The 56,105-nt window shown below is 59.9% G+C and carries 57 protein-coding genes (1 of these 57 running past the window's edge); 30 read left to right on the top strand and 27 right to left on the bottom strand.

Going from position 1 to position 56,105, the window contains the following annotated elements:
• Nucleotides 1-3: 3 nt before the first annotated feature.
• The 4 genes from M0D69_RS11110 to dnaA form a co-directional block, all read right to left on the bottom strand.
• A complete protein-coding gene (locus M0D69_RS11110) occupies nt 4-447 on the bottom strand; it encodes a hypothetical protein (protein WP_301782078.1) in 444 nt (147 codons plus the stop codon).
• A gap of 338 nt (nt 448-785) precedes the next feature.
• The gene (gene gyrB, locus M0D69_RS11115; protein WP_301782079.1) at nt 786-3,257 is read right to left on the bottom strand and encodes a DNA topoisomerase (ATP-hydrolyzing) subunit B; all 2,472 of its coding nucleotides are present in this window, start codon (nt 3,255-3,257) and stop codon (nt 786-788) included.
• 147 nt (nt 3,258-3,404) lie between these two features.
• Nucleotides 3,405-4,508, bottom strand: coding sequence for a DNA polymerase III subunit beta (dnaN, locus tag M0D69_RS11120; RefSeq protein WP_047895260.1), 1,104 nt, complete (start codon nt 4,506-4,508; stop codon nt 3,405-3,407).
• A 397-nt stretch (nt 4,509-4,905) separates the two neighbouring features.
• Nucleotides 4,906-6,498: a chromosomal replication initiator protein DnaA gene (gene dnaA, locus M0D69_RS11125; protein WP_301782080.1), complete on the bottom strand. Its 1,593-nt coding sequence runs from the start codon at nt 6,496-6,498 to the stop codon at nt 4,906-4,908.
• A gap of 419 nt (nt 6,499-6,917) precedes the next feature.
• On the opposite strand from dnaA, the gene rpmH reads away from it, so the two are divergent.
• The 7 genes from rpmH to M0D69_RS11155 all read left to right on the top strand — a co-directional run bounded on the left by rpmH (nt 6,918) and on the right by M0D69_RS11155 (nt 11,637).
• Nucleotides 6,918-7,052, top strand: a complete 135-nt coding sequence (gene rpmH, locus M0D69_RS11130) for a 50S ribosomal protein L34 (protein ID WP_006998755.1) — start codon at nt 6,918-6,920, stop codon at nt 7,050-7,052.
• Between the two features lie 53 nt (nt 7,053-7,105).
• Nucleotides 7,106-7,588, top strand: coding sequence for a ribonuclease P protein component (gene rnpA, locus M0D69_RS11135; RefSeq protein ID WP_301782081.1), 483 nt, complete (start codon nt 7,106-7,108; stop codon nt 7,586-7,588).
• A gap of 53 nt (nt 7,589-7,641) precedes the next feature.
• Nucleotides 7,642-8,040, top strand: a complete 399-nt coding sequence (yidD, locus tag M0D69_RS11140; RefSeq protein ID WP_301782082.1) for a membrane protein insertion efficiency factor YidD — start codon at nt 7,642-7,644, stop codon at nt 8,038-8,040.
• A gap of 8 nt (nt 8,041-8,048) precedes the next feature.
• Nucleotides 8,049-9,725 carry a membrane protein insertase YidC gene (gene yidC, locus M0D69_RS11145; RefSeq protein WP_301782083.1) on the top strand — a complete coding sequence of 559 codons (1,677 nt, stop codon included), beginning with the start codon at nt 8,049-8,051 and terminating at the stop codon, nt 9,723-9,725.
• Nucleotides 9,726-10,103: 378 nt separating this feature from the next.
• A complete protein-coding gene (locus M0D69_RS43720) occupies nt 10,104-10,484 on the top strand; it encodes a nucleotidyl transferase AbiEii/AbiGii toxin family protein (protein ID WP_367619701.1) in 381 nt (126 codons plus the stop codon).
• Nucleotides 10,472-10,831: a hypothetical protein gene (locus M0D69_RS11150; RefSeq protein WP_301782084.1), complete on the top strand. Its 360-nt coding sequence runs from the start codon at nt 10,472-10,474 to the stop codon at nt 10,829-10,831. The genes M0D69_RS43720 and M0D69_RS11150 overlap by 13 nt, the downstream gene beginning before the upstream one ends.
• Nucleotides 10,828-11,637, top strand: coding sequence for a hypothetical protein (locus M0D69_RS11155; RefSeq protein ID WP_301782085.1), 810 nt, complete (start codon nt 10,828-10,830; stop codon nt 11,635-11,637). The genes M0D69_RS11150 and M0D69_RS11155 overlap by 4 nt, the downstream gene beginning before the upstream one ends.
• Nucleotides 11,638-11,794: 157 nt before the next feature.
• On the opposite strand, the gene M0D69_RS11160 is transcribed toward M0D69_RS11155, so the two are convergent.
• Nucleotides 11,795-12,214, bottom strand: coding sequence for a transcriptional regulator (locus M0D69_RS11160; protein ID WP_301782086.1), 420 nt, complete (start codon nt 12,212-12,214; stop codon nt 11,795-11,797).
• Between the two features lie 315 nt (nt 12,215-12,529).
• On the opposite strand from M0D69_RS11160, the gene mnmE reads away from it, so the two are divergent.
• The 3 genes from mnmE to M0D69_RS11175 all read left to right on the top strand — a co-directional run bounded on the left by mnmE (nt 12,530) and on the right by M0D69_RS11175 (nt 15,703).
• Entirely contained in the window at nt 12,530-13,918 is a 1,389-nt protein-coding gene (gene mnmE, locus M0D69_RS11165; protein ID WP_301782087.1) for a tRNA uridine-5-carboxymethylaminomethyl(34) synthesis GTPase MnmE, read from the top strand.
• A 167-nt stretch (nt 13,919-14,085) separates the two neighbouring features.
• Nucleotides 14,086-15,321 carry a tyrosine-type recombinase/integrase gene (locus tag M0D69_RS11170; RefSeq protein WP_301782088.1) on the top strand — a complete coding sequence of 412 codons (1,236 nt, stop codon included), beginning with the start codon at nt 14,086-14,088 and terminating at the stop codon, nt 15,319-15,321.
• Nucleotides 15,322-15,421: 100 nt separating this feature from the next.
• Complete coding sequence (locus M0D69_RS11175; protein WP_301782089.1) at nt 15,422-15,703, top strand: hypothetical protein; 282 nt, start codon at nt 15,422-15,424, stop codon at nt 15,701-15,703.
• A gap of 4 nt (nt 15,704-15,707) precedes the next feature.
• On the opposite strand, the gene M0D69_RS11180 is transcribed toward M0D69_RS11175, so the two are convergent.
• Complete coding sequence (locus tag M0D69_RS11180; protein ID WP_301782090.1) at nt 15,708-16,103, bottom strand: transposase DNA-binding-containing protein; 396 nt, start codon at nt 16,101-16,103, stop codon at nt 15,708-15,710.
• A 187-nt stretch (nt 16,104-16,290) separates the two neighbouring features.
• Between M0D69_RS11180 and M0D69_RS11185 the strand changes: the two genes are divergently transcribed.
• The 3 genes from M0D69_RS11185 (at nt 16,291) to M0D69_RS11195 (ending at nt 17,426) form a co-directional block, all read left to right on the top strand.
• Nucleotides 16,291-16,476, top strand: a complete 186-nt coding sequence (locus tag M0D69_RS11185) for a hypothetical protein (protein ID WP_301782091.1) — start codon at nt 16,291-16,293, stop codon at nt 16,474-16,476.
• Between the two features lie 11 nt (nt 16,477-16,487).
• Entirely contained in the window at nt 16,488-16,883 is a 396-nt protein-coding gene (locus tag M0D69_RS11190) for a single-stranded DNA-binding protein (RefSeq protein WP_301782092.1), read from the top strand.
• A gap of 78 nt (nt 16,884-16,961) precedes the next feature.
• Nucleotides 16,962-17,426, top strand: a complete 465-nt coding sequence (locus M0D69_RS11195; protein WP_301782093.1) for a hypothetical protein — start codon at nt 16,962-16,964, stop codon at nt 17,424-17,426.
• 448 nt (nt 17,427-17,874) lie between these two features.
• Here the strand turns inward: M0D69_RS11195 and M0D69_RS11200 are convergent, their stop codons facing one another.
• On the bottom strand, nt 17,875-18,288 hold the full coding sequence (locus tag M0D69_RS11200) for a hypothetical protein (RefSeq protein ID WP_301782094.1): 414 nt from the start codon (nt 18,286-18,288) through the stop codon (nt 17,875-17,877).
• Nucleotides 18,289-18,507: 219 nt separating this feature from the next.
• On the opposite strand from M0D69_RS11200, the gene M0D69_RS11205 reads away from it, so the two are divergent.
• From M0D69_RS11205 to M0D69_RS11220, 4 genes are all read left to right on the top strand, one after another.
• Entirely contained in the window at nt 18,508-19,047 is a 540-nt protein-coding gene (locus M0D69_RS11205; protein WP_301782095.1) for a hypothetical protein, read from the top strand.
• A 94-nt stretch (nt 19,048-19,141) separates the two neighbouring features.
• Nucleotides 19,142-19,969: a hypothetical protein gene (locus M0D69_RS11210; protein ID WP_301782096.1), complete on the top strand. Its 828-nt coding sequence runs from the start codon at nt 19,142-19,144 to the stop codon at nt 19,967-19,969.
• Between the two features lie 329 nt (nt 19,970-20,298).
• Nucleotides 20,299-20,607 carry a hypothetical protein gene (locus M0D69_RS11215; RefSeq protein ID WP_301782097.1) on the top strand — a complete coding sequence of 103 codons (309 nt, stop codon included), beginning with the start codon at nt 20,299-20,301 and terminating at the stop codon, nt 20,605-20,607.
• A 106-nt stretch (nt 20,608-20,713) separates the two neighbouring features.
• The gene (locus M0D69_RS11220) at nt 20,714-21,478 is read left to right on the top strand and encodes a hypothetical protein (RefSeq protein ID WP_301782098.1); all 765 of its coding nucleotides are present in this window, start codon (nt 20,714-20,716) and stop codon (nt 21,476-21,478) included.
• A 59-nt stretch (nt 21,479-21,537) separates the two neighbouring features.
• On the opposite strand, the gene M0D69_RS11225 is transcribed toward M0D69_RS11220, so the two are convergent.
• From M0D69_RS11225 to M0D69_RS11245, 5 genes are all read right to left on the bottom strand, one after another.
• Nucleotides 21,538-22,335 (bottom strand): restriction endonuclease, encoded by a 798-nt coding sequence (locus tag M0D69_RS11225; RefSeq protein ID WP_301782099.1) that lies wholly within the window; start codon nt 22,333-22,335, stop codon nt 21,538-21,540.
• Nucleotides 22,336-22,438: 103 nt separating this feature from the next.
• Nucleotides 22,439-22,840, bottom strand: coding sequence for a hypothetical protein (locus M0D69_RS11230; RefSeq protein ID WP_301782100.1), 402 nt, complete (start codon nt 22,838-22,840; stop codon nt 22,439-22,441).
• A 325-nt stretch (nt 22,841-23,165) separates the two neighbouring features.
• Complete coding sequence (locus tag M0D69_RS11235; RefSeq protein WP_301782101.1) at nt 23,166-23,366, bottom strand: hypothetical protein; 201 nt, start codon at nt 23,364-23,366, stop codon at nt 23,166-23,168.
• Nucleotides 23,332-25,011 (bottom strand): anti-phage dCTP deaminase, encoded by a 1,680-nt coding sequence (locus M0D69_RS11240; protein WP_301782102.1) that lies wholly within the window; start codon nt 25,009-25,011, stop codon nt 23,332-23,334. Before M0D69_RS11240 ends, M0D69_RS11235 begins: the two co-directional genes overlap by 35 nt.
• 341 nt (nt 25,012-25,352) lie before the next feature.
• Nucleotides 25,353-25,577, bottom strand: coding sequence for a hypothetical protein (locus M0D69_RS11245; protein ID WP_301782103.1), 225 nt, complete (start codon nt 25,575-25,577; stop codon nt 25,353-25,355).
• A gap of 911 nt (nt 25,578-26,488) precedes the next feature.
• Between M0D69_RS11245 and M0D69_RS11250 the strand changes: the two genes are divergently transcribed.
• Entirely contained in the window at nt 26,489-26,626 is a 138-nt protein-coding gene (locus M0D69_RS11250) for a hypothetical protein (RefSeq protein ID WP_160312534.1), read from the top strand.
• A 95-nt stretch (nt 26,627-26,721) separates the two neighbouring features.
• On the opposite strand, the gene M0D69_RS11255 is transcribed toward M0D69_RS11250, so the two are convergent.
• Nucleotides 26,722-27,348 carry a LysE family translocator gene (locus M0D69_RS11255; RefSeq protein WP_122175728.1) on the bottom strand — a complete coding sequence of 209 codons (627 nt, stop codon included), beginning with the start codon at nt 27,346-27,348 and terminating at the stop codon, nt 26,722-26,724.
• Between the two features lie 528 nt (nt 27,349-27,876).
• On the opposite strand from M0D69_RS11255, the gene sap1 reads away from it, so the two are divergent.
• Both sap1 and M0D69_RS11265 read left to right on the top strand, forming a co-directional pair.
• Nucleotides 27,877-28,221, top strand: a complete 345-nt coding sequence (sap1, locus tag M0D69_RS11260) for a surface attachment protein Sap1 (protein ID WP_301782104.1) — start codon at nt 27,877-27,879, stop codon at nt 28,219-28,221.
• A 370-nt stretch (nt 28,222-28,591) separates the two neighbouring features.
• Nucleotides 28,592-29,143 carry a YaeQ family protein gene (locus tag M0D69_RS11265; RefSeq protein WP_301782105.1) on the top strand — a complete coding sequence of 184 codons (552 nt, stop codon included), beginning with the start codon at nt 28,592-28,594 and terminating at the stop codon, nt 29,141-29,143.
• A 6-nt stretch (nt 29,144-29,149) separates the two neighbouring features.
• Here the strand turns inward: M0D69_RS11265 and M0D69_RS11270 are convergent, their stop codons facing one another.
• Nucleotides 29,150-29,557 carry a VOC family protein gene (locus M0D69_RS11270; RefSeq protein WP_301782106.1) on the bottom strand — a complete coding sequence of 136 codons (408 nt, stop codon included), beginning with the start codon at nt 29,555-29,557 and terminating at the stop codon, nt 29,150-29,152.
• Between the two features lie 391 nt (nt 29,558-29,948).
• On the opposite strand from M0D69_RS11270, the gene ada reads away from it, so the two are divergent.
• From ada to M0D69_RS11300, 6 genes are all read left to right on the top strand, one after another.
• The gene (gene ada / locus M0D69_RS11275) at nt 29,949-31,058 is read left to right on the top strand and encodes a bifunctional DNA-binding transcriptional regulator/O6-methylguanine-DNA methyltransferase Ada (protein ID WP_301782107.1); all 1,110 of its coding nucleotides are present in this window, start codon (nt 29,949-29,951) and stop codon (nt 31,056-31,058) included.
• A gap of 85 nt (nt 31,059-31,143) precedes the next feature.
• A complete protein-coding gene (locus M0D69_RS11280; protein WP_301782108.1) occupies nt 31,144-32,058 on the top strand; it encodes a DNA-3-methyladenine glycosylase in 915 nt (304 codons plus the stop codon).
• Between the two features lie 230 nt (nt 32,059-32,288).
• On the top strand, nt 32,289-33,908 hold the full coding sequence (gshA, locus tag M0D69_RS11285) for a glutamate--cysteine ligase (RefSeq protein ID WP_301782109.1): 1,620 nt from the start codon (nt 32,289-32,291) through the stop codon (nt 33,906-33,908).
• Nucleotides 33,909-34,207: 299 nt separating this feature from the next.
• A complete protein-coding gene (locus M0D69_RS11290; RefSeq protein ID WP_301782182.1) occupies nt 34,208-34,741 on the top strand; it encodes a hypothetical protein in 534 nt (177 codons plus the stop codon).
• A 564-nt stretch (nt 34,742-35,305) separates the two neighbouring features.
• Nucleotides 35,306-35,563, top strand: coding sequence for a hypothetical protein (locus tag M0D69_RS11295; protein ID WP_301782110.1), 258 nt, complete (start codon nt 35,306-35,308; stop codon nt 35,561-35,563).
• Between the two features lie 229 nt (nt 35,564-35,792).
• Nucleotides 35,793-37,349, top strand: a complete 1,557-nt coding sequence (locus M0D69_RS11300) for an efflux transporter outer membrane subunit (protein ID WP_301782111.1) — start codon at nt 35,793-35,795, stop codon at nt 37,347-37,349.
• Between the two features lie 83 nt (nt 37,350-37,432).
• On the opposite strand, the gene M0D69_RS11305 is transcribed toward M0D69_RS11300, so the two are convergent.
• The 12 genes from M0D69_RS11305 to gspD form a co-directional block, all read right to left on the bottom strand.
• Nucleotides 37,433-38,221: a type II secretion system protein N gene (locus tag M0D69_RS11305; protein ID WP_301782112.1), complete on the bottom strand. Its 789-nt coding sequence runs from the start codon at nt 38,219-38,221 to the stop codon at nt 37,433-37,435.
• The gene (gspM, locus tag M0D69_RS11310; RefSeq protein WP_301782113.1) at nt 38,218-38,721 is read right to left on the bottom strand and encodes a type II secretion system protein M; all 504 of its coding nucleotides are present in this window, start codon (nt 38,719-38,721) and stop codon (nt 38,218-38,220) included. The genes M0D69_RS11305 and gspM overlap by 4 nt, the downstream gene beginning before the upstream one ends.
• Nucleotides 38,718-40,019 (bottom strand): type II secretion system protein GspL, encoded by a 1,302-nt coding sequence (gene gspL, locus M0D69_RS11315; RefSeq protein WP_301782114.1) that lies wholly within the window; start codon nt 40,017-40,019, stop codon nt 38,718-38,720. Before gspL ends, gspM begins: the two co-directional genes overlap by 4 nt.
• Before the next feature lie 78 nt (nt 40,020-40,097).
• A complete protein-coding gene (gene gspK / locus M0D69_RS11320) occupies nt 40,098-41,237 on the bottom strand; it encodes a type II secretion system minor pseudopilin GspK (protein ID WP_301782115.1) in 1,140 nt (379 codons plus the stop codon).
• A gap of 2 nt (nt 41,238-41,239) precedes the next feature.
• Nucleotides 41,240-41,926 carry a type II secretion system protein J gene (locus tag M0D69_RS11325; RefSeq protein ID WP_301782116.1) on the bottom strand — a complete coding sequence of 229 codons (687 nt, stop codon included), beginning with the start codon at nt 41,924-41,926 and terminating at the stop codon, nt 41,240-41,242.
• Nucleotides 41,904-42,290, bottom strand: a complete 387-nt coding sequence (gspI, locus tag M0D69_RS11330; RefSeq protein WP_301782117.1) for a type II secretion system minor pseudopilin GspI — start codon at nt 42,288-42,290, stop codon at nt 41,904-41,906. The genes M0D69_RS11325 and gspI overlap by 23 nt, the downstream gene beginning before the upstream one ends.
• Nucleotides 42,290-42,796 (bottom strand): GspH/FimT family pseudopilin, encoded by a 507-nt coding sequence (locus tag M0D69_RS11335; protein WP_301782183.1) that lies wholly within the window; start codon nt 42,794-42,796, stop codon nt 42,290-42,292. Before M0D69_RS11335 ends, gspI begins: the two co-directional genes overlap by 1 nt.
• 31 nt (nt 42,797-42,827) lie before the next feature.
• Nucleotides 42,828-43,295 carry a type II secretion system major pseudopilin GspG gene (gene gspG, locus M0D69_RS11340; protein ID WP_301782118.1) on the bottom strand — a complete coding sequence of 156 codons (468 nt, stop codon included), beginning with the start codon at nt 43,293-43,295 and terminating at the stop codon, nt 42,828-42,830.
• Between the two features lie 200 nt (nt 43,296-43,495).
• Nucleotides 43,496-43,909 (bottom strand): type II secretion system protein N, encoded by a 414-nt coding sequence (locus M0D69_RS11345; protein WP_301782119.1) that lies wholly within the window; start codon nt 43,907-43,909, stop codon nt 43,496-43,498.
• 12 nt (nt 43,910-43,921) lie between these two features.
• Nucleotides 43,922-45,139, bottom strand: a complete 1,218-nt coding sequence (gene gspF, locus M0D69_RS11350; RefSeq protein ID WP_301782120.1) for a type II secretion system inner membrane protein GspF — start codon at nt 45,137-45,139, stop codon at nt 43,922-43,924.
• Between the two features lie 6 nt (nt 45,140-45,145).
• The gene (gspE, locus tag M0D69_RS11355) at nt 45,146-46,723 is read right to left on the bottom strand and encodes a type II secretion system ATPase GspE (RefSeq protein WP_301782121.1); all 1,578 of its coding nucleotides are present in this window, start codon (nt 46,721-46,723) and stop codon (nt 45,146-45,148) included.
• A complete protein-coding gene (gspD, locus tag M0D69_RS11360) occupies nt 46,720-49,050 on the bottom strand; it encodes a type II secretion system secretin GspD (RefSeq protein WP_301782122.1) in 2,331 nt (776 codons plus the stop codon). Before gspD ends, gspE begins: the two co-directional genes overlap by 4 nt.
• A 657-nt stretch (nt 49,051-49,707) precedes the next feature.
• Here gspD and M0D69_RS11365 point away from each other — a divergent pair.
• Both M0D69_RS11365 and M0D69_RS11370 read left to right on the top strand, forming a co-directional pair.
• Nucleotides 49,708-50,154, top strand: coding sequence for a lytic transglycosylase domain-containing protein (locus tag M0D69_RS11365; protein ID WP_301782184.1), 447 nt, complete (start codon nt 49,708-49,710; stop codon nt 50,152-50,154).
• A gap of 208 nt (nt 50,155-50,362) precedes the next feature.
• Nucleotides 50,363-51,517 carry a GTP-binding protein gene (locus M0D69_RS11370; RefSeq protein ID WP_301782123.1) on the top strand — a complete coding sequence of 385 codons (1,155 nt, stop codon included), beginning with the start codon at nt 50,363-50,365 and terminating at the stop codon, nt 51,515-51,517.
• Between the two features lie 85 nt (nt 51,518-51,602).
• On the opposite strand, the gene M0D69_RS11375 is transcribed toward M0D69_RS11370, so the two are convergent.
• On the bottom strand, nt 51,603-51,881 hold the full coding sequence (locus tag M0D69_RS11375) for an HU family DNA-binding protein (RefSeq protein WP_031364544.1): 279 nt from the start codon (nt 51,879-51,881) through the stop codon (nt 51,603-51,605).
• Between the two features lie 435 nt (nt 51,882-52,316).
• On the opposite strand from M0D69_RS11375, the gene mnmC reads away from it, so the two are divergent.
• Together mnmC and M0D69_RS11385 are read left to right on the top strand one after the other, a co-directional pair.
• The gene (mnmC, locus tag M0D69_RS11380; RefSeq protein ID WP_301782124.1) at nt 52,317-54,197 is read left to right on the top strand and encodes an FAD-dependent 5-carboxymethylaminomethyl-2-thiouridine(34) oxidoreductase MnmC; all 1,881 of its coding nucleotides are present in this window, start codon (nt 52,317-52,319) and stop codon (nt 54,195-54,197) included.
• Nucleotides 54,198-54,932: 735 nt separating this feature from the next.
• On the top strand, nt 54,933-56,105 hold the 5' portion of the coding sequence (locus M0D69_RS11385; protein WP_301782125.1) for a cation:proton antiporter. 30 nt of this gene lie beyond the right edge of the window; only the first 1,173 of its 1,203 coding nucleotides appear in the window; the start codon lies at nt 54,933-54,935; its stop codon lies beyond the right edge, outside the window.

The following is a 56,105-nucleotide window of genomic DNA, read 5'->3' on the forward strand; positions in this document are numbered from 1 at the left end:
AGGCTAAGCATTAAACACACACGGATTCGACCTCAAACTTTGTGACACAGTAAGACTAATGATCTGTAGTTCAAGCCGGATCGTGTTCTCGGCACGGCCGACCGCGCGCCGTTCATCTCGATACTTTGCGAAGTCAACCCCACGCAAGCTGGCAAGAGTTCGATAGGTCAGATCTTTTTCCAACCAGCGGTTGATCCGACAGTTCTCTTGGTACGGATGCCGTTTCTCGGGGAGGATGTCCCGCCGATATCGTTCAAGCGCTTCGCGCAATGTAGTTCGTTCGGATTCTGTACGATCGACGTGAACGCCGGAGTCGATATCGCCTTCGATGCGCCGCGCCCACTGCTGGGCCTGCTGCTTGGTGTCGAAGGTCCGATAGGTCGGCTTGTACCCGCGTCGACGGATCTCGGCGCGCCAGTAGGCGCCACGTTGATTGATATATGCCATTTCAAGTCCCAGATAGATCGTTGAGTGAACGCTTGGTCTGGATTCTCGAGCTCTGGCAGATTTCCGGCAAAGGCGAGTTTTTGCCGCCGTTACACGCCGCCTACAGGCGAAAAAAAAGCACTAGCGCCGATGCGCAAGTGCTTGATTTTCCTACCCAAAGGTAAGTGGTGGGGCGTGACAGATTCGAACTGTCGACCTACGGATTAAGCAGTGCACAAAAACGCAACGACGAGGCCGATTTTCTAACAGCGTAGGTCAGTCGCAGGAACTTTGTCCCGTAGTCGCACAACTGTGGCGCCAGTCGCACTTACTCTGGCGCCCTACGACTACTCAACATCTCAAACGTCAATATTCCCCGCCCTTAGCGCGTTCGATTCAATAAACGCGCGTCGCGGTTCAACGTCATCACCCATCAACGTCGTAAAGATGCCATCGGCCGCAATCGCGTCTTCGATCTGAACGCGCAACAACCGCCGCACGGTCGGATCCATCGTTGTTTCCCACAGCTGCGACGGGTTCATTTCGCCCAAGCCCTTGTACCGCTGCTTCGTCACGTTACGTTCCGCGTCCGCGATCAACCACTTCATCGCGCTCTTGAAGTCGGTAACCGCCATCGACCGCTCGCCGCGCTTGATCAGCGCCCCTGGCCCGATCAAACCCTTGAACGTATTTGCGGTCGTCTGCAATTGCTTGTAATCCGCGGTCAGCTGGAAGTCTTCATCGATCACTGAAACCTTCACGTTCCCGTGATGCCGGCGATTGATATGCAGCGACCGGACTTCGCGCACCGGGTCATAAGCCGGCTCGACCGTCACCTCCGGCTTCAAAGGATCCGCCCGCAAAGCCGCTTGCAAAGCCGCAGCCGATGCCGCCGCCGCTTCCTCGGTCGACAAATCCAGCACAATGCCGTCCATCACCGCTTCAAGCGCGTTGACGTCGTAGAACCGGCTGACGCGATCCACCACCGCTTGCGCGAGCAAATACGCACGCGCCAGTTCACCCAGCGCGTCACCTGTAATCGGCGTAGCACCTTCAGCCGGGATCAGTTCCGAACCCTGCAATGCCAGCTTCAACATATGCTGGTTCAGCTCGTGCGTGTCCTTGAGATACCGCTCGTCCTTCCCCGCCTTGATCTTGTAAAGCGGCGGTTGCGCGATATAGATAAACCCGCGCTCCACGATCTCCGGCATCTGCCGATAAAAGAACGTCAGCAACAGCGTCCGGATGTGCGCACCGTCCACGTCCGCGTCGGTCATGATGATGATGCGGTGGTAGCGCAGCTTGTCGAGGTTGTAATCGTCCTTGCCAAGCCCGGTCCCGAGCGCCGTCACCAGCGTCACGATCTGCTCCGACGAAATCAGCTTGTCGAAGCGTGCGCGCTCCACGTTCAGCACCTTGCCGCGCAACGGCAAAATGGCCTGGAACTTCCGGTCACGTCCTTGCTTCGCCGAGCCACCTGCCGAGTCGCCCTCGACGATATAAATCTCCGACTTCGCCGGATCCTTCTCCTGGCAATCGGCGAGCTTCCCCGGCAAACCAACGCCGTCGAGCACGCCCTTACGCCGCGTCATTTCACGCGCTTTACGAGCGGCATCGCGAGCTCGCGCTGCATCGATAATCTTATTCGTGATGATCTTCGCGTCGTTCGGTGTTTCCTGCAGAAACTCCTCGAGCGCCTTGGCGACCACGTCTTCAACCGGCGCGCGCACTTCCGACGACACCAGCTTGTCCTTCGTCTGCGAGCTAAATTTAGGCTCCGGCACTTTCACTGACAGCACGCACGACAAACCTTCGCGCATGTCGTCGCCGCTCGTCTCGATCTTCGCTTTCTTCGCGATGTCGTGATCGGTGATGTACTTGTTCAGCACCCGCGTCATGGCCGCGCGCAGGCCGGTCAAGTGCGTGCCGCCGTCGCGTTGCGGAATGTTGTTCGTGAAGCACAGCACGCTTTCGTTGTAGCTGTCGTTCCACTGCATGGCCACTTCGACGGTGACGTTGTCCTTCTCGCCAATCGCGTGAAACACGTTCGGATGCAGCACTTGCTTCGCTTTGTTGATGTATTCGACAAAGCCCTTCACGCCGCCGATAAACGCGAAATCGTCTTCCTTGCCGTCACGCTGATCGGTCAGGCGAATTCGCACGCCGTTATTCAGGAACGACAGTTCGCGCATGCGCTTGGCGAGGATGTCGTAGTGGAATTCCACGTTGCCGAAGATGGTGACGTCGGGCATGAAATGCACTTCGGTGCCGCGGTTTTCGGTGTCTCCAACAACGTGCATGGGCGAGTACGTAATGCCGTCTTCGGTCACGAGCTCGCGGTTCTGCACCACGCCACGATGAAACTCCATGAAGTGCTTCTTGCCGTCGCGGCGCACGGTGAGGCGCAGCCATTCGGACAGGCCGTTCACGCACGACACACCCACGCCGTGCAAGCCGCCGGACACCTTGTAGCTGTTCTGGTCGAACTTGCCGCCGGCATGCAACTCGGTCATGACGATTTCGGCGGCGCTGCGCTTCGGATCGTGCTTGTCGTCAAGCTTCAGGCCCGTCGGCACGCCGCGGCCGTTGTCGGTCACGGAGATGGAGTTATCGGCGTGAATGGTGACGTGGATGTCGTTGCAATGGCCGGCGAGTGCTTCGTCGATGGAATTGTCCAGCACTTCGAAAACGAGGTGGTGCAGACCCGTGCCATCCGACGTATCGCCGATATACATACCCGGCCTCTTGCGGACCGCCTCCAGACCTTCGAGGATCTGAATGGAGGATGCGCCATAAGCGTTGTCGGGTTGCGAAATTGGGTTTTCAGTCATGGGTTTTTTTCCGGTTCTGCGTCACTACTGGGTCGCTACTGGGTCACTACGGGGTTGCTGCGCGGTCGCTGCGTGGGACTTTTCGAAACACCTTAAAAATGCCAAAGGGGCAATGCGCCCCTTGGAATATTTTTAGTTTTGGCCGCGTCAGATGCGCATCGGCATCACCACATATTTGAATTCGTCGTTCTCGGGAATCGTGATCAAGGCGCTAGAGCTAGCGTCGCCGAGGCTCACTTGCAGCATGTCGATCTTCAGGTTCGCGAGCACGTCGAGCAGATACGTGACGTTGAAACCGATGTCCACGCTGTCGCCTTGATAGGCAATTTCCAGTTCTTCCTGCGCTTCTTCCTGGTCGGCGTTGGTCGACATGATCTTCAACTGGCCCGGCTCGATCAGGCAGCGCACGCCCTTGAACTTGTCCGATGTCAGGATGGCGGCACGCTGCAGCGAACGCTGCAATTCTTCGCGGCCGATCAGGAACGTGTTCTTGTGCGACTTCGGGATCACGCGCTGGAAGTCGGGGAACTTGCCTTCCACCAGCTTCGACACGAGTTCGACCTGGCCGAACGTGAACTTGACCTGGCTTGCTGCAATGTCGATCACGAGCGCGTCGTCGATATCTTCCAGCAAGCGCTGCAATTCCAGGATCGTCTTGCGCGGGATGATGACTTCCTGGCGCGGGAACGACCCTTCGATTTTCATCGATGAAAACGCCAGCCGGTGACCGTCCGTGGCGACCGCCATCAACTGGTCGCCGTCGACTACGAGCAGCATGCCGTTCAGGTAATAGCGGATGTCCTGCTGCGCCATCGCGAAGTGAACCATGCCGAGCAATTGCCGGAACGTCTTTTGCGGAACCGAGAGGCTCGCGCCGAATTCCGTCGCCTGATTGACGGTCGGGAACTCATCGGCAGCAAGCGTCTGCAGCGCAAAGCGGCTCTTGCCGGAGCGCACGGTCAGCTTCTTGTCGGTGAGATCGAGCGAGACTTCGCCCGGCGGCATGGCGCGCAGGATGTCGAGCAGCTTGCGCGCGGCGACGGTGGTGGCAACCTGATCGCTGCCAGTGCCGAAATCGGCACGGGTGGTGATCTGAAGTTCGAGATCGGTCGAGAGGAACGACACGTCGGCGCCAGTCTTGGTGATCAGCAAATTGGCGAGGATCGGCAACGTATGACGGCGTTCGACGATTCCGCTCACGGTTTGCAGCGGCCTTAGGAGATTATCTCGTTCGGTCTTGACCAGTTGCATAGAGTTCCTTCGTTGATGTGACGGCCGTCCGCCGCGTGTGTCACCACTTTTGCCACCGCTTTTTCAGAAGCGTTTGCCACCGCATTGATGAGCTTCGGACGGTCTCGTGTCACGCGCTTGCGGCGATTGCCACTCGCACGTGCCAGGCTTGCGCCAAAACGCCGCCCAAGGCCGCTGGACGGTCAAACCCGTATTGTGCCTCAAAACCTGAGCGCTCCCTGAAAATGGGGGCAATTTCGTCAATAAACAGGCCCGCTTTTTGACGCTTTTTTCGCGCTTTTCAGCGAAGCCCGTCAACCCGCGGGGACACGGTCCCGATACCGCGTTCTGAGTGCGCTCGCCCGCGGCTCCGCGATGCCGGCAAGCCCGCGCTCAACACGACTTACAGCCTTGTTACCTACCCCTTCAGCGTTTGTTCAAGCACGTGCAGTTCGTGATTCAACTGGGCGTCCGTGCCGCGTTCCGCCGAGATTTTCCGCACGGCATGCAGCACCGTCGTGTGGTCGCGCCCGCCGAACAACTCGCCGATTTCCGGCAGGCTTTTCTGTGTGAGCTCCTTCGCGAGATACATCGCGATCTGACGCGGCCGCGCGATGTTCGCCGGACGCTTCTTGGAATACATGTCGGCGACCTTGATGTTGTAGAAGTCCGCCGCCGTCTTCTGGATGTTTTCCACGGAAATCTGCCGGTTCTGCACCGTCAGCAGATCTTTCAGCGCTTCCTTGGTCAGCTCGATGGAGATCTCGCGCCCGTGGAACCGGGAAAAAGCGAGGATCTTGCGCAACGCGCCTTCGAGTTCACGCACGTTGGAACGCAGATGCTTCGCCACAAAAAACGCCACATCCTCCGACAAACTCACGCCTTCCGATTGCGCCTTGCGCATCAGGATGGCGACGCGCATCTCCAGTTCCGGAGGCTCGATCGCGACTGTCAGGCCGGAGTCGAAACGCGAAATCAGCCGGTCGTCGATACCCGAAATTTCCTTCGGATACGTGTCACTGGTGATGATGACCTGCGCCTTGTTCGCTACCAGCGCCTCGAACGCGTAGAAAAACTCTTCCTGCGTACGCGATTTGCCCGAGAAGAACTGGATATCGTCGATCAGCAGCAGGTCGAGCGAGTGGTAGTAGCGCTTGAAGTCGTCGAAGGCCTTGCGTTGATACGCCTTCACCACGTCCGACACGTATTGCTCCGCGTGGATGTAGCGAATGCGCGCGCCGGCCTTGTCCTGCAGCAACTGGTTGCCGATAGCGTGAATCAGGTGCGTCTTGCCCAGGCCCACGCCGCCGTATAAAAAGAGCGGGTTGTACGAAATGCCAGGGTTATCGGCGACCTGGATCGCGGCTGCGCGGGCCAGCTGATTCGCCTTGCCGGTCACGAAGTTGTCGAAGGTGAGAACGGGATTGAGCTTCGAGCGCTCGTACGCCGAGTCGCTTTCCCCATTCGACGACGCCGTGCCGCCCGGGCGCCATGTCCGGCGCGCAACGGCGGCTTCGTTGGCGTCAAGGCTCGGCAGGTCGAGATCGCCGTTATCGGCCTGGTCGTTGTGTTGCAAGGATTGCGCGTGCTGCGCAGCTTCGGCGGCGAGCGCGTTGATGTGAGCGCTCGCGTTCGCGTGGCCGCCATTGCTTCTTTCAGCGGGTACGGGCAGCGGACGCTGGATTGACGGGGAAGCTGGCGCTCCAGACGGCATGGATGCTGCCGACGGCGCAGCCACTCCGCCCATCGCTTTGCGTGCGGTGGCTTTTGGGTCCAGAACAAATTGGATATCGACAGGCGCGTGCCAGAAATCGCGGGCCAGATCCGCGATACGGCCGGAAAACTGGCTCTTCACCCAGTCGAGCTTGAACCGGTTGGGCGCAGCGATGCGCAGCGTGCTCGCATCGGCATCGAAGTCGACCAAGGCCAGCGGTTTAATCCATGTCACGTACTGCTGCGGCGTAAGTTCGCGCTCCAGCAATGCGGAACAGTGTTGCCAAAAATCGTTCATCGAATGCAGTCGTTAGGGTTTACCGCGAGTCCTGCCGCCGCCCTCGCCGTCACTTGGCGACGAGGCCCGGTGCGCGCGGGCAAGCGTGCCCCGAAGCCTTGTCCAGCCTGGCTTTGCAGGCGGCACAGCGGACCGGGACAACGTGCGGTTACGTCGGATTGAGGGGAGATTCTAACGCCAAATGCAACCTCGGAGCGAGTTATCCACAGGGACGGACCATGTTGCGTATCGAACAATGTTGCCTGTGGACTTCTCGGTAAACCGCTCGTCATGCCTCGTAACCTATTGACGGTCAATAGGAAAACGGTTTAAATAGCGGGTTCCGCAAAACCCGAATTCCTGTACCACCGGCCGGTGCGTCGCCTTTTTACGTCGCTTACGTCTGGCCGGCGGTCCGTTTTTACCCAAGTGAGACCAACATGAAACGCACTTATCAACCTTCCGTCACCCGTCGCAAGCGCACCCACGGCTTTCGCGTCCGCATGAAGACGGCCGGTGGCCGCAAGGTGATCAACGCACGTCGCGCGAAGGGTCGCAAGCGCCTGGCAGTTTAAGGTCGCTTTTGACGGCGCACCCCGGCACTCGCCCAGACGCGTGCGACGGCCAGGTGCGCAGCACGACAAGCTCCGGACAGGAAATCGGTCAGTTGCAAGCACGTGCCGCGTTCCCCAAGGCCGCAAGGCTGCTGAAAACGGATGAATATTCATCCGTTTTTCGTTTGCGCCCTTGGCGCCGGTCTCCGCACTTCGTTCTGTACGGCAAGCCGACAGGCAATGAGGCGCGGCTGGGGCTGGTTATCGGCAAGAAGTTTGCGCCGCGTGCAGTCACGCGTAATCTGATAAAGCGGCTCGCTCGCGAAGCTTTCCGGCTTCGGCGCGCGGAGCTTGGCGGCTGGGACATCTTGCTGCGGCTGCATGCGAAAATTGACCGCAAGGCCATGCCGAGCGCGAAATCGCCGCCGCTGCGCACGTTGTTTCGCGAGGAGATCGACGGCCTGCTCGACCGTGCCGTGCGCGAAGCCGCGCGGCGCATGGGGGAGCCGGGTGCATCGACTATCGTCAACGACCCACCCGCGCCTGCGGGCTCATGAGCCGCTTCAGGCGCACACCGGCTTGGTCCGGCGTCGACCCGAGCGCGAATTCTATGCAGACGGCACGAATTGCAGAAACGGCGTTGATCGCCTTATTACGCTTCTACAAGGTTGCGGTGAGCCCCATGCTCGGCAACCGGTGCCGCTTTTACCCATCGTGTTCTGACTACGCGCGCGAAGCAATCCAGTATCATGGCGCCGCGCGTGGCTCATTCCTCGCAGCAAAACGTCTGTGCCGCTGCCATCCGTTTTCGGCTGGCGGCATCGATCTGGTCCCCGTGCCTCCGTCCGCCGCCGGCTGCGTTCAGCAGGATGGCGCGTCAGCGGCCGACCCAGTCGACGACTCTGCCCCGAGCTCATCGAATTCGCCAGATCCATCTTCGTCGGATCCGGCAAATTCAGTGAGTTCAAACCCCCACGGCGCCAATAACGCGCTCTTCGATCGACACTGAGACAACGCATGGATATCAAACGTACCGTCCTATGGGTCATCTTTTTCATGTCGGCTGTCATGCTGTTCGACAACTGGCAACGTGACCATGGGCGCCCGTCGATGTTCTTCCCGAGCGCCGTCCCGACCAAGACAGTCGGCACCGCTGCACCGGGAACCACGACACCGGGCACGCAAGCCGCCGATTTGCCGGCCACCCCTGGCGTACCCGGCGCACCGGTCGCGCCCGGTTCGAACCCACCCGCGTCTGCCGCCGCCGACCAGCTCGTGAATTTCTCCACGGACGTCTACTCCGGCCAGATCGACACCCGCGGTGGAACGCTGTCGAAGCTGTCGCTCATGAAAGAAGGCGACGGCAAGCAGCCGGATCTGTACATCACGCTCTTCGATCACACCCCGACTCACACGTATCTCGCGCGCACGGGCCTGCTCGGTGGCGATTTCCCGAACCACAACGACGTGTTCACGCTCGTACCGGGCAGCCAGACGTCGATGGGTGACGGCAAGACGCTGTCGATCTCGTTCGAATCGCCGGTCAAGGGTGGCGTGAAGGTCATCAAGACCTACACGTTCACGCGCGGCAGCTACGTGATCAACGTCGATACGAAGGTGCAGAACGTCGGCGCCACGCCGGTCACGCCGCGCCTCTATATGGAGCTCGTGCGCGACAACACACCGGTGGAAACGCCGCGCTTCTCGCACACGTTCATCGGGCCGGCTGTTTATACGGACCAGCATCACTTCCAGAAGATCGATTTCAGCGATATCGACAAGGACAAGGCCACGTTCGCCCCCTCTGCCGATAACGGCTGGATCGCGATGGTGCAGCATTACTTCGCGTCGGCGTGGATTCCGCAGCAGGGCGTGAAGCGCGATATCTACGTGCAGAAGATCGATCCGACGCTGTATCGCGTGGGCGTGCAGCAGCCGTTGCAGACCATCGCGCCGGGACAGACTGTCGACGTGCAAGCGCGGCTCTTCGCCGGTCCTGAGGAAGAGCGGATGCTGGAAGGCGTCGCGCCGGGTCTGGAGCTGGTGAAGGACTACGGCATGGTGACGATCATCGCGAAGCCGCTGTTCTGGCTGCTCGAGAAGATCCATAGCTATGTCGGCAACTGGGGTTGGGCGATTATCCTGCTCACGCTGTTGATCAAGGCTGTGTTCTTCCCGCTGTCGGCGGCAAGCTACAAGTCGATGGCGCGCATGAAGACCATCACGCCGCGCATGACGCAATTGCGTGAACGGTATAAGGGCGATCCGCAGAAGATGAATGCGGAATTGATGGCGCTCTATAAAACCGAGAAGGTGAATCCGTTCGGCGGGTGTTTGCCAGTCGTCGTGCAGATTCCGGTGTTTATCTCGTTGTATTGGGTGTTGCTCTCGTCGGTGGAAATGCGCGGTGCGCCATGGGTCTTGTGGATTCACGACCTGTCCCAGGCCGATCCGTTCTACATTTTGCCGGTGCTGATGGCCGTTTCCATGTTCCTGCAAACGCGGTTGAATCCCACGCCGCCGGATCCGGTTCAGGCCAAGATGATGATGTTCATGCCGCTGGCTTTCTCGGTCATGTTCTTCTTCTTCCCGTCAGGACTGGTGCTGTATTACGTCGTGAATAACGTCCTTTCCATCGCGCAGCAGTATTACATTACGCGGATGATGGGACAGAAGAAGGTTGCTAAGGCTTAGGTTTTTGGTGGTTTAGTTTGAAAACGCCCGGCTTATGCCGGGCGTTTTTGTTTCCGTGACGGCATTATGGCGGAGTTGCCCTTTGAGGCTTTCGCAGCCGTATGCATCGGGCGGTACATGCCGGCGCGAATCGCCGCAGAACGGCAGCGGGTGCGGCTCTCCCTTCGGCAGTTGACCGCGCCCGCTTTTCAACATAGAACGTTAATCATGCATTCGAGTGACTAACGGACTATTCACATAGTTTCGTAGTTGGCATGCTTCGTGATTAGGGTGCTACATGGATGAGGTTGCCTACAGCCGGGAGTTGCTTCAAGCCAAGCTCCTTATCGAGCTCATGAGCCAAGCGATTCAGAACGAGCTTGTGCTCAAAAGGGCGGCTTGGCCATGCGCGCTGTGCTCGGGAGCACCCGGTATACGGCCGACATTGACCTGGACGCGGTGATGCCGGCCTCCGTCAGCCGAATTCAGGGAATCGTTCGCCGCTCCATTGACAGAGTGGTCAAACAGCATGGGCTAATTGAGGACCCTCAGGTTTCCGAGCCCAAGCAGACAGAGACAACCTTACGGTGGAAGATCAATGGCCGCGCGCCGGGAACAGCACGCCCAATTTCCTTGACGGTCGAAGTATCCCGCCGCGAATGGGTTGCACCATTTCGCACGGAACAGCTTGAGTTGAACAAGGAATTCGCTGGGGGTGCGGCGCGAGGACGCGTGCTGACGCTCGACGCGCAGGCCCTGTATGCAAGGTGCTCGCTCTGACGGACCCCAAGCGCGATGCGCCGCGTGACCTCTTCGACTTGAGTGTGTTGCTCGAGACAGAGCTCGAGGCCCCGGCTCAGCTGCTGGCCAGTCAATCTCCGGAGCGGCTCGAGCAGGCGCTCACCGAACTGTGGGCAAAAGTTGAAAGCATGGGCTACGAGCGCTTCAAGACGGACGTAGTGCCGTACCTGCCGCCAGAGACCGCAGCAGCGGTGACAGAAGACGCCTACGAAGAAATGCAGGTCAACGTTGGTACGAACGTTGAACAATGGCTAGAGGATGCGCGCGAACTTCAGAAAGAACAGGGGGTTGAGAACGTCAAGCCGGAACGACCGGGAGCCAAATGATGGATACAGGTTTCAACTACGGACCTGCTCGCACCGAATGGAGATACGAACTCCTGGGACTTCTCGAGTCAAACGAAGCACCTCGCGTCTGCACCACGGAAGCGCTGGCGCAACTGGTGCGTCGCGTACGGCCGCGCGCCAACGCCGATACCGTCCACAATGCTATTGGCGGCCTGATGAAGGCGGGTGCCCTGCAAAAGGTGAGTCGCGGGCTCTACTTGAATCGTCGCAGTCGGCCTGCTGTCGAAGTAGCCGAAGCTGCACAGCACATTCGACAAGGCGCTGTTGTCTCACTCGAATCGGTGCTTGGAGAGTGTGGCTTTCTAAATAACCCGCCAGCTATCGTGACGGCTGTGGTGCCGCAACGCCCGGACTCCGTTCCCCGTGTCGGTTCGGTCAAGACCAGCGGCGGACAGGTCCTTCGGTTCAATGCCCTGCCGCCTCGATTCTTCCCATCCTCCCAAGAGGAGGTGCGCCTACTGCTTCAAGCCGGCCGCCACTGTCCGATGGTTAGACCCGAGGTGGCAGCTTTGCACTGGCTGCATCTGGCTTTGTCGCCCCGCAGCTCGATGCGGATGCCGCCGCAGGATGTGGATTTCAGTGTTTTGGACGCGGAGCTTCTCAAGAACCTCGCATGGCGCTGGGAGCTCTCACGTGCGCTCGAGGATTGGAAGGAGCAGATTGAGCTGGCTGGCGACATTCAAGAGCCCTCTCAGCCAACCGCTCCGGTCTCAGAAGCGCATCGGCAGCGCGGCCTTGCAGCGCGTCAGCGGCTCATGGCAAGGCGAAAACTCAACACTACCTGAGCTCCCAGATGTATGAGCGCTGACACGACGCACCAGTTCGGCTTGATTGCGCCGCGCCGCGAAGAAGCTGTCGAGTTCAGGCGGCGCGCGTAGCCAAGGCCAGTCAAGGGGCAACTCCGTCATAATGGCGTTCCGCGAGCGCGTTTGGATACGCGTGTTAGCGTTTCCCGCCCGCCCCATAAAACTGGTCGACCAGTTCCTCGAGCAAATACCGGTGATGCGGCGAAAGCGCTTCAATCTTCGAAGCCAGTTCGATCGTCTCCTCGGACGCCGGATACTTCTCGTCATGCACGATCGGCTTCGGCGCGTTGTGCGGATTCCCGCTCGGCGGCGGGCCATAATGCAGCCAGTGCTGCTCGACCTTGAACCATTCGGCGAGCGTCGCCAGTTTGTCCGTCGTGGGAATCGAACGCGCGGTCAGCCACTTATGCGTGGTTTGCGCAGACACGGGTTCGCCGTGATATCGCAAATTGAAATGCAAAGCAAGGTCGGTTGCGCCGCGCATTTTCTCGGGCGCGCGCGTCATTGAAAATTTGAGCCGATCCGAAAAATCGGTTTTCTCTTGGGGTGTTGGCATAGGTCGCGATGGTGCGAGGCAAACGCAGCGGCCAAGTCAACCGCCTACGCTAGATATGGCGCAGCTTCCTCATTTTTAGCGTGTTCAGGAAAAAGAACAGGCGAATGCCGCATCGATCGGATAATACGCGTAAACCTCATTGCGACAACATTTGCGCACAATGAAACGATCGGCTCAACAGGCACTCCTACGATTCATCATATCCCACATAAGATAAATTAAGAATCGTCCTATCGCATCGTGCGGCGCAGCGAAACGAAAGCGCCGCGCTACAATGCCGCCACTCGAATTCACCAGCGTTGCGCTCGAAAAACCATGTTCAACAACGACTCCGATCCGATCGTCGCGATTGCCACTGCGCCGGGGCGCGGGGGTATCGGCGTGATCCGGCTGTCGTTCGGGCGGGCGGGCGAAGCGGCGGCGAAACACGCGATGCTCACGCTGTGCGGCCAGTTGCTCGATGCGCGGCATGCGAGCTACGTGCCGTTCATCGATGCACGCGGTGAAGCGCTCGATCGCGGTATCGCGATGTATTTCCCCGCGCCGAATTCCTACACCGGCGAACACGTGCTCGAGTTGCAGGGACACGGTGGCCCGATCGTGCTGCAACTGCTGTTACAGCGTGCGATCGATACCGGTCGTGAATTCGGTTTGCGGCTGGCCGAACCGGGCGAATTCACGCGTCGCGCCTTCCTGAACGACAAGCTCGATCTGGCTCAGGCCGAAGCCGTCGCCGACTTGATCGAGGCCAGCACGGAAGCAGCGGCGCGCTCAGCGGGCCGCTCACTCGATGGCGCTTTTTCGCGCGAAATCCACGCGCTCGTCGAGGACGTGATCACGTTGCGCATGCTGGTTGAAGCGACGCTCGATTTCCCCGAAGAAGAGATCGATTTCCTGGAGGCCGCCGATGCCCGCGGCAAGCTCACGCGCATCCGCGCACGGCTGGACAAAGTGCTAGCCGATGCCCGTCAGGGCGCGCTATTGCGCGAGGGCCTGTCGGTCGTGCTCGCGGGGCAGCCGAACGTGGGCAAATCGTCGTTGCTAAACGCGCTGGCCGGCGCGGAACTCGCTATCGTCACGCCGATCGCCGGCACCACGCGCGACAAGGTTACGCAGACCATTCAGATCGAAGGTATTCCGCTACATGTCATCGATACCGCCGGGCTGCGCGAAACGCAGGATGAGGTGGAGCGGATTGGTATCGAGCGGACGTGGGGTGAAATCGGCCGCGCGGATGTCGTGCTGCATCTGCTCGATGCACGCGAGGCGTTGAGTGCCGACGATGTCGCCATCGCCGCGCGTTTCCCGGCGGGTGTGCCGGTCGTGCGGGTGCTGAACAAGGCGGATCTGGCGGGCGTGGAGGCATCGGCGGAAATGGCCGGCGATGACGTGCGCGAAGTGCGTTTATCGGCGAAAACGGGCGACGGCATCGCGTTGTTGCGTAGCGAGTTGCTGCAGATTGCCGGCTGGCAGGCGGGCGCCGAAAGCATTTACCTGGCGCGCGAGCGGCATTTGATCGCGCTGCGTGCGGCGCGCGAGCACCTTGCAACCGCCGCCGATCACGCGGACCAGAATTCACAGGCACTCGATTTGTTCGCCGAAGAGTTACGGCTCGCGCAGGATCAGTTGAATTCGATCACCGGGGAGTTTAGTTCCGATGATCTTTTGGGCGTGATTTTCAGCCGGTTTTGTATTGGAAAGTAGTGCGGTGCTCAAGGACGTCTACTGATGTCTAACGAATAGCGTAATTCCTTGTGGCACGGGGAACACAGCGTCTAAGGTTGCCCAATCGCGTCTATTAACATCCAGCAAATGAAGGTACACAGTTCGGTACACACAGTCGTTGTGTCCCATTCCTTGCGTACCGATCGATGCCAAAAACCGCCACACCGCTGAATGACACCCGCATCAAAGCCCTGAAACCGAAGGCGGCGCGTTATCGCGTTTCCGACGGCGGCGGCTTAGTGCTGGAGATCATGGCATCGGGGTCGAAGGTGTGGCGCTACCGGTATTCGCTGCATGGTGAGCGTCAGCCGATGGTGACTATCGGCGATTACCCGGCGATAGGATTGCAGGATGCCCGCGAGAAGGCCCGCAAGTATGCAGAGATCGTCGCCAAGGGCGTTTCACCAATCGCAGATGCCAGGAAAGATCGTGGCGCGGTGAAGCGTTTCGATACGCTGAAGGCATTCGGCGACGAATGGTACACAGCTCAGGTTGAGCCGATGTCGACTGAGTACCAACGAACGATCAAGCGCGCGCTCGAAAAGGATGTGTACCCGGCGATCGGCAATAAATCGCTACCCGACGTCACCCCGGGCGACGTTCTCGCCATTTGTGATCGCATTAAGGCCCGCGGCGCCCCAAAAATGGCGCTGTCGACGCGAAACGTTATTAAGCGCCTGTTCGAATACGCAATCGCACGCCAGCTTGCTACCAGCAACCCGGCTCACGCCGTGGTCGCCCGCTTTATAGCCACCCAAGACAGCCGCACCCGCGTGCTCGCGCCTGACGAGATCGGCGTGGTGCTTCGCGCCGTCTATGCGTCGGACATCCGGCGGCCACTGAAGCTCGCCCTTCACTTGCTAGTGCTCACCATGGTGCGCAAAGCCGAGCTGACGGAAGCGACGTGGGCCGAATTCGATCTTGACGCAGGTGTGTGGAAAATTTCCGCCGGCCGCATGAAGAAGGAAAAGGAGCACTGGGTTTATCTGTCGACCCAAGCGGTTTCCATGTTGCGCGAGTTGCACGAATTGACCGGCGGCGGCGATTACCTCTTTCCCTCCTCGCGCGGTGCCGGTGACCGGCCAATTTCGAAGAGCACATTGAACCAGGCCGTCCGCGCGCTCGCTATCGACGTTCAGCATTTCGTTCAGCACGACTTCCGCCGCACCGCATCGACGCATTTGCACGAGATGGGAATGTCGTCCGACGCGATCGAGAAAGCGCTCGCCCATACGATCAAGGGCATCAAGGGCGTTTACAACCGGGCGGAATATGCCGACGAGCGCATAAAAATCCTTCAGCTCTGGTCCGATTTCGTGGAATCGCAGATCGAGGGAAAGCGCAAAGTCGTGCTGGGGAATTTTGGCAAGACGGCGGCATAGATTGCATGACCGCCGCCTGACGGTATCAGGCAGAGCGGTGCCGGAAGGTGTTACAGCACCGACCGGCACCTAACCACGTAGACCTGGAAAGGAGGCCGCGATGGCTGAGCAAGAGTGTAATTCGAGTAAAGCATCGAGCACAGAAGAAGTTGCCGCAAGTGTGGCGAACAGGATGGAAGCGATCGTCCTGTCGTGCTGCGCGATGGACAACTTGTGCGTACAAGATATCGCACTCGGGAAGAGTGACGAGTCGATGCTGGTAATCATGAGAGATTTTCTAAGATCCACCGCCCGGGATGCGGAGAACTGTGCACCAGCAGTTGCGCTCTCCGGCGGAGTAAGCAAGATCGGTTATTTCGCGGATCACTTCGGCGAGATCTGACCGATCAAAGAGCGGCGATCAAGGTGTTCGAGCACCGAGACCGCCTGACCACAACGCGGCCGCCGGTACCATAGCCCAGTCCCTCAGTCGCGTGCAGATGCGACAGATTAAATTCGGTCGTGTCCTGGATCGCCAGCACCACAGGTACCTGCCTCATGCGATCCAGCGTTTGCGCAATGTGCGGCGCCAAAATGCCGTCGGTATCGATCTGTGTATTGTCAAAGAACCGGTACGCGGCCTTCAACTCGGCGGGCTTGAGCGACTGTGGAAACGACCCTTGCGGACTGCAGGCAAGCCGGCGCGCCAACGCAACCAGGCGCTGCGCCAGACGCGCGTCGCCCAGATTCGCCTCGCCGAACTCAGTGCTTGCCCAGTCGTCCGTGTCGTTCTCGTCGACCAATCTCGAATGCCGCTGCAAACAGGATGGGCCGAAGTTAACATCGGTTCCGCCCGTTTACAAGCGAAAACACACACCGCCCCCTGCAGACTTGTGGGTAATCCTGAGCCCTTTAGGGGGTGTGCAGCTTGTGCGTGTGCGTGAAAAAGGCCGCGTCAGGAGTGATTGCGAGCAATTCATGGAGGGATTTATGCCGAATGAAAACGTCTTCCGAGTCGGTGATCTCCGGCGAGCGTTAAACGGGATTTCCGATGATGCAATTGTCATGGTGCGGATTGATCACGACAGCGGCTTCACCCCTGGCAACGAAGGATATGAACCGGCATGGGGCGATGTCTTCCATTGCCCCGACGACAACAGTTTGAATATCGAGTGACGGAGGAATCAATGATTGATGCACTGGTAGGCGGGAAGCTTTTCAAGGTGGCCGAGGAACGGCGTGCGGCATCTGGGAAAACCTTTGTCACGGCGAACGTCCGCGCGGCAGATGGTGAAGGCGAGGGAATGTTTGTGAACGTGGTCGCATTTAGCGATTCGGCGAAGGCCGCCCTTCTCGCGCTAGATGATGGCGACAGCCTGTCGCTTGCTGGAACGCTCAAGATCGCCACGTACGAGGCTCGTGATGGCTCGGTGAAACCGAAGGTCAACATGGTCGCTCACGGCGTCCTGACGGCCTATCACGTGAGCCGCAAGCGCAAGGCGATAGTCGATGCGTCGACGCCAGCCAGGGAAGGCGGCGTGTCGCGCGAGCCGGCGATGGCTGACGACGATTTGTCTTTCTGAGGAATCGATGACCACCACTATCGCGCGCACGCGCGCGAGGGGATGCAACCACCAACCAAAACCAATAAGGAGCATGAGATGACCCTTCCATCCAGCGGTGCTATTTCCATGTCGCAGATAGCCAACGAGGTTGGCCTGTCTCTTCCAGTTTCCATCAATCATCCGTGGCTGCTTTTGCTGGCCGGGAAGGCGGGATTTCCCGTTAGCTTCAGCGATTTCTACGGAAGGACGGGCCGATTCGATGCGAATCTGCTAGGCCAGACTTTTGGCAACGGCGACATTTTCGTTAGATTGGGGAATACGCCGTTTTTTGGCGGCGCTTTATTCGGAATGGACGCCGGGTTTCCAGATAGCGGGCATTCGCAACTCCTCTTTTCAAGTGCGCCGAACTGGCCCGGAAACCTCCTATTCAAAAACAACACGACCGGCGTCGGCGTCGTCTTATCGAAATCCAATTCGACCACCTGGCTAGCAGCGAGTAATCCGGCCAATCTCATCAGAACCGGCATAACCGACAGCTTTACTGTCGTGCCTTCCAATTGACAACAGCGGGTTGGTGCCGCCCACCGGCCTGCCACGCCTTTACTAAAGTAGAGATAAATAGAAAAGCACGCTGCCTGAGAACAGACCAAAAACAGGCGGCGCGCTCTCGCTGGTAACAGCGAAGAAACAGCGAGCGGAATGATTTCCGCCCGCAAAAAGGAGTTTCGCAAACCAATACGCGCAAGGCTGCTACCCGAAAGGGCATGGCTTACAGATGGAATCCAACAAACAATTGGCGTCTGTTGGAAAGCGCAGTCCGATACAAGGCCGGTCGCTCATCCTGAGCTTTTACAGGCCATAAAGGACGGCAGGCATTCCGTTCGCAGCCTTGTAACTGTTTCTGAACACTCCACGCCGCGCGGAGGCAGGCCGGACGGGGTAATGCTGCGGATGGCATCGGGAATTTCTGAACGCTTTTCGCGCCATAAAACCCGCGCGGGAGTGGTGGTCAGCTCTGCTTCTTTCTGCGAAATCCGCGCCACACCCATCCGATGGCCAGGAATAGCGCTCCGACCGTCCCGCTCGCCCAAACTACCGTCGAGAACGCCCTGCTAGCAGCGTCTCCCTTTGCTGTCGTGATTGCATCGTCGCGCTGCTGGGCTTGTTGCTTGACGTACTGGTCTCGGGGTTCGGCAGCGTAATCGCAAGCGTGTTCAAATATCTGAGCCAGCGAATCAGATGCTTCGTGCGGTGATGCCGGCGCGGGTGGCGTCCGGCGGCAACTGTCGTAGTTATCGAGCGTGCCTTTATAGGCGTCGTTCGCTTGCTGCTCCGCATAGCGTATATTGTCCACATAGACCAACCCTGCCAACGCGCTAGCCGCCACCGTCAGTACCGCCCAAATACGAGTCCAGCCGCCCATGTTGGTCCCCTTCGCGCCATTCGTGTTTTATGCGGATGGTAACGGATGGCGGACGGCTTGAGTCGATAGCGTAGGCGACCTCTCCGACGTTAGAGAAGAGTCATGTAGGGGGCTAGTGCCCTCCGACTTACCGAGACTTCAGAATTCCAGCGAAAAAGCCGATATTGAAGGCTTAGAAGAACGCCGGAACACATGTTAAGCCGGTCGAGACGCCGGCAAATGCTGCGGGGTGATGCGATGCTGAGAATGTCGTGTATGGTCTTTGCGGCTGCACTTGCGTTGCCGCTTACGTCCGAGTCGGCGCCGATTGGCGATTGGATTACTGGCGCGACCGATGATGGACAACTCTTCGCGGGTTCGGTAAACGATAGCGGCGGAACGCTGATGAAAGCGTGCAGACCGTCAGAAGGAGTGTGTTACTGGTATCTCGTGACAGGGACAAGCTGTGAGAAGGGGGTAACCTCGCCAGCCCTGTTTTCTACATCCCTCGGTGCCATTCCTTTTCAGCTCACGTGCGACACGTCGATTACGCAAACTGGCCGGACCATGTTCCGCGCACAAATCGGTGACCCGGACGCGATGGATTCGCTGCTTGACTCCACTATGCCTCTCGGGATAGCCGTCGCTCTTCAGGATGGCAGGTTCGCCGTCTACCGCTTTTCCATGTCGGGAGCCAAGCAGGCAGTTTCAATCTTGATGCAGGGCGCGACCAAGCTTAACAATTCGCATCAGCAAGGCACTCGCGATTCTTCTCTCTAGTCCCTGACAGCGAAGAGTCATATAGCCGACCGCTGAACCGTTTACCGATAACATGACCCATATAGGCTGCAGCGCCCCAGCGGAGAGGAAAATCATGGTGATCACCACAGCAATTGTGGCAGCCGGCGCAGATTTCGCGCTAGACAAGGCGAAGGATGCACTGTTTGATTGGGTCAGAGACAAGGCAATCGGACGGTGGAGCGAGCATCGAGCTCGGCAATTCTTCGATGCTTTCATCGATGAGGTCCGCAAAGAAGATGACGTTCTAACCACGTCCGCGGAGCTGAACGATATGCTTCAGTCAATCGCAAATAATGACGAACAGACAAGCGCTATATTCGACGCGTACCGCCGGGTGGCGCTTTCAGCAAGCAAGGACATCGGCCCGATGGTGATCGGCCTTCTCACCGCTCGCATCGTACTTGAGGGTCGCGCCGCGGACGAGATTGAAGAGATGGTCTTTGAGGGCGCCGAAGTGCTGAACGATCGCGACTTCACGTCGTTGCTGGCGTGGATGCAGAGTTTTGTCCACGACGACAGCAGCTATGGCAGCGAACTGGCCCAGCAACGAGCAGCAGGAATGCCACTTACATCGATTCCTGTGTTGGTCAAGGGTGGTTATCAGCCTCCCGTCACGATCACCCAGACAGGAAGAGCGCCGACGATTTCGTATCAGCCGAGGGTGCCGATGATCAATGATGAAAGCCCGTTGAATCTTTTCAACGAGATCGGTCCATTTGCTCTGAAACTCAGGAATATCGGACTCCTGGAAGAATCGAGCTCTCCGCGCGGTCATCCGCGAAATCCGGACGGCACGCTCTACTATGTCCGCGTGAGTCCGGCTTGCGAACAGTTATACGACCTTGTGGTGCGAGCCAGCGAAGCAGCCGCAATCAAGCGCGGTCCGGGGCAAGATCAGTAAGTCGGTTGCAACGGAGGCCGCGCCGACTCTGAGCTCGAAATGCTGCGTTTCGCGCTCGTCCCTATGCTGATCGGAAGCAGGTCGGTACTATGCGCAGGTCCTTTGCAACATGCTCACTCTCGGCTCAATGCGCCCCGCTGTTCGTCAGCCGGTTTTTCTGCTCAAGTTTGGTAGGGGGAAGCCGATAGGACGGACATGATCGCCGATTTGCGAACGATAAATACAACGGCACGACAATGAGAAACCCCCTAGCAACGCTTGCATTGGTCACTTCGCTCAGTGGCTGCGCGACCTACAGCTTAGACCTCCTTCCCCGTGGGCCTGGCGCAATGGCGCACGGAACGGCTAAGCAGATCGATAAGAGCGTTACGGTGACGATAGGCGATCAGACTTACCAAGGTCACTACGCGTATATGCAGGGCGGCAGCTTCACTCTCGCCACCGGTTTTTCCGGAGGGCAGAACGCGACTGCCACCGGCATGGGGGTAACCGCAGTCGGCAATGGAAACGTACTGGCGCAATCAGCGGACGGCCGCAACCTGCGCTGTGTCTTTTCGTTCAGCGGTTGGAGCCAGCAAGGAACGGGGGGGTGCCTGACCGATAGCGGATCGTTATACGACCTTCAGATAACGCGCTGACCTAATTATGGACGTTGGGGCACATCTACCCTGTGTTGTTCCTCAAGGTTGCATGCGTTGCGATTTCAAACTCCCACAATACAACTCACAAGCTTAAACACGAACCATGCCCGACATCGACATCGCAGATCTCCATCAGAAAGAACTGCTTTACGCTATGGAACGAGCGGAGCGAGAATATAAAAGCTTCTGCGACACCTGGGACGGAATCGACCGAAAAGCGCAGATCACAACCACAATCGCCGGCGCCTTCCTCGCAGCCCTCTTTACTTTCATTCCCAGATTCGACAAGCACGCAGACGTCCTCTTGATTGTCCTCGTCCTCACGGTTATGGCTGTGCTGTTAGTAAGCATAGCGGCGTCATTGTGGGCGCTGTCGGCTCGATCGAGCACGCTCCCGCCCTGCGCTTCGGACTTCTTACCTAAATTACTGACGCGGATCGAGTCGGAAAGCGACATGGCGCAGTTCAAAGAAAAACAACTTGCCATGTATCAGGAATGGGCGGGGGAGTGGCTCGAAGCTAACGCTTCTGTGGATCTCGCGAATCACTCCAAGTCGCGGCCCCTTTGGATGGGCCAAGTCGCACTATTTGTTGCGGCCGTCATGACGGTGTTCATAGGTGCAGTGATGTTGGTTTCTGCGACGAGGGCCGACGCACAACAGACTGGCTCGGAAATATCAGACGGTAAGGCGGACGCGCCCAAAGTTCAGGAATGTCCAGCAATACAAGCCCCGAGCGCGCTGCCCGCTATAACCATAGAGAATTACCTTTCATCGGACGCGGGTGCGTGCTGTCAAGCGTCCACGAAGGCGCACCAAATTAAGCCAAAGCCTCAAACGCCTAAGAATTTGGGATGTCAGCCGGAATGATTATCCTGGGGAAAACGGCTTCTTAAAGACGCCAAACACATCACCGAGTGTGAGGCTATCTAATCAAAGCACGACATGCCGATTTCATAGTACTTTTCGTAGTCTCGCGCCGCAAAAGCGGAGCGTTGGGCGATCTTGAGTTCGCCGAGAAACCGCGGAGCGTCCAATAATTCGATCGGCATGCCACGCGCAGTTGCTAACTCGCTGACCCTGACGCCTCCCCGTTGATAGCGTGAGGTCGTCACAAAAACACCCTTGGTATATCCGCCAATGAGGAGAGCTCCGGCCAAGGAACGTATCTGCTCAGCATTTATCGCATTCTTGTAGCGTTTCACTTGGACACCGATAGTTTCATCCCCTCGTTCGAGAATTACATCGATGCCGCCGTCGCCAGAATAGCTGGTCACTCGCGCGTGAAAACCGCAGTCGCGAAAGACGCTAGCGACGGTCTCCTCAAAAAGACGCGGATGAAGCTCGAAGCGCTTTTCGTATCGGATGGTCAGATAGTCGCGGATATCTTGTAACGGTTGCTCGACGTCAGTGAGATCCAGCTCCTTGAGACTGCCGGCCGCGCCGGTGGTCATGCTGAAACGATGGACGCCGTCGTCGAGAATGTCTGATGAGTCGGGGTCGTAATGAATCGTTGGCTCAAGGTCTTGCTGCTCGACAAGTACAGTCCACCATCCGCAGCCTGCACAGACGGCCGGGGTAACTCCCACCTCGGAGTTAAATGCTTCGAAATCTTTGTAGCGCGGCGGCAAAGCTTGCAAAGTACTTCGACAGAAGAAACATGTCGAGCAATGAGCGATTGCGCCAGCTAGCTCCCACGAAACGTGGCTGTAGTCCCAAATAGACATTCCTGTCCTTTAACTCGATAACAACCCGGCCGGGAATCCATCGGATCGCCCGCACTGTAAATGTCACGAATGCACTTTGGTACTGCCGCCGTCAAACCGCGCGTCACTTTGCGATTACCATCGATGCAGCCATCAAAGAATTGATCAGCACGTCGCCATAGCCCCAGACAAGCGTTCCAAGGACGGTAAGGAATATGGAAATTCGGAATCCATAGGAGTGAAATAGCCGGTATTTCCGCCTCAACGCCTCAAACGGTGCACTCGTGAAGGTGCCGGGCGTTAGCAGGGCTCCTAGGAGGTTGGCTTTATTTTGCGCGAGGAAGGCAAAGACGGTGATCGGCGCGCCAGCCCGCTGCCACCACGAGCCCAATGCTTCGTTGGGCGGTCGGAGAGATCCGAAAAGCGGTAGCAAGGTCGAAAAGATCGCAGCCAACGTAAATGCCACCATGAGCGCGATTGCTCGCTTTACCCTTCGCTCATGGTCGATTAAATAGTCTTCGCTCATAACGCTCGTTGGTTATTGTGAGATTCAGCCAATCATCGACGGAGCGAAACTGATCCCGCCATGACATGCTGCGCCCACCCAGGACGGCGCCAGCAATCGCGTGCCAGTGTGCGCACCGCGGCGCAGGCTGTTCCCACTACCGAGTCAGGCTGTCGTAGGCGAAAAAAATCCCGCCGTTTAACGGGCGGGCTAGGGTGCCGACGCTAAGAAAGTCATCGGCCGCCTCGATCGCGGATGTTCACTTCAAAGGCGCCTGTTTCTTAAGCGAGGGAACGAAGTTGACGCCATCCCGAAGTGCAGATCCAAACACAACCCAGATGCGGGCTTACTTAGAAAAATAATTGTCACTGATGGCGCGGTATATCGCCTGATCTTCTGGCGTCGCTTGGAACGAAGAGTTTCCATGATCGCTTGCTTGGCGGTCCGGGCAGGCGATAGGCGCCGCGACGAGAGACGAATGATCATGGCTGACCGCCACAAGCACCGGCAATTCAAGCTGCCGAAGGCGAGTCTGAGTATTGTTCATTCGATTTCTCCTGTTGAATAAGACCTAACAGTGCCAGCTTTTTGCTGGTCACCTCTGCGACCACTACCTCCTCAAGACGGGGTATCGCCTTGAGGCTCACATGGGTCGAGGGGACGGCCTCTAGCCGGCCAATCAAGTTTAGCATGCCGTGCTTCTTTCGAGACCCACCGTCGAATAGATCAATGAAGCGCCTAGGCGCCACTCCATCGAACTGGAGCAGTCTTACTTTGTCACTGGGATCGGAAGATTCTGTAAGGGCGTCTAGGTGAAGACGGGTCGCCAAGCTTTTCCGATAGGGCTCGATGTAGTGAACTTCCGAAATTCCGGCTGCTACGATGTGCCGAGCGCAAGAGTGGCAAGGATAAGTCGTGACGTACAGCTTTCCGCCGATAATACGATCGCCGGCGACTCGGCTTCCACCAAGTAGCGCATGCATTTCTGCATGAACGGCTCTTGAAAACTCAATGAGATCTTTCACCCGCGAATCATCAATGATCCGCTGGACAGCTTTCTGCTTGTTTTCCGCTGTTACAAGGCCAGCATCTACCAAAGAGTCCACTAGCTTCACTGCAATCGTCTGTTTCTCCTGGTCGTTGTGGCAGCGCGCGCCGGTCTGAGCAAAACATCGTTCATCCAAATAAGATGCGGACAGGGGAAGACGCTTCGTATCGAACGGGGGTTTGCCGTACAAGCCGCCACCGCTTCGCGGCACGTCGTTCCATCCTACTGAGAGCAATTCTCCTGCTGCGGTCGTGACTGCAGCGCCCACCTGCCGAGATAGACATGCGGAGTTTCGTCCCGCCGACGCCGCCGCATACATTGCGGTTTCTTCAGGCGACGGGGTGACGATTGACGTACGAAAAATCAAACTAAAGAATCGTCGAAGCTTTTCGACAAGCTGCCCGATGGCTTTGGGCTCGAATGGCTCAGCTACTGGGTAGTCCACGCGAAGGAAATAGTCGCAACGTGGGAACGTGTCGCGCACCGACTGGCCATGGGAGAACTCTTCCCCTGAATCGGTGTCGACCAAGTTTTTTATTTCATGTGAGCTCAACGCGCCTGGGCGTTCCAGATTTTTCTGCCTTACTTCGAGTGGAGAAAATATTCCGATCGCGAACAGCGCGTCACCGTAGACCAACCTCAGCAAATCTAACTCGGCGCTATTCTTAACAGAGTCGATTACGTGGCATATGCGGTGCGTGCGTATTTTGCGGCCACCGCTAGCATTGGCTTCCTCCGCTCGATCCTTGAATTCTCCGAACGCTTTTCGTCTATCCCCGCTCACCTTCGCAATCGCCATTTTCGCTAAGATATCGTTGCCGAATTCTTCGCGCAGTCGATCACCCTGGCTTATCAATGACTGGATCTCGTGGTAGCACGAGGAGCGATCCATCTTTGACGGGTCGGCATTCAAGCGAATCAATTCGCTTAGACGCAGGTCTACCGTACGATAGCCGTAGTCGCTTAGGGCATTCCCTATTTGCTTCGCGGTCTCGTGGATGGGCGAACCAATAGGCCCACAAAGAGCAATCACGAGTTCCGGTGTGAGGCTGGCGGTAGCTTCAGCGGTGGAATCTACCTTCTCATCGGATTGCGGCTTCGTAGTGCTGTTCGCCGATACGGCGTTCGCAGTGGCTCCTGCCATTAAGTGGGCCTCCCTCGTTTTTTTTATAGTCGTGACGGAGATCGTCAACTATTCAGTCGGTTATTTTTGATCGCCCTCCGCAATTTCCTAGGGATATTGCATGTATCGGAAACGCTTCGCAATTATGGTTTAAGGCATTGTGTTGTAGTTGAACACGTTTTTTGGTACACACTAAGGTACACATTTTCACGAATCTGGAAGCGCGCCCTTTCTTGGAAGGGCTTTGCGCCCTACCAGCCGGTTTTGTATTGGTGCGTGATCGTTTGTGACGAATTCGCCACAGCGTGGAAAGCCAAGAAGACGGACGCGTCGCGGGCACACATGATCGAAATACTCCGGCGTCACGCGACACTCAGATCGTGCTCGGAATCAAAGCGATCGAGAATGGCGAGAAGCGCATCGACCTGGTTCAACTGAGCTTTTGACAAATGGTTTAACCGCATAATCTCGACCAACCGCCGACGCCAATACGGTGGCGTTAAAAGCGGGTTGGCGTAATTCTCGTTACACGATTGCAGCACTGCGGCCCGGATATGTTCGATATCCGTATCGAGTAGAGTCGGCATGCAAGCCTCCCGCGTCTGCGTCAATGCTTTTATTATCCTATGGTAATACAAAAGTGCAATCTATTTCGCTTCCGAGTGATAGCGACCTAAATTTTCCTGGAAGCGATAACCCCTTCGCCGCTCAAATCCGTAATCGCTTTCAAACACGTCAATATCTCGCGGGCGATATTTACCGATTTCAAAGGCCGCGAGCATTTCTGTTCGATGCCGATTTGCCGTTCGGCGCAGCATCGAGCAGATTAGATCGGACTTAGGCTGGATCGGTAGCATCCAGACACCGGAGAGGGTTGATTCGATGGGGGCCCAGCCTGGGTCCTCGCCGGGCCGGACATCAATTTCTTACCCTTACCAGGTTCCAGGCGCTCTATCCGAACCGCTTGGCGGCAACATGTAACAACAAAACGCAGGATAACTGCTGGTAATTTTTTGCAACGTAATCGCCGTTACTCTCTAGCCGATAATTGAGCATCCGTACTGCCTGTTCACGTAGGAGCCTTAGTCGTGCAAGAAATAGCCCCCGCATTAACCGAGCAATCCGCGACTGCATTGCTGCGTCAAATCGAACCTGTTCTCGCGTACGTAATTCGTTGCGCGTACACGGAACAGGTGCCGTTCATCAGCGAAGACGTGATTCAGCTACGACAAAAAATACGCGGATTAATGACGGTTGCACCAGGATCGTCATCGTCTGAGCTTTGAGAGTAAAAACGCGTGCAGCGGTCAGTCGGCAATATCGATATGCGAATATCCCCATCCGGGAAAGGCTGCGTGGCGAAAGTATCGCTTGGCGGAATCGGTGAGCAATACCTGCATCGTCCTGCTATCAAGCAGTCCGCATCAGGGTAACGCTGAAAAAGATTGGTCGCTCCTTGATGTACGATTCCAGAAGAGGAACCGCGCAGGAGCCCAAAATGGCGAATCCGAAGGATCTCGACGACGAGCGGGCAACTCGCTGCCGCAGACAGATAGCTTTGGCCACCATCGCTGCCGTGATCATTATTGCCGGGTTGTGGCGAACCGCCGCGTGGCTAGGATGGCTTGGTTCGTGAATCTTGCATCCTGTGCAACGCGCGTCATGGCGCCGCTTAAGCGACCTGAGTCAACGTCAGGCCGCTAACACCAGGCGCGCCGCTCATCCCAAGCCCTACACCGCCTTTTTCCACGCTGCCGCGAACACGCCCGCGCCCATCAACAGCGCGCCACCAGTCCGATTCACCGTCCGCTGCACAGCCGGCCGGCGAATCGCACGACGCGCGACCGATGCGAGCATCGCGTATCCAAACGCATTAGCCGCAGCCAGGCCGACGAACGTCGCCTCCATGATCGCAATCTGCGAAATGCTCGCGACATGCGGATTAATGAACTGCGGCAGGAAAGCGATAAAGAAAATGATGCTCTTCGGGTTCAGCGTGGTCACTGCGTACGCATGAGCGACTATCCGCCCTGTGCGCAACTCGGTGGGGGCTTGGACGGCGTCGGTATCCATCACCGGTGCACGCCACAACTTGATGCCCAGGTAGACGAGATATGCCGCGCCCACCCATTTCAACACCATGAACAATTCCGCCGATGCCGCGAGCAATACGCCGAGCCCGAGCATGGAGGCGGTCATCGACGTGAGGTCGCCCAACGCAACGCCAGCGGTTGTCGCGAGCGCATATTTGCGGCCGTGGCCGAGCGCGTACGAGACGACCAGCAACACGGTCGGCCCAGGAATGGCAACGAGGATGGCGGAGGCGATCGCGAATGGCAGCCATTGAGTGAGGGTCATGAGAGCTCCTGTGGGAAGCGTCGATTAATCCACGAAGATGCGCTTCTGACAAGACATCGCGTAAAAAACGATGGAAACCAAGCGCGTAGGCACCGCCACGGAAGAGCGGCCGCGCATACCAGGTATCTGACTCAGAATGACTTTGTCTGCTGAACTGCGTTTATGTATCCGGTTTCTGCGTTCGGCACAAATTCTGCTTAGAATTAAGTCGGCTTTGCCCAGCGATCAGGCCCGGCAATCTCAATGTCTCCTCCCTCATTCGTGAGGTTGAATGCCCGGTTCCGGCGAACCGGGCATCTTTTATTGCCTTTTTGGTTTGCGCTGCATCATTCGTGATTTTTATTAGCATGCCGTACGGTTAAAGCCGCTTAATGCAAAAAATCCATCTGCGACAATCTGTCTTGTTGCGAACGCACACAAGTTGTGCTTGCCTATTGCAAATTCTCGTTTAGGATAAACGCTGCAGATTAATAACTAGTCACTGAATACATAGCTAAATCCCGAGAAATAGTTGCATGGAGGCTATAGATGAAAAAGCGCGCCATTGCTGGTTTCGCGATGATCGGCTTATTCGCCGCGATCACCACGGTTCATGCCCAGGACAAGGTGATCCAACCGCAGCAAACGTTCAGTTTCATGCCTAATTCGTACGGCTGTTTATCGAAGGACAAATTCGATTCCGCCGATCAGCACGCCCAAGCTGGCGAGCAGCAGAAAATGCAAGAGTTCTTCACTGGGTTTCAATGTCTGTCCACACCGGAAAACGCTCATTTCCGCGTACTGCGTGTTGTCGGACACGATGTCGAATTTGTGAATGCCGCGAACAGCGATACACAAGGTATGTGGACCGCCGACCGATTTATTAAGCAGTGAATTAATCACGCACGAATCAGGGTTTCAACGGATAACGGCGGTGCAAAAACCGCCGGCTATCTGATCGCTTGATTATCTCGCGGCGAGATTTATTCACGCCCGCCGCGTCGGTTTCACGTTTCGCGCAGGACCATCCTGCGCCCTCGCCCATTGAGGCTTAAGCCCGCATTCGGGCCGCCATCGCTCCGACGGTTTCCAGCCAACCACACCCTCCATCAAGCTATTCCCCGCAACGAACGAACGCGTTCGGTATCATCACGCGTCGAACGTCGTCGAATGTGATTGGGAACGCGTCAGCGCGCAGCGGTCCCGCGTGAACATCCGTCAAGATTCCCCTTTTCCGGCCTCTCAAAAGGCCTTCCGGTGTTGCATGGCCCTTAAATCCACAATCTACAAAGCAGAGCTGCAAATCGCCGACATGGATCGGCACTACTACGGCGACCACGCGCTGACGATCGCCCGGCATCCGTCCGAAACCGACGACCGGATGATGGTGCGTGTCGCTGCGTTCGCATTATTCGCAAGCGAACGCCTCGAATTCACCAAGGGCCTGTCCGACACCGACGAGCCCGATCTCTGGCAAAAGGACCTGACCGGACAAATCGAAACATGGATTGAAGTCGGCCAGCCCGAGGAACGGCGCATCGCGAAGGCGAGCGGACGCGCGGACCGGGTGATCGTGATCGCCTATGGCGGCCGGGCGTCGGAGATCTGGTGGCAGGGCGTCAAAGCGAAGGTCGAACGGATGCAAAACGTGACCGTATGGTCGCTCACGGACGGCGTGGCCGCGGCGCTCGGCGCGTTGGCCGAACGGACGATGCGGCTTCAATGCACGGTGCAGGACGGCGAGGCGTCGCTGGGTAGCGCGAGCGTCGATCCGGTCGCTATCGACTGGACCGTTTTCAAGGGGGCCCCGCGCTGATGCCGCTCAGGCGTCCGGCGGGCCTTTCAGTTCAATGAGATTGCCTTCCGGATCGAAGAAATAGAGCGACGGGCCGAAACCTTCGGCGCCGTATCGACGGGCCTCTTCCCCCAGACGCACGCCGTTCTCAAGCAGATGTGCGCGCAACGCGGCGGAATCGAACGGTTCCACGCGCAGGCACACGTGATCCATGTTATTTCCCGCGCCCGGCGTGCCGCTTTCCGGCCGGTCGATCTTCGCGCCCACTGCCAGCAGATCGATCAGCGAGCGTCCAGCGCGCATCTGCACGAGCCCAAGCTCGCGCTGCTCCTTCTCGACCGGGCAGCTCAGCACCGTCTTATAAAAATCGACCATGGCATCAAGATTCGCGCAGCGAATCACGACGTGATCGATCTCGCGGATGGATATTTGCATCGCGTGTCTCCGGTTTTTTTGCGCAATGGCGGCCAGTAAATCCGCGCAAAAGTCCAGTTTAGAGTTTAGCGTGTGTTGCGAAACAGCCCCCCCACAAAGGGCTGCAAACCCTATGGACGAAAAAAAGCCCGCTCGTTGCGGAGCGGGCTGAATCCATATCAGGAGGAGACATGGAGGAGACAGTTCCGATATTACACAGTGGATTGATACGTTGCAACAGTTATCGTAGTAAAAACCCCTATGGTGGTGATGTGTCGCATCTGTGCGTCATTTGTCGATGCGTTCACACGCCCGTAATCCAAGGATCGAAATGACAGAGCAAGAACCGGCGCGTACCAATAGACGTGCACCTCTAAAGTAGTCACGTACCCTTCGCAAACCGAGGATTGTGATGAAACCCGAACAAACCACCGCCGCTTTTTCCAACGATGAAACCCGTTGGAACGCCGTGTCCGGCCGCGATTCGAGCGCCGACGGTGCATTCTTCTACGCTGTTCGCACAACAGGCGTGTTTTGCCGCCCATCGTGTGCGTCGCGGCCGCCGCGCCGTGAAAACGTCGAATTCTTCGATACCCCGCAACAAGCCGAATCCGCCGGATATCGGGCATGCAAGCGGTGTCAGCCGGGCAGTTTGTCGCGTGAGCTGGCTATCGTCGAACGGGCGTGCAAGGTGCTCGATGCCGATCCGCAACAGCGCCTCACCCTCGCGCAATTGAGCAACGCCGTGCATGTCAGCCCGTTTCATTTGCAACGGCTGTTTTCGCGTGTTGTCGGCGTGTCGCCGCGGCAATATCAGGCCGCTCGCCGTGCCGATGCGTTGCGTGGCGCGCTTCAACGTGGCGATGACGTGACGCGCGCCACCCACGACGCCGGCTTCGGCTCGACATCGCGGATGTATGACGCCGCGCCCGCCGAACTGGGGATGACGCCGTCGATTTATCGACGCAAGGGAGCGGGGTTGATCGTGCATTACGCGACAGCGCAGACGGCACTCGGAATCGTGCTGGTCGCCGCGACCGCCAAGGGCATCTGCAAGATCGCTTTCGGCGATGACCCGGCCGCGCTCGAAGCGGACCTGGCGCAGGAGTTGTCGGAGGCTGAACGGATCGAGGACAAGGGGCGGCTCGCGCCGTTTATCGCGCAGATCGATGCCTATTTGCGCGGCAAGCGCGAGCACTTCGACCTGCCGCTCGATATCAGCGCAACGGCATTCCAGCAGCGCGTCTGGGACGCGTTGCGGCGAATTCCGTATGGCCAGACGCGCAGTTATACCGATATCGCCGAGACGCTCGGTTCGCCGCGCGCGGTGCGGGCGGTGGCAAATGCGTGTGCGTCGAATCCGGTGGCGCTCGCTATTCCGTGTCATCGCGTGGTGCATAAGGATGGCGCGCTGGCGGGGTATCGGTGGGGAACTGCGCGCAAGGTCGCGTTGTTATCGGCGGAAAAAGAGCATCGGGAAGAGGCGCCGCACGAGGCCGTCGATGCGGGGGTTCTGAGTTGATGCGGCTAGTTCGGCATCGAGGTGAAGTGAACCGCTACGATGCCGATTAGCATCCCGATCCCGTCTGCTTTCGAACTCGCCTAAATTGCCCCAAGCCAAACTCACCCGCCTCGAACTGCCCTACGTCGAACCCTACGATTGGCCCCGCGTCCTGCGATTTTTCGCGGGGCGCGCGACGCTCGGCGTCGAAGCGGTGGAGGATGGTGCGTATCGTCGCGCAATCGAATGGCTCGGCGATTCCGGCACGCTCAGCGTGACGCGGCACGCGAGCAAACCTTGTCTCGTCGCCATGCTGGAAGGCGCGGCGAGCCGCCACGCGAAAGCGATCGGCGAACATCTGACGCGCATGTTCGATCTTCAGGCCGACGCGCCCGCCATCGCCGCTCATCTCGGTCGCGATCCGTGGTTCGCGCCGCTCACACGCGCCGTGCCGGGTCTGCGCGTACCCGGCGCATGGTCCGGCTTCGAGCTGGTCGTGCGCGCGATAGTCGGCCAGCAGGTCAGCGTGAAAGCGGCATCGACGATAGTAGGAAGACTCGTGGAACGCGCCGGCACGCCGCTCACCGATCACCCGCATCCCGGCACGGCCTGGCGTTTCCCCACGCCCGCCGCGCTGGCCGCAGTCGATCTGGAGAAAATCGGCATGCCGGGCAAACGCGTGGCTGCGTTGCAGGGTTTCGCGCGTGAAGTCGCGGCGGGCGCGCTGCCACTCGACGATCCGCACGCCGATCGCGCCGAACTGCGGGCCGCGTTGCTGGCGATGCCGGGTATCGGACCATGGACGGTGGAATACGTCGCGATGCGTGCATTACGCGATGCCGATGCGTGGCCCGGCACCGACCTGATCCTGATGCAGGCGCTGGTAGCGCGCGATCCGTCGATGGCGAAAGCAGCGGCGTTGCGCGCCCGCGCCGAGGCGTGGCGGCCGTATCGGGCGTACGCCGCGCTGCACGTGTGGAACGAGATCGCGGATCGGGCGGGATCGGCGAAAGGCGGGTGACGTCAAGCGTCCCTCGCACCGACGCTTATGCAGCCGAACTGCAAACCCCGCATCGCCCATCGGAAAACCCCTACTGCCTGAAGGCCCGTCCAAACACACCGGAAATTCGCGCAAACCCTTATCCGGCAAGGCTTCAAGCACGTCTTACACTGAGATGTTAAAGTGCCCGCTACCTAAAAAAATCTGGTTCGGCGCATTCGGTTCGGCGCCCAATCGCAAACGTCGCGGCAATGGCAAATACGAATTTCGCATCCCCCTCCAGCGACGCTTTCCTGCGTCGCCTATCTGCGCTGACCTCCGGCCCGAATGGCGCTGCGTTGCGTCAGGGGCTGCGTGGCATCGAGAAAGAGAGCTTGCGCGTGACGCGCGACGGCGCGCTCGCCACCACGCCGCATCCGCGCGCATTCGGCTCGGCGCTCACGCATCCGCTCATCACCACGGACTACTCCGAAGCGCTGATCGAACTGATTACGCCCGCGGAGCACGACGTCGCGCGCACGCTTGAACAACTCGACGATCTGCATCGCTTCTCCTACGCCCATCTCGGCGATGAACTGCTCTGGAACGACTCCATGCCCGGCATGCTTCCCGCCGATCAGGACATCCCGATCGGCTGGTATGGCACATCGAATATCGGCATGTTGAAGCATGTCTACCGGCGCGGTTTGTCGCTGCGATACGGCCGCACCATGCAGTGCATCGCCGGGATTCATTACAACTATTCGCTGCACGAGAACGTGTGGCGCGCGTGGGCCGCGCTCGATAACCGCAGCGCCGTGCCAGTCGTCGATTTCCAGTCCGAACGATATTTCGCGCTGATCCGGAATTTCCGCCGGACGAGCTGGCTGCTGATGTATTTGTTCGGCGCATCGCCGGCGCTCAACGAGCAGTTCCTGCGCGGCCGCCCGAACACGCTCGAGACCTTCGACGCCACCACGCGTTATCTACCGTACGCCACCAGCCTGCGGATGAGCGATCTCGGCTACACGAACAATCCGGCGCAATCGGCGCTACTGCCGAGCTACGACACGCTCGACGGTTACCTCGACGTGCTCGCGAAAGCAGTCAGCGAGCCGTATCCGGCGTACGAAGCCATGGGCACGCAGCGCGACGGCGAATGGATCCAGATCAACACGAACGTCCTGCAGATCGAGAACGAGTTCTACTCGACCATCCGGCCGAAGCGCGTCACGCAGCCCGGCGAGCGGCCGCTGCATGCGTTGTCGTCGCGTGGCGTGCAGTACATCGAAGTGCGTTGCCTCGATATCGACCCGTTCGAGCCGACCGGAATCTCGCTGGAAACCACGCGTTTCATGGACGCGTACTTGCTGTATTGCGCGATCGAAGACAGCCCGCTGTTGCCGCGTGCGGCGAACGAAGAAGCCAATGAAAACTTCGCGCGCATCACGAAGGAAGGGCGCAAGCCGGGCCTGACGCTGGCGCGCGACGGTCGTGAAGTCTCCATGCACGGCTGGGCCGATTCGTTGTTCGACGCCATTGAACCGGTGGCGCAAGCGCTCGACGCGCTGCATGGTATCGATGAACACATGAGCGCCCTGCAGGCGCAACGCGCACGGCTGGCCGATGTCTCGCTGACACCGTCCGCACGCGTACTCGACACCATGCGCGAGCGGCATCAAAGCTTCAACGCATTCGCGCTGGAACTCAGCGCGCAGCACGCCGATTACTTCCGTCGTCGCCCGCTCAGCGCGGAAGCCGAGCGCGAAATGAAGGCGTTTGCGGCAAAGTCGCTGGACGATCAGGCAAGAATCGAACGCGATGAATCGGGCTCCTTCGATGCATTCGTCGGCGCGTATCGCGCTTATACGTTGAACCGCATCAGCGTGTGAAGTGTGATCCGACAGGGCGTCAGCTCTCACGCTGACGTTCTGCCAAACCAGCAGCTTTTTCCTCGCCGCATCGCATCAGCAGCGGCAACCCTTACTTGTTTTGCAACAGTGCGCAACGCAGGGAAACGCTCGTGCGCGTGTCGGGTCTGAAATTAGCGACGCATCAGCTAAGCCGATCCGATGGACGACTGGCCGGATACTGGCCGGATCTGACTGGCCGGTTCGGACACACATCAAAGAGGGGAAGAAAAATGAGAAAAAACCTGCTGAAAAGCACGGGTTTCGCCACGGCGACGGCGATGAGTACGATTGTGGCCGTCATCGCCTTGCTGGCAGGCTGTTCGACCACCGGCCAGATCGCCGGCGAGACCATGGAGCAGGCCACGGCGCCGCTCACGTGCACGAACAAGGCCGAATGTGACGCCTGGTGGGCGCGTGCTCAGGTCTGGGTGATCAACCACTCCGAATACAAGCTGCAGACCGTCACCGACTCGATCATCCAGACCGACGGCCCGTCCGGCGGCAAACGCGCGCTTGCGTATCAGATTACGAAGACCCCGAGCAACGAAGGCACGGCGACGATCGGTTTTGCCGCCCATTGCGACAACATGCTGGGCTGCGAGCCGAATCCGTGGAAAGCCGGCGCGGACTTCAAGCAGTTCGTGCGCGGCCGGCCTTCGCAGGTTGGCGCGGCGGCATCCAGCAACACATTGCCGCCGGTTTCTCCTGCCCCAGTGTCCAAACCGATACCGCCAGCCATGCCGGTTCAACCTATGCCGCCGACGCTCCAGAATCAGCCAGGTCAGTCAGGCCAGAGCTTGACGCCGGAATAAGTTTCCCGGATTGCAGAGGGTAGAAGGCCGCGTTTTCGTCCGGAAACGCGGCCCTTGTTGTCATGTACCGCAAAACGCGCAAACGGCCGGCAATGGCGAAAATGTGGCGGCTACATACTATTTAGTGCATCGACAGGCTCCGCACTATCGGCGCGACGGCTAAAACACTTGCATAGGCATTGTTTTATTCCAGCGGAACAATGGCTGCAAGCTGTAGCCAACTCCCTTTGCCACCTAGCGAAAAGCGGCCACGAAGCGCGCAAAGGACGCCTAATACTTATCCACGGCACCGCCGATCAAAATGCGAAAAGCATCCGCCGCGAAAGACCCAAAGTGAAAACAACGCGCCTGATCCGCCAGACGACGAAAGTCCACGCACCCGGCCCCCGCTCCATCACGACCTAAAAACAACACCGCGAAAATTTGGTAAAGAACGCTTCTTGAAAAACGATTGCATAGTCAATATTATTCTAAGCAACGAGTTACGCGCGAGTGCGCCACCCGAGACCATGTTCTGACCGACTGAAAGCATCGAAACATTCGATGCGTAAATGGATTTACCCGATGAACCGCGCTGCCCAAACCACCCGCCTTTTCGGCCGACGCTTCGGCCACTCAGTAGCTTCCGCCTTACTGCACGTCCTGCCGCCGAATTTGAGCTCGTGGAAGCTGGCGCTGTACGTCATCGTGTTCTTGCTGCCGGGTGGATCGTTTGTCGTGCTGGGCGCCGCATGGTTCGAAAACCGGCGCACGCGCAAACCCGCCGATCCCGCGCCCGCCAAGACCCCGCTGCTCTGTTCTCCGAAACACTGCGACGCCTGAAACTCGCGCCGCCATTCATGGCGCTACGTTTTCGCATCGCCTGAGCTCCGCGTAACGACCCGTAACCGAATCCCCGCGGCGAGTAACACTCAGCTTCCTTTCAAGCCGTTACCCTAACGCCTGCCCAACGCCCGCCCTTCATGCGGGTTCAGTTACCATTTCGGACCGGTTGCAAGAGGTGCTCCACGGCGCTTCCACGTGCGCAATCTCCGACAGGAATCCAGAGCAGATGCCGTTCACCCGAATCCCCGTCTTTCCTCGCAAATCCGCTATCGTCCTCGTGCTGGCGCTGGCGGGTTGCGCCGTTGGTCCGAACTACAAACGCCCCGAGGCCGCCATTCCCGCGGCGTACAAAGAGGCGCCGGAAGGCTGGAAAGTCGCGCAACCCGCAGACCAGGTGGATCGTGGAAACTGGTGGACCATATATAACGACCCACAGCTGAACGACCTCGAAACGCGGCTGAATGCGTCGAATCAGACCGTCGCTCAGTTTGCCGCGGTGTACCGGCAAGCGCGGGCGCTGGTCTCCGAAGCACGCGCGTCATATTTCCCCACGCTGGGAATAACGGGGACGGGCACGCGGTCGGGTTCCTCCAGCCGTACAGGTACCAGTAGCGGCTCAGTAGGCAATAACTTCGACCTTTCCCTCAATGCATCGTGGGAACCGGATTTGTGGGGCTCGGTCAGCCGGACGGTCGGCGCGCAAAAGGCCGGCGAACAAAGTGCGGCTGCGGATCTCGCCAACGCGCGGCTATCGGCCCAGGGAACGCTTGCGCAGACTTACTTCCAGTTGCGCTCGCTGGACGCGCAGCAAAGGCTCCTTGACGATACCGTCGCCGCCTATCAGCGCACGCTGCAACTTACGAAGAATCAGTACGCCCAGGGCACGGCCGCGCGCTCGGACGTGATCCAGGCGCAAACGCAATTGCTGTCGGCGCAAGCGTCGGCTATCGATAACGGCGTCGCGCGCGCGCAATTCGAACACGCCATCGCCGCGCTGGTCGGCGAGCCCGCGTCGACGTTCTCCATCGCTTCTTCGCCGCTCGACGCCACGCCGCCCGAGGTTGCGCTGGAAATGCCGTCAGCCATCCTCGAACGACGGCCTGACGTCGCTTCCGCCGAGCGCAAGGCGGCGGCGGCAAACGAACAGATCGGCGTGACGATCGCTGCGTTTTTTCCTACGCTGACGTTCTCGGCAAGCGGCGGTTTCCAGAACTCGGTGCTGTCGCAATTGCTGACCGCGCCGTCGCGCTTCTGGACGCTCGGGCCGAGTCTCGCGGCAAATATCTTCGATGGCGGCCTGCGGATCGCGCAGACCGAAGCGGCGCGCGCGGCGTATGACTCGGCGGTGGCAACGTACCGGCAGACCGTGCTGACCGCGTTCCAGGATGTCGAGGACAACCTGGCGTCGCAGAGAATTCTGGCGAACGAGGTCGTGGTCCAGGAGCAGGCGGTGGCGTCGGCGCAGCAGGCGCTGGCCATCGTGACCAATCAATACAAGTCGGGCACGGTCGGATTCATCAATGTGCTCACCGCGCAGGCGACGGCGTTCACCACCGAGCAAAAGCTGGCGAGTATCGCGGGACAGCGGATGGTGTCGTCGGTGGGATTGATCAAGGCGCTCGGCGGCGGCTGGGACACCGCGCAAATCGATCAGGAAACAGGCAGCGCAGCCGCGCCAGTTCCGGCGAGCGGCGTTGTTTTGAAGGGGCCGAGCGCCGCTTTGAATCCCGCGCGGGGTTCATCGACCGTTGCGGCAACGAGCAGCGGCGCAGCGAAAGAATAAAACGCGCCGGACGGGAATGCCTTCGGTGTCTTCGCAACCGTGGGTTTATAAGCAGGTTCACAAGCAGCAGCAGGCCGCCGCGCTCATCGGCCGAAAGTCAGCTCGACCGTATCCGGTCCCGTGTGCCTTCCGAGCAGGTTCAACAATCCCGCCAGATTCTCGCGTGCCTCCGGCGCGGACGTCGCCACGCCGTTGAACGCGCTCGATGTCTGCGATACCGTCCCTTGTCCACTCAGCAGCAACGGCCCACGCGATGTCGTCAGATCGATCGTGCCCGCCTGGCCTTCCGCCTGAAACACCGCGCGATACGACCCCAGCGGCTTCACGCGCGACACGCTTGACGCCATGTCGTCGAGCGTCACAATCACCTGCCCATACGTGTTGTGCCCGAGCATGCGCAATTCGGTCCATGTCAGCCGCACATTGCCATCCATGTTCAGCGTGTTGAACGGCGCGCCCAGACCCGTCAGCAGGCTCGCCGGCACGGCGATCGTGCCCGGCGAGACCGTCGAACCGGACAGACCGGCATCGACGAAAACAGCGTCGGGCATCGAATCCGTCTGGCGCATCTCCATCCGTACGCGGCCCTTGAACAATGGCCAGAATGCCGTGCGCCACTCGACCCGTCCCGGCAACAGTGTCGCGCCATCGGCACCGCCCGCACCGGCACCGGTCGCCAGCATCAGCGTGGCCGAGCCTTTCCAGAGCGAACCGGCCGGATCGACAAGATTCACGTGACCGCTCGTCGCCTTCGCGAATTGCGGCACGATCCACGCGGCGGGCAGCATGACAGCGAGGGTGACGACCACCGATACCACCGCCACCGCGAGCCATGGCCAGGCCGCGAGAAACCGGCGCATGCCGTAGTTCATTGCGCCTGGGCCGGTTGCAGCGATGCCGTCAGATCAACCTGGCCGTCGGGTTTGAGCGCCGTGATGTGCGCCTCGCTCACCTGCACCTTGAACTGCTTCCTGACGTCGTCGAGCCACACCGTCCACGCCGGGAACGACGCGTTCTTCAACTGGATCTGCACGGCCGAGCCGACCACCTGGACTTGCGCGGGAGGCATGTTGTTATCGGCGAGAGACTTCGCCAGCGCATCACGCAACGCGCCGCCGGTCGGCGTGACGCCCTGCCCGCCGCCTGCCAGCGATCGCGCCTCGTTGGCTTGCGCGGTCATCTGCGCGAGCTGGCGCTGCATGGCGGGCAGCGTGCTGCGCAGCCGGGCACGGCCTTCATATGCGGGCGCCCACAGCACCAGATACACCAGCGCGATCGCTGCCACCAGGCAGCCCCACATCAGGATGGTTTTTTCACGCTGGGTACGCGCGTTCCAGAACTCGCCCCAAGTGTCGATGATGACCTGTTTCATTGGGCGCTCCTGATGGACCACTTGCCGGTATTGCTGTCGATAGCGCCCGCCAGCCCGTTCGCCGCCAGACGTCGCTGCAAGCCAGGATCCACTCGGGTTTCCGGCTTGAAAGTCACCTCGAGCCGCCTGTCGTGGTAGTCCAGCCCCGCGATGGCGTTCACCGGAATCGGGCCGAGCGCACGGGCGAGGGCATCGGCGAGAGAGAGGAAGTCGGATGGCGACAGTTGTCCCGAAACCAGCCGCAAGCGATCGAGCTGACGCGACATCTGGTCGGGGGCATCGAGCACGACCGTGGTTTTCGGGAACGTGTTGAGGAGCGTTTCGGTCATCTGCGCGTTGATCGCGTCGCGTTGCCGGGCGAGCTGCATCCACTGGATGTTGATACCGATCATCGATACCGCCAGCGCCCCAACCACCAGCGCCACCGGCACTCTCAAGCGCCGCATGGTCGCGCGGTCGAGCCGCCACGGCTGCGCGGCGAACTCGAACTGGCACAAGTCGAAGCGATTCGCGAGCGCGTTGCGTGCGAGGGTTTCGAACGTCAGCGGCTGCGCATCGGCAATGGCAGGCCGTGCCGAGGCCAGATGCGGCTCGGCACCGGGGACATCGCGGAGGGCGTATAGCGTGATCGGCTGTGCGCCGGCCAGCGCGCTGAGCGTGGACGTCACGGCATCGGCGGGAATCGCAAGGCCTTCGCCCAGCGCCGCGTGCTCGCCGCGCGCAATCGCAATCTCGACACGCGCCGTGGCGCTCTCCGGCGGCCTGAGCGTATCGCCGCCCAGCAGCACCGGCGCGGTCGCGATCACGTTGCCCAGCATACCGGCGACAAACGGATCGGGGATATCGGCGGCGCTTTCATGCCGCGGCAGGCAGCGCATGGCCGGCACCGCCTTCACGTTCCGATGCCCCTTGTTCGCAAACGCCTCGAGCACAAAGCGGAACCAGCCGCGATCGATCACCGCCAGTACACGCCGGCCGCTCGCGAGCGCGACCGGGTCAACGGCGATATGACAGGTCTGCGGGTCCTGGATCAACTGGTCCTCGACCACGTTGGGCAAGGCCTGGCGCAAGCGCGGCCCTTTCAGCGGCGGCATCTGCGCGGCGGTCAGCAACAGGTCGCGCGCGGCGACGATCAGCACCGTCGCGCTCGCACGCGGCAGCAGCGCGAGCGCGGCACGACCGGCGCGCTGCGTGACGTTGCGCTTGTCGAGCAGCAGAAACGGCAGCTCCGGCAAATTCCACTCTTCGGAGCGCACCGCCGGATCGCGCGGCGGCAGTAGGACGATCAATGTGCTCAAAGGCCGCTCTCTTGTTTTCGGAATCGAAAGTAATTGACTGTACTGCGACGTCGTTCCCGTGGAACCCGTCTCAACGCATCAAGGCTGGTCGCGCACATAGACAATACGCGTGGTATGCGTCGCCGGATCGCGATACAGCAAGGTCGTCCGGTCCAATTCCGCCCGCTCGTGCTGCACGCGACCGTGGATCAGGAAGTATTTCGTGGTGACGTCCATCTGGTTCGTATCGATGCCGTCTGACTTCACGCCCGCGCCGGTCAGCGCGAGCTGCACGTTGCCGACATCGTGGAAAAACACGGTCTCGCGGCGCCCGACAAACGCCTGCGCCTGCGACAGCGACATGCCCGGAACCGTCGCTGCGATCACTTCGGCCGATGCGGTGTTCATGTTCACCGATGACGTGGTCGGCAGCACCGTCACAAACGGCCGCAAGCGCTCCACGGCTTCCGGTGAAAAACCGGGGATATCGAGCAGCGATTCCACGTTGATCATCTGCAGCGGCGCGACGGGTGAGCTGGTGTTGGCATCGGCGAGACCGGGGTCGTCGGTGAAATTGCCGCCGCCTGTTCCGCCACCTTGAGCGATCGCGGCCAGCGTGGCGGCCGGCGTGTTGTTCGCGGGTGCGCTCGTCGATTGCGCCTGGAACCGCGTTGCCGATTGCGCCAGCCCGGCGCGAATCTGCAACGCGACGGTTTTCGCCAGCGAAGCATCGAGTCCGAGCAGCGTCAGCAGTCGCTGGAATGACTGAATCTCCTGCACGTTGATGACCAGCAAACCCGGCGTGGGCGTGGAGACCAGATTGCGCAGGTTGAACTTGGCCTGCGCGTCTTCAATCGATCCCGACAGATACGTCGACGCCCCCTCCTGCGCCCGCACCTCGCCAATTTGTCCGAGAAAATCCGACAATCGCGTTTTCGCGATCGGCACGCCCCACACGCCGCCAAGATACGTGACGGTCGGCGCGGAATCCGCTTCCGAGCGCAGGATCAGCCGGGTCCAGTCGAGCGCACTGCGCGCGATCCATTGCGCCTGCGAAAGCAAGCGCTGGTTCTCGATACGGCGAACCTGCACTTCCTGACGCCACAGCAAGCCGGACACGATGATCGCCGACAACGCCACCACCAGCAGCGCGCTGATGATCGCGACGCCGCGCTGCTTTGAAGACCGCTTCAAAGTCCACTTCGAAGACCGTTTTGCCTGACCCCATGAAGAACGCATCGTCATTCTCCGATCAGAAACACGCGCGTGATCGGCAGCGCGAGATTCTGCGCGCCAACCGCGATCTGAATGCCCGTCACCGCACGCGGCAACGGCGCGTTGCCGAGCTGCGGCACTTTCAGGTTATTGTCGTTCTGCGTGATTTGCGCCGTCACGTCGCCCATGCGCGTCGTCCAGCCGACTTTAGGCACGTACGCGCGCGTGGCGAAGACCGAGACGCCGCCCATCAGCGGTATCGCGGTCCAGCCGTCGGCGCTGTCTCCCGCCGATAACGCCCGCCGCACCTCGCCCACGTTACCGAGCGGCGGCGACGCAAAACGCACCACGCGGCCGTCGCTCAGCCGGTAGCGCACGACCTGCAAGCGCGGCGGCACGCCGGCCGCGTAGACGCCGCGCACGATCTGCACGGAGTCCCCGCCGATAGCCACCGCTGCCTGGCCGGCTTCGTCGTCGGTGGCGGCCTGACGGGCGTCGATGCGCATCTGGTCGAACAATTGCGCCACCACGCGTTCGTCTTCCATCGCGTTCGTAATGGTCGTGCGGCCGCGCATGATCTGATCGAGCCCGCGCCACGACAACACCGCGATCACCGCCAGGATCGCGATCGCGACCAGCATCTCGATCAGCGTAAAGCCACCAACGCCACGAGCGCCGCGAGCGTCCCGCCTAGAGCGAACGGCTGGTTTCATTCGCCACCACCATGACCATTTGCGCGAGATTGCCGGAGATCCCGGGCGACGCCACGAGCACTTCCACGCGCCGGAAAATCGGATTCGGCGTGGCCGTCACGCGATCGGTGCAGATCAGCTTGAGATTGGCCTGCGAGCAATCGAACGTGCGGGAACCGATGTCCGGCCACGTATGCGTGAGCCGCAATTGCGCGAGTTCGTTGTCGGCACTCCAGCCGGCCAGCAGCCGCCGATGTAAATCCGCCTCGCCGTTTGCCATTGCGCCCACGGCCCGCAGCGACGCCGCCAGCGCCACCGCGATAATCGCCAGCGCGACCAGCACTTCGATCATGGTGAAACCGCGGCTGCGTTTGGACGTTGGCATCAGCGCACCTGATAGCGGCCGTTGCCGGTGCCGACGATCGTCGCGCTTCCGGTCGCCGAGACGAGCGTGATTTCCATCGGAGTATCGATAGCTTCAGTGCCGAACACCACCCGCTCCGCCGACTGATCGGAATTGGCGTACTGGATCGTCACGCCGGTCACGCCCCCTTCCCAGCGTCGCGGACGCAGCAGGTCGTCGCGCAGTGGACGCCAGCCGTCTTCCGTGCGGACATCGAAGCGAAAACCGCCGTCGATCGGCCGCCACGCGATAGGCCGCGCCCGCACTTGGGCTTCGTCGCCGGCGGATTCGAACAGGAGCGCCAAGCGCTGCGCTTCCTCGTTCAGGTCGGTGCGCGGATTGCGCGTGAGTTTCACCGACGCCAGCGACACCAGCAATCCCGCAATCACCAGTACGACCAGCATTTCCAGCAGCGTAAAGCCGGCCTGCGGCCGCACCTTCGCGCGGCGCGCCGCCTCAGGTGCTGAACAGTCCGGCTCGTGCTGCATTTTCACGTCGCGTGCTTCTGTTAAGAAAGGCTTATTGCCAGGAACCGATGTCGGCGTCGTTGCCCTCGCCGCCCGCTTTGCTGTCGGCTCCGTAGCTGAATACGTCCACCTCGCCGTGCACGCCCGGGTTCAGGAACTGATATTCCTTGCCCCACGGGTCGACTGGAACGCGGTCCATATAACCGCCGCCTTTCCAGTTATTCGGGACCGGATCGACGGTCGGCTTTTCGACCAGCGCGCGCAGACCCTGCTCTTGCGTCGGATAACGGCCGTTATCCAGCCGGTAAAGATTCAGCGACTGCATGATCGAGCCGATATCCGCCTTCGCCGCCACGCGCCGCGCCTCGTCCGGGCGGCTCATGATCTTGGGCACGATCAACGCGGCGAGAATGCCAAGAATCGCGATCACGACCATGATTTCGATCAAGGTAAAACCACGCTGGCGACGCGCGCCGGATGCCGTCTGGAGTTCGTAGCGGCGCTTCATCCACATTTGCATGACTAGATCTTCCTTTCCAATTGATGTCGTTACAGCGATCAGGCCCAATGTGTTTTTCGATGCCTGTTCGCCGCCCTGGCCGGATCATTCGTCGGAACAATCAACGGTCGTTGCGGGCAGGCAAGCATTCTATAGGTCCGGCTTGCGCGGATTTCACTTCGTAAGCGTCGCCCGTCTGATCACTTTGATCCGGGACGGCTTCAGCGCACATAAATTGTCGGACCGGGCGCGTTCGGCGGCAGGAACACTTCAGAGCGTGAGCCGTTCCTCTCGATGATGATCGAGCGGGCGCGCACTTCCTTGATCGTTACGCCCGGCGTCAGCGGCCCGCCCAGCGAGATCGCGCGCGCCGGTTCGCCGCCGTAGCTCACGATCGCCGCCGCGCCGTGTTGCAACGCGAGTATCCCGAACAGATGCACGTCCTGGTTCTCCTGACGCTTTAGCTGCCCGCCAAAGAGCGTCGCCGCCTGCTCCACCGACGGCGCACGCCCCGCCGCCGCCGCAGGTAACGGCGCGCTCTCGTGGGTGGTCAGCGTAATGACCCACCAGGTCAGCGTCGCGCAGAAAATGGCAAGCGCGATGAGCGAAAGAAGGCGGGTTTGGAGGGCATTCATGGGATGGCTTCTTCACTGCACCAGATTGTTCAATTCGATGATCGGCAACATCACCGCCAGCACGATCACCAGCACGACGCCGCCCATCGCGAGGATCAGCAGCGGTTCCAGCAGGCTCGTGAGGAACATCGTGCGGCGTTCGAGCTCGCGCGCTTCGCCCTCGGAGGCGCGGTCGAGCATGGTGGTGACGTCGCCGGTGGCTTCGCCCGAGCGGATCAGATGCACCAGCACGGGCGGAAATGTCTTCGTATTGCCGAGCGCGCGTGACAGCGAGGTACCTTCGCGCACACGGACGATGGCGTCTTCGATGTTGGCGCTCATCGCGCGGTTGCTCAAGGTTTCGCCCGCGGCTTGCAGCGCGCGCAGGATCGGCACGCCGGCTGCTGTCAGGATCGCGAGCGTGCTGGCAAAACGCACGGTGTTGTATCCACGAACGAGTTTGCCGAGCAGCGGCGCCGTGAGCAGCCAGCGGTCGAACGCCATGCGCGGACCAGGCCGCGCAAGCAGGCTCTTGATGAACCAGCTCAGCAGCGCCACGCCAATCAACCCGGCCCACCACCAGTTCCGCACGAAGCCGGAGAGCGCCATCATCGCGATGGTGAGGAATGGCAGCGTCTGTTTGGTGCTCGCGAACACGTTCACCACTTGCGGCACGACATAACTCAGCAGGAACGTGACGATCCCGAACGCGATCAGCGTGACGATCGCGGGATAGGTGAACGCGAGCACGATCTTCTGCTTCAGCGCATTGCGTTGCTCGATGTAGTCGGCGAGCCGCGACAGCACGAGGCCGAGCTTGCCGGTATGTTCCCCGGCCGCAACCAGCGCGCGATAAATCTCGGGGAAATCGCGCGGATGTTGCGCCAGCGCATTCGCGAACGAATGGCCGCCGAGCACCTCGGCACGGATCGCCGCCATCAACTCGCGGATGTAATCGCGCTCCGATTGCTCGGTCAGCACCGAGAGCGTTTCGCCAAGCGGAAGACCGGCTATGAGGAGGCTGGCGAGTTGTCGCGTGAGGATGGCCTGCTCGCGTTGAGACAAACGCTTTCCCAGCGATAACCGTTGTTTGCGCTCACCGCGCGTGCGTGAACCCGCCGCTTCAACTACAAGCGGCGTCAGCCCCTGTGTTCTTAGCTGGCTGCGCGCGGCGCGGGCGCTGTCGGCATCGAGTACGCCTGTCTGCGACTTGCCCGCCTGATCGATTGCCTCGAAACGAAACGCCGGCATGGATGTTTAGTCTCCGCCTGTCACGCGCAGCACTTCTTCCAGCGACGTCGCGCCACTCGCCAACCAACGGTTCGCGTCCTCACGCAGCGTGCGCATTCCCTGCGCACGGCCGGCGGTCAAAATTTCGGCATCCGATGCATTGCGGTGGATCAGCGCGCGAATGGGATCGTCCAGCAACAACAGTTCGTACACGCCACGACGTCCCGCATAACCCGAGTGGCCGCACTTGTCGCAGCCAACGGCGTGCCAATGAACCTGGCCGTTCTCCTCGCGTTTCTCCTTGCACACCGGACACAACTGCCGCACGAGCCGCTGCGCCAGCACGCCGAGCAGCGACGACGCGAGCAGATACGGCTCGACGCCCATGTCGGTGAGACGCGTGACGGCGGATGCAGCGTCGTTCGTGTGCAGCGTCGCGAGCACGAGGTGGCCCGTCAGCGATGCCTGCACGGCAATCTGCGCCGTTTCCAGATCGCGGATTTCCCCGATCATGATGATGTCCGGGTCCTGCCGCAGAATCGATCGCAACGCGCGCGCGAAGGTCATGCCAATGCGCTCGTTGACCTGCGTCTGGCCGATCCCGCCGAGGTCATATTCGATCGGATCTTCCACCGTCATGATATTGGTGGTGGCGGTTTCGAGCCGCGACATCGAGGCGTACAGCGTGGTCGTCTTGCCGGAACCCGTCGGGCCGGTCACCAGCACGATGCCGTGCGGACGACCGATCAGCTTGTCGAAATGGACCAGCGTATCGCGCGCCATACCCAGCGTTTCGAGGTTCAGCCGTTGCGCGTCTTTTTCCAGCAGACGCAGCACCGCGCGTTCGCCATGACCGGTCGGCAGCGTGGAAACACGCACGTCCACCGGCCTGCCGCCCACGCGCAGCGTAATGCGGCCATCTTGCGGCAACCGCTTTTCCGCGATATCCAGCTGCGCCATGATCTTGATGCGCGAAATCAGCGCACCGTGCAGCGCCTTCTTCGGGCGCACGACGTCGCGCAAGGTGCCATCGACACGAAAACGCACGACCGAAGACGTCTCGAACGGTTCGATATGAATATCCGACGCCTGTTCACGCGCCGCCTGCGTCAGCAGCGCGTTGATCATGCGGATGATCGGCGCGTCGTCTTCCGATTCGAGCAAATCCTCTATTTCGGGAATGTCCTGCATCAGCCGCGATAAATCGACTTCGCCTTCCACTTCGCCCACGACCTGCGCGGCAGTGCCGTCATTACGTGAGTAGGCTGAATTGATTGCCGCTGAGAGTTCGGCCACCGGCAAACGCACGATGGAAAGCGCGCCGAAGTTGCGGGCGACTTCGGCGAGTGCGGCGTCGCTGGTTTTATCGCTGATCCACACTTCGAGGCTGTCCGCGTGCTGGTGCGCCACGAGAATCTGCCCGGTCCGCGCAAAAGCGTAAGGGATCAGCCGCGCCGCAAGCGGCGACGGCGCGATGCGCTCAGCATGCTCGGCCACGACAGCGGGCGGAATCGCCGTTGCTTGCGCCGCTGCCTGGGTCGACACACCGGCTCGCGCCGCTGCTGACGACGCAGAAGCTGACGGCGGCGTGGACGGCGTGCTCACGGCTGCACTCCGGGCGCCGCGGAGGAAGGCGCGACGGGCACAGGGTTGGCCTGGACAGCACCATTCGTCGCCGGCGCGGGAGCCGACTGCGGTGGCGCCATCTGCTGGCGCCGCATCTGGTCAAGATTGAACAGGTTCATCGCGGCCGAACCGCCTTCGGCCGGGCCGATCGGCTTTGGCGGCATCACCGGATCGTCCTTGTCCATGATCAGGTTGTTGTCCGACTTGTACGCACCCTGCACGCCCTGGATGTAGTCGTAACGGTTCGACGTCACGGCCTGAGCAGTATTGCGATCGGTGATGATCACGGGGCGCAGGAATACCATCAGGTTGGTCTTGGCGCGGGTCTTCTGTTCCGAACGGAACAACTGGCCGATCCAGGGGATATCGCCCAGCAGCGGCACCTTGCTGTTGCTGACCTGGTAGTTGTCCTGCATCAGGCCACCCAGCACGATGATCTCGCCGTTATCGGCGAGCACCGTCGACTGGATCGAGCGCTTGGTGAACTCCGGGCCGGACGGGTTGGTCGCCACGTTGGTCGTGCCGTTCACGATCGCCGAGTCTTCCGTGTAGAGCTGCAGCTTCAGGATTCCGCCATCGGTGATCTGCGGCTTGATGTGCAGCGTCAGACCGACGTCGACGCGGTCGAACGTATTGAACGCGTTGCTCGTGGTGCCGCTCGTGAGGTTCGAATACGAACCCGTCTGGATCGGCACGTTCGTGCCGACAACGATCTTGGCTTCCTCGTTGTCGAGCGTGATGAGGTTAGGCGTTGACAGCACGTTCGCGTCGGCGGTCTGCGATAGCGCCTGCAGCAGCGCGCCGAGCCCCTGCACACCGAAAATGTTGTGCACCCAGCCAACGTTGAGCCCCTGCTGGATATTCTGGTTCGCGAGCGCCCCGGCAAGACCGCCGGAGCCTGTGGTCGCGGCGGCTATCGCGGCCGCACCCGTCAGGTTGATGATGCTGTTGCCGGAGCCGGTCGCCAGATTCGTGCCGGCAAAGATCGAATTGTTCGCGACCTGCCACTGAATGCCGAGATTGGCGTTCGTGTTCGAGTTCAGTTCGACGATCAGCGCCTCGATATAGACCTGCGCGCGCCGCGCGTCGAGTTGGTCGATCACCGCCCGCAGGTTGCGGTACACCGAGTCCGACGCCGTGATGATCAGCGAGTTGGTGGCAGAATCCGCCTGGATCATGCCGCCTGGCTGATTGTCCTCGCTCTTTTCCTTGTCGCCGCCGAGCAGGCCGCCGGCACCGGAACCGCCGCTCGAGCCGTATGCTCCTCCCCCACTGCCGCCCATCGGCGACGCTGTCGAACTGCTTCCGAGTCCGCCCGACGGTAGCGGTGGCGTACCCGCTGTACCCGTCGAACCGCTGCCAAACGAACCGCCGCCGCTCGAACCGCCGCCGCTCTGGTTGAACGAATTCGCCTCGTTCGAGCCGGCCGACGAGCCGGTATCGCCGCCTTTGCCGAGCATCCCGCGCAGGGTCTTCGCGAGCTTCGTCGCGTCCGCGTTGCGCAGCGCGACGACGTGCATGTTGCCGGGTTGTCCGGTCGGCCCGTCGAGCTGTTTCGCGAGGGACGCCGCCGCGTTCAGCCGGCCGGCGTTCGAAGCGCGCAGCAGCAGCGAGTTGGTGCGGGGGTCGGCGGTGACCGATACCTTCAACGTCGTGTCGGTGCTGCCAATCGAGCCCGGATCGAGCATCTTCGTGAGCTGCTGCGCGGCGTCGATCGCGTTCGCGTTTTTCAGCGGCACGACCTGGACCTGCTGGCCCGCCGCCGTATCCACGCCCGCGATGATCTGCGCGATACGCCGCACGTTGTCAGCGTAGTCGGTGACGACCAGCGTGTTGTTCGCCGGATAGGCCGCGATCGTATTGTTCGGCGAGATCAGCGGACGCAAAACGGGCAGCAAATTATTGGCCGATTCGTTCCTCAGCTGGAACACCTGCGTGACCACCTGGTCGCCGCGCGCAACCGGCGCGTTGCCGACGTAGGTCGGCACGCCTTGCAGCTTGGCGTCGGCTTCGGGCACGACTTTCAATACGCCGTGGTCCTGCACCAGCGCGAAGCCCTGCATCCGCAAAGCAGACTGCAGGGTCTTCAGCGCCTGATCTTCAGGCACCGCATTTTCGGACACGAGATTCAACTGACCTTTCACGCGCGGGTCGACGATGATCGTCTTCCCAGTCGCGGCACCGATCGCCTTCGCTACCTGATCGATATCCGCATTGACGAAATTCAGTGTCACCTGTGCGTGCGCAAGTTGCGTGGTGACAAGTCCAGCCACCAGCAAAGCCGTCGCCACGCGACGCAATGCCATACGTTTTCTTCTCATGGAGTGTGATGTCTAGACCTGCTGATCACGCCGCAGCAGACCAATCGTATTGCGCGTCTTTCAACGCGTTAATGCCGCGATGGTCTGAAACAGACGTTTCCAGGGCCGGTGCCCGGGCAATGCCATATCCCAAAAACGTGAACCATAGCAGCTTTTCATGTCACCTTTGTCACAAAAGCACTAATTCTCGGCTGACGATCCTCAAAATACTAAAGTGTCTGAACATCGAAAAAATCTTCAGATAAAAGAGAGTTGATTTAACCCTTACTTGATGCTTTCACTCTGCCAGGCGCGGCGTATTTGTCATATTTTGGCTGCTTCGCCTGCACAGGCGACCCATTTGGATCTGGCCCGCTTATAAAGACAGACGCGGCTAATCGCGTTGACCTGGAAACGCCCTTCATTTAATTGGCGTCACATGACTTGGCTATGTCGGATGGGCGAATTTAAAACCCAATAGTCTGCCGGGTATGATACGGGCGGATTAGTGCGATGGATGCGCGTTATGCGGGTGGGTTTTCCCGCATTTACCGAGTATTAGCAGGTTTTACCAGATGTTACATGGTTTTGCCGATGAAACGATGCCTTCACCGCAGCCACGCGCGGACGTCGGGCACGCGGTCGATCAAGACGGTACCTATGATGAAAATGTTTTTGCGACTCTTCGCGATGGGATTCGGCGCCTTGCTGGCAGCCGCGCCGGCGCACGCCGACTGTTTCGACGAAGCCGCCAAGTATCAAAAGGTCAATCCGCTGATCCTGCGAGCGATCGCGTGGCAGGAGTCGCACAACCAGCCCGACGCAATGAACAAGAACGCGAATGGTTCCATCGACTATGGTTTGATGCAGATCAATTCCGTCCACTTGGGCCAGCTCGCGCAGTACGGCATTTCGACCACCACGCTGATGCAACCGTGCAAGTCGGTCTATATCGCCGCGTGGCATTTGCGCCAGAAGATGAACAAGTATGGCAACACGTGGCAAGCGGTCGGCGCTTATCACTCGGAAACACCGTCGCTGCGCGACCAGTATTCAAGGCAGATCATCAATATCCTGGGCAAGTGGAAGCTGCTGACGGCATCGCGCTGATTCGGGTTCGTTTCACTTCGTTGTCGTCCGGCTGTTTCTATATCGTCTGATTCGTCTGATTTTCATCGCATGGCGCGGCGCTCCAGCCGCCTTTGATGCACAATTCCGCGTTCCAGCTCGCCGCCTTTGCAGGCGGGTTTTCTTGAAAGCGCCACCGTTTTCATCGGCCGCTCGCGCGACTATGCGCCTTCTTTCAATGCCAAACGCGATGAATCAGCCACTGCCAGTCACCGTGCTTGCCGGTTTGCCAGGCGCAGGCAAAACCACGCTACTCGACCATTTGCTCGCGCATCACGCCGGAGCCGGTATCGCGGTCGTTCGCGGCCGGATCGACGATCTGTCGGGCGAAATCACCGGCGTTGCCGCTGAAAATCGCTTCGATGCGATCGTGGTGGAAGCGTCCGGTACCGACGATCCGCAGGTGATTGCGGAAAGCCTGGTCTTCGATAACGACATCGCGCACCTCGACACGATCGTGACCGTCATCGATGCGGAGAGCTTTTTGCGCGATTACGCGTCGCCGGATGCACTGAGCGAGCGGGGAATCGCAAGTGATGACCACGATGACCGGACGATCGTGGAAGTGCTGATCGCGCAGATCGAGTTCTGCGATGTGATCGTGATCAACAAAACGGATCTCGTCGATACCACCGCGCTCGCCAAACTCAGGCGCATCCTGCATGCGCTCAATCCACGCGCCGACCTGATCGACACCCATCAAGGCGCGGTGGCCGCAAGCGAGTTGCTGAACACGGACCGCTTCGACTTCGACGCAACCTCCAGCGCGCCAGGCTGGCTGGCAATGCTGAACGCCGATCCGGATTCCGCGTCGGCGTTTGCGGCGGATGATCTTGGCATCAACGGTTTTGTTTATCGTGCGCGCCGGCCGTTTCATCCCGAGCGGCTGTGGGCGCTGGTGCATCAGGAATGGCCGGGGGTTTTGCGTTGCAAGGGCTTTTTCTGGCTGGCGACGCGCAGCGATATCGGCGGATCGCTGTCGCAAGCAGGCGGCACCTTGCGGCACGGTCCGGCGGGCATGTGGTGGGCGGCGCAGGAACGCAGCGAATGGCCGACCGGCGATGCGGAGCTGGAAGCGGAAATTGCCGCAGACTGGTACGGCGACGCGGACGATATGACTATCGGCGACCGGCGTCAGGAACTGGCGATGATCGGAATCGATCTGGATGAGCCGCATTGGCGTGCTGCATTCGACGCCTGTCTTCTCACCGATGAAGAGTGGTCGCGCGTTTCAGAGGCATCGTTCGGCGATCCGTTTCCATCGTGGGAAATGGACGAGGATGAGCACGATCACGAGCATCATCACCATGGCGACGATTGCGATTGCGGCGCCCACGGGCATTAGAATCCGCACACTCGCAGGTGAAATCCCCGCTGCGGACGAAAAAAACCCGCCAGAGGCGGGTTCGATACTGACAATCGGCTACAACTTACCGCTTGTTCACTGCGTCCTTGAATGCCTTGCCAGCCGTGAACTTGACGGTCTTGGCGGCCGGAATCTTAATGGATTCGCCGGTCTTCGGATTACGGCCGGTGCGCGCTGCGCGCTTGCCCGAGCCGAAACTGCCGAAGCCAATCAACTGCACGGCGTCGCCCTTCGAGACGGCCTTCTTGACCACTTCGAGCAACGTATCCAGCGTTTCGCCGGTTTGAGCCTTGCTGGCGCCGGTCTGAGCGGCCACGGCGTCGATCAGTTCCTGTTTATTCATTAAGGTTCCTTTATCAGTTTAGGTTGACACGAACAGCGCGAACGCGCCGATTATACGTGCGCAGGCCTTGCAGTCCAGTACTGGCGCGGGTCTAGCCCCTTGGCCCACTATTCCGGCAAACCCTTACAGCCCGGCCGCCGGGCCACCTCCTTACTCGGCGCTTGTTATCATAACGCAGCGCAAACCCAATCAGGATAAGGGTTTCGAAGATTTAAGCATGACCGGACGCAAGTGAAAACCTTTTCCCGCAGCGGTTTCATGCAAGCAATCCTTTCGTACTGGGGGTTTCACCCTTCGTTGGTTTTTGCCAACGGTTCTGAGACGATCCGGCGTTCACGCGCGAAGCCTTACCCCTATTAGCTTTGAGGGATCGCAGCGCAGCATCGGAAAAGCAACCTGACGGTCATATCAGCAGCAGGCTTTCAAACCTTTCGTATGACCCATACCTTTTGTAGCGAAAACGTGCTTGTCGATCGCTCGCGCTGGGCTCAGCGGCGGAATTTCTCGGTTCTGCAGGCGCAATTCGATGCTGGGCGGTTGTTTATCGACACATGGGCTGCATGGCGCGACGATCCACAGCGTTGCGAGCGCCTGAACTTCGTCGCGGTCGGGCCGCTAACGTCGCTTGATGTTCCCGACGTCCTCGCCGATCAGCCCGAGCTTTCCCAATCGCTAATCGATGCCTGGCCGATGCGGGTTGCGGGGCTTCATCGGCTTGAGTTCGAGCAGGGGCGCGTGGTGTTGACGCTGGCTATCGGTGAGCTGGGCAGTGTGCTGCAGAAGCTTTGGTTGCGCGCGGATTCCTTTTACCTGCGTCTCTCCGATACCGATGCGAAGCTGGCCTATATCATCAAAGCGCTGGCGCGTGTCGCGGGGAATCAGGCGACGCTCTGCGCCGAGGCGCATCCGCTGCTTTCGCGCGCGCTCGAAGACGCGGGTTTTGTCCGTGATGGCGATGAAACCCCGGGCGCGGTATATGTGAGCGCGCGCTTCGCGCCGCGCTGGCGCGTGCGGCGTCATGAACCACCGGTTGCGTTGGCGATTGAAGCGCTGACGTCGTCGGTTTCCGCTTCTGGTCCGATCCTGACACGGGCTCCTGCTCAGCCGTTCCCCCCACGCCATGCAATCGTCATCGGAGCTGGCCTTGCTGGCTGTGCGATCACGGAACGCCTTGCCTCCAGAGGATGGCGCATCACCCTGATCGAGCGCCACGACGATCTGGCTCGCGACGCATCGGGCAATCCCGCCGGCGTTTTCCATCCGATCGTCTGGCGCGACGACAGCATCGCCGCCCGCCTGACGCGCGCGGGATTCCTCTACGCGCTTCACCGATGGTCGGAGCTCGAACGCGCGGGCCACAATCTCGAGCGCAGCCACGAAGGCTTGCTGCAAATCGCGGATTCCCCCGACGATGCGCGTGCGATTGCATCGGCGATCAAGCGTTTCGGCTTGCCCGCGTCCTATGTAGTCGCCGTCGATGAACACGAAGCCACGCACCTAGCCGGTCACCCCGTCGCGCGGCCCGGATGGTTTTTCCCCCGTGGCGGCTGGATTTCCCCAGCCGCGATATGCGCAGCGCAATGCGCGGCCGCGGGCGATCTGCTAACGCCTTGTTTCGGCACGGAAGTCGCGCGTATCGAACGGGAAAACGGCACATGGACCGCCTTCGATACCGCTGGCCACGCGCTCGCCCAAGCCCCGGTCGTGATTCTCGCGAACGCCGGCGATGCGCAACGCATCGCCGGGCTTCACGGACTTCCGACCCGCGGTGTGCGAGGCCAGCTCACGCTGCTGAACACGAGTCCGCTGGATGGCTTGCGCGTGCCGATTGTCGGCGATGGCTACGCCGTGCCGCTCGGCGCTCATTGCACGTTGACGGGCGCGACCTACGATATCGACGACATCGACGCCCGGATCCAGCCTCTTGGTCATATCGAAAACCTCGAACGCATCGCCCGAATGTTGCCGGCGATGACCTCGTTCGAACCCAAACCTGAAACGCTGGAAGGTCGCGTGGCTTTCCGGTCGGTGACGAGTGACCGCATGCCGATGATCGGCGCCCTCGCCGACGAATCCGCCGCACGCGTCGACGCAACCCGTCTTTCCGGCGCGTGGCCGCTCGATTTGCCGCGGTCGCCCGGTTTATACGGCGCGTTTGCGTTCGGTTCACGCGGACTGGTGTGGTCGACGCTGGCCGCCGAGCTGATCGCGGCGCAAATCGAGGGCGAACCGTGGCCGATAGAACGCGAACTGGCCGACGCCATCGATCCGGCACGCTTCCTTCTACGTGCCTTACGACAAGGCGAGTTCAGCTAAAAACCTTCGCCGGCAAACTATCCACTGCAGCCTGTGGATAACGTGGCGAATTTCGCGCGAATGACCTGTGTACTCGCTGTGGGCGTAAACGGGACAACTCGGCTGCCCGGCGAATCCGGCCAAAGTTGTTCCGTGTTCACCCTCTGGCGCCCACATCTTCACGATGCGCTTATGCGTCCTTCAACCGTTTGTAAACGCTGGCGAAAATAGAGTTATCCACAGAAATCGTCAGGCCTTGTTAACTACTACTACGTATATATAAACAAAACTTGTAAACCTTAAAACCACCGTCATCGGCAGCACTCAAAGTCAAAAAAGGCCCGTTACCGCAGACAAATCAACGATGAAGTCCGGTCCTTCGAGAGGTAGATTTTTCTCATTCGGACACGATAAAACCCATTGTTACCGCTTTATTTTCACTGACCGGCGATTAAAGAGAGGGTGCCGGGAGCTATGGCACAATCGCCGTTCTTTCGTTTGGCAGCCTCGCCGGCTTATCGCTTCAAACCGCGCTCTACGCGAGCACGTGGATTGAAAAAACGCTGCGAACCTTGCCGTGACGGCAACGGACCACCAGGCGGATCGGCTGTCAATTGGCTAACCGGTGCTGACAAGGCTTGACGCAGCCTGAAGAATCATCAGGCAACGAATCTTTCCGGCAACGCGCACCGTTGCCGCGCACTAACTGCCTACTTACTGTCTATCCGCACTAGCTGCGAAGGAGAAGTCCTCACGATGAAGTCGGCCTTTTCATTCTTACCGGTCTGGCCACTCGCACCCGATGCCATTTTTTGGGCCGGGCTCGCACTGGTCGCCGCTGGCCTTTGCGGCGAACTGCTCTGGCGCGCCTGGCGCCTGCCGCGCATCACGGGCTACGCTGTCATCGGCCTGATTGCCGGGAATGCGGGTTTTGGTGTTATCGATGTCAGTTCGGCCGGAATCTCGCGGCCATTGCTTGACGTTGCGCTCGGCCTGCTCCTGTTTGAACTTGGCAGCCGGCTCGATTTGCGCTGGATTCGCCGGAATCCTTATCTGATCCTGTCGAGCATTGCGGAAAGTACGCTCACGTTCGGCTTCGTGCTGATCGCGTTGACGTTGTGCAACGTGCCGACCATGCCGTCGGTGGTGATCGCCGCGATCGCGATGGCCACATCGCCAGCCATGGTCATTCAACTGCGCACCGAACTGCGCGCCGAAGGTCAGGTCACGCAGCGCCTGCTCACGCTGACCGCGCTCAACAGCATGTACGCGGTGATCGTGGAAAAGCTCGCGGCCGGCGTGCTGCATCAGGAAATCTACGGCAATACGCTCGCGACCATCGTGCAGCCGCTTTATCTGCTGCTCGGCTCGCTCGTGCTCGCTTTGGCGCTCGCGCTGGCGTGCAACCTGCTGTATCGACGGCTCAATACCAACGACGAACATTCGTTCGTCGCGTTGTTCGGGCTCGTGCTGCTCGCCATCGCCATCGCACATGTGTTCAAGCTGTCGACCATTCTTGCGTTGCTGGCGGCCGGCATCATCGTGAAGAATTCGAACGAGCGCCCGCAACTCTGGCCCACGCATTTCGGCACCGCAGGCTGGTTGCTGACCGTGATCTTGTTTGCGCTGACGCTGACATCGTTCGAATGGCACGATATCGCGCTTGGCGGTGTGGCTGCGCTGGCGCTGATCGTGGCGCGTTTTGTCGGCAAGCTGGCCGGTGTGCTGATCTTCGCGAAACCGAGCGGGCTCAACTGGAAACAGGGCGCGGCGCTCGGTGTAGCACTGACGCCGATGTCGGCGCTGGCGTACCTTCTCGTCGACGATATGTATGTGCTTTATCCCGATTACGACCCGACGCTGCGGGCAATCGTGATGTGCTCGATCGTTGTACTGCAGATTGTTACGCCGTTTCTCGTGTATCGCAGC

This window comes from Caballeronia sp. SEWSISQ10-4 2, assembly GCF_030464885.1.
GTDB lineage: Bacteria > Pseudomonadota > Gammaproteobacteria > Burkholderiales > Burkholderiaceae > Caballeronia.

What these genes read in the sequence shown, in the direction of transcription:
- M0D69_RS11175 (WP_301782089.1), top strand. Translation starts at nt 15,422, where the DNA reads ATGGCTGAGCAAGAGTGTAATTCGAGTAAAGCATCGAGCACAGAAGAA.
- gshA (WP_301782109.1), top strand. Translation starts at nt 32,289, where the DNA reads ATGGCAAATACGAATTTCGCATCCCCCTCCAGCGACGCTTTCCTGCGT.
- M0D69_RS11215 (WP_301782097.1), top strand. Translation starts at nt 20,299, where the DNA reads ATGGCGCACGGAACGGCTAAGCAGATCGATAAGAGCGTTACGGTGACG.
- M0D69_RS11200 (WP_301782094.1), bottom strand. Translation starts at nt 18,288, where the DNA reads ATGGGCGGCTGGACTCGTATTTGGGCGGTACTGACGGTGGCGGCTAGC.
- gspG (WP_301782118.1), bottom strand. Translation starts at nt 43,295, where the DNA reads ATGCAAATGTGGATGAAGCGCCGCTACGAACTCCAGACGGCATCCGGC.
- gyrB (WP_301782079.1), bottom strand. Translation starts at nt 3,257, where the DNA reads ATGACTGAAAACCCAATTTCGCAACCCGACAACGCTTATGGCGCATCC.
- ada (WP_301782107.1), top strand. Translation starts at nt 29,949, where the DNA reads ATGAAACCCGAACAAACCACCGCCGCTTTTTCCAACGATGAAACCCGT.
- M0D69_RS11240 (WP_301782102.1), bottom strand. Translation starts at nt 25,011, where the DNA reads ATGGCAGGAGCCACTGCGAACGCCGTATCGGCGAACAGCACTACGAAG.
- M0D69_RS11335 (WP_301782183.1), bottom strand. Translation starts at nt 42,796, where the DNA reads ATGCAGCACGAGCCGGACTGTTCAGCACCTGAGGCGGCGCGCCGCGCG.
- gspI (WP_301782117.1), bottom strand. Translation starts at nt 42,290, where the DNA reads ATGCCAACGTCCAAACGCAGCCGCGGTTTCACCATGATCGAAGTGCTG.
- M0D69_RS11210 (WP_301782096.1), top strand. Translation starts at nt 19,142, where the DNA reads ATGGTGATCACCACAGCAATTGTGGCAGCCGGCGCAGATTTCGCGCTA.
- M0D69_RS11345 (WP_301782119.1), bottom strand. Translation starts at nt 43,909, where the DNA reads ATGAATGCCCTCCAAACCCGCCTTCTTTCGCTCATCGCGCTTGCCATT.
- M0D69_RS11270 (WP_301782106.1), bottom strand. Translation starts at nt 29,557, where the DNA reads ATGCAAATATCCATCCGCGAGATCGATCACGTCGTGATTCGCTGCGCG.
- M0D69_RS11205 (WP_301782095.1), top strand. Translation starts at nt 18,508, where the DNA reads ATGCTGCGGGGTGATGCGATGCTGAGAATGTCGTGTATGGTCTTTGCG.
- yidC (WP_301782083.1), top strand. Translation starts at nt 8,049, where the DNA reads ATGGATATCAAACGTACCGTCCTATGGGTCATCTTTTTCATGTCGGCT.
- M0D69_RS11290 (WP_301782182.1), top strand. Translation starts at nt 34,208, where the DNA reads ATGAGTACGATTGTGGCCGTCATCGCCTTGCTGGCAGGCTGTTCGACC.
- M0D69_RS11305 (WP_301782112.1), bottom strand. Translation starts at nt 38,221, where the DNA reads ATGAACTACGGCATGCGCCGGTTTCTCGCGGCCTGGCCATGGCTCGCG.
- mnmE (WP_301782087.1), top strand. Translation starts at nt 12,530, where the DNA reads ATGTTCAACAACGACTCCGATCCGATCGTCGCGATTGCCACTGCGCCG.
- gspM (WP_301782113.1), bottom strand. Translation starts at nt 38,721, where the DNA reads ATGAAACAGGTCATCATCGACACTTGGGGCGAGTTCTGGAACGCGCGT.
- M0D69_RS11170 (WP_301782088.1), top strand. Translation starts at nt 14,086, where the DNA reads ATGCCAAAAACCGCCACACCGCTGAATGACACCCGCATCAAAGCCCTG.
- dnaN (WP_047895260.1), bottom strand. Translation starts at nt 4,508, where the DNA reads ATGCAACTGGTCAAGACCGAACGAGATAATCTCCTAAGGCCGCTGCAA.
- M0D69_RS11370 (WP_301782123.1), top strand. Translation starts at nt 50,363, where the DNA reads ATGAATCAGCCACTGCCAGTCACCGTGCTTGCCGGTTTGCCAGGCGCA.
- M0D69_RS11265 (WP_301782105.1), top strand. Translation starts at nt 28,592, where the DNA reads ATGGCCCTTAAATCCACAATCTACAAAGCAGAGCTGCAAATCGCCGAC.
- M0D69_RS11365 (WP_301782184.1), top strand. Translation starts at nt 49,708, where the DNA reads ATGAAAATGTTTTTGCGACTCTTCGCGATGGGATTCGGCGCCTTGCTG.
- M0D69_RS11160 (WP_301782086.1), bottom strand. Translation starts at nt 12,214, where the DNA reads ATGCCAACACCCCAAGAGAAAACCGATTTTTCGGATCGGCTCAAATTT.
- M0D69_RS11185 (WP_301782091.1), top strand. Translation starts at nt 16,291, where the DNA reads ATGCCGAATGAAAACGTCTTCCGAGTCGGTGATCTCCGGCGAGCGTTA.
- rpmH (WP_006998755.1), top strand. Translation starts at nt 6,918, where the DNA reads ATGAAACGCACTTATCAACCTTCCGTCACCCGTCGCAAGCGCACCCAC.
- M0D69_RS11295 (WP_301782110.1), top strand. Translation starts at nt 35,306, where the DNA reads ATGAACCGCGCTGCCCAAACCACCCGCCTTTTCGGCCGACGCTTCGGC.
- M0D69_RS11220 (WP_301782098.1), top strand. Translation starts at nt 20,714, where the DNA reads ATGCCCGACATCGACATCGCAGATCTCCATCAGAAAGAACTGCTTTAC.
- M0D69_RS11250 (WP_160312534.1), top strand. Translation starts at nt 26,489, where the DNA reads ATGGCGAATCCGAAGGATCTCGACGACGAGCGGGCAACTCGCTGCCGC.
- M0D69_RS11255 (WP_122175728.1), bottom strand. Translation starts at nt 27,348, where the DNA reads ATGACCCTCACTCAATGGCTGCCATTCGCGATCGCCTCCGCCATCCTC.
- sap1 (WP_301782104.1), top strand. Translation starts at nt 27,877, where the DNA reads ATGAAAAAGCGCGCCATTGCTGGTTTCGCGATGATCGGCTTATTCGCC.
- gspK (WP_301782115.1), bottom strand. Translation starts at nt 41,237, where the DNA reads ATGCGTTCTTCATGGGGTCAGGCAAAACGGTCTTCGAAGTGGACTTTG.
- M0D69_RS11375 (WP_031364544.1), bottom strand. Translation starts at nt 51,881, where the DNA reads ATGAATAAACAGGAACTGATCGACGCCGTGGCCGCTCAGACCGGCGCC.
- M0D69_RS11245 (WP_301782103.1), bottom strand. Translation starts at nt 25,577, where the DNA reads ATGCCGACTCTACTCGATACGGATATCGAACATATCCGGGCCGCAGTG.
- dnaA (WP_301782080.1), bottom strand. Translation starts at nt 6,498, where the DNA reads ATGAACGATTTTTGGCAACACTGTTCCGCATTGCTGGAGCGCGAACTT.
- M0D69_RS11110 (WP_301782078.1), bottom strand. Translation starts at nt 447, where the DNA reads ATGGCATATATCAATCAACGTGGCGCCTACTGGCGCGCCGAGATCCGT.
- M0D69_RS11225 (WP_301782099.1), bottom strand. Translation starts at nt 22,335, where the DNA reads ATGTCTATTTGGGACTACAGCCACGTTTCGTGGGAGCTAGCTGGCGCA.
- M0D69_RS11235 (WP_301782101.1), bottom strand. Translation starts at nt 23,366, where the DNA reads ATGAACAATACTCAGACTCGCCTTCGGCAGCTTGAATTGCCGGTGCTT.
- yidD (WP_301782082.1), top strand. Translation starts at nt 7,642, where the DNA reads ATGCAGACGGCACGAATTGCAGAAACGGCGTTGATCGCCTTATTACGC.
- gspD (WP_301782122.1), bottom strand. Translation starts at nt 49,050, where the DNA reads ATGGCATTGCGTCGCGTGGCGACGGCTTTGCTGGTGGCTGGACTTGTC.
- M0D69_RS11300 (WP_301782111.1), top strand. Translation starts at nt 35,793, where the DNA reads ATGCCGTTCACCCGAATCCCCGTCTTTCCTCGCAAATCCGCTATCGTC.
- M0D69_RS11195 (WP_301782093.1), top strand. Translation starts at nt 16,962, where the DNA reads ATGACCCTTCCATCCAGCGGTGCTATTTCCATGTCGCAGATAGCCAAC.
- mnmC (WP_301782124.1), top strand. Translation starts at nt 52,317, where the DNA reads ATGACCCATACCTTTTGTAGCGAAAACGTGCTTGTCGATCGCTCGCGC.
- M0D69_RS11190 (WP_301782092.1), top strand. Translation starts at nt 16,488, where the DNA reads ATGATTGATGCACTGGTAGGCGGGAAGCTTTTCAAGGTGGCCGAGGAA.
- M0D69_RS11230 (WP_301782100.1), bottom strand. Translation starts at nt 22,840, where the DNA reads ATGAGCGAAGACTATTTAATCGACCATGAGCGAAGGGTAAAGCGAGCA.
- M0D69_RS11155 (WP_301782085.1), top strand. Translation starts at nt 10,828, where the DNA reads ATGATGGATACAGGTTTCAACTACGGACCTGCTCGCACCGAATGGAGA.
- M0D69_RS11325 (WP_301782116.1), bottom strand. Translation starts at nt 41,926, where the DNA reads ATGAAACCAGCCGTTCGCTCTAGGCGGGACGCTCGCGGCGCTCGTGGC.
- gspF (WP_301782120.1), bottom strand. Translation starts at nt 45,139, where the DNA reads ATGCCGGCGTTTCGTTTCGAGGCAATCGATCAGGCGGGCAAGTCGCAG.